We start from the raw sequence: 57,671 nt of genomic DNA, 5'->3' as shown, positions 1-57,671 counted from the left end.
ATTTACAACGCCGCTGATGAAAATTTGCTACGTTTTCTAGCTCCAATTCAAGAACAGAAAAAACAAGTGAACCTTGTTCCTTACACTCTTGAAGTTTCGGATTCCCAACACTTTTCGTTCCACCTTTTCAATAAAAAGCATTTAACCTTTTCTGCTTCCAATCTCAAAATAAGAGGAAAACATAATTACGAAAATATTATGGCAGCTTGTCTTGCGCTTGAAGCTTGTGGAATTGATGATGAAGATTTTCTTCATGATGCTGTGTGTTCGTTCAAAGGTTTAGAACACCGTTTGCAATATGTGGGCACCTTGAATGCGGTGAGCTATTACAATGATTCAAAGGCAACTAACGTTGCAGCTGCTGTTGCTGCGTTGCAAAGTTTTTCGCATAAACTTGTTTTGATTGCAGGTGGAATTCCAAAAGAAGATGATTTCAGCCCTCTTGTTTCTTTGGTGAAAGATAAAGTTTCTCATCTCGTTTTGTTGGGAACTTCAGCAAAAATTATTGCAGATCAACTTGGAAAGCACACCGTTTTACACATGGCAAGCTCCATGGATGAAGCCGTGAAAGTCGCATACTCTCTCGCTTTTCCGGGCGAGTCTGTTTTGCTTTCGCCGGCGTGTGCCAGCTTTGATCTTTTTGCTCATTACGCAGAAAGAGGAAACAGTTTTAAGGCTGCATTTCTAAATTTGGAAAAAGAAATAAAGCATCAGCAAGTTTGCTCAAGTCGTGAGAAGTCGACAGCTTGCTCACGTTCATAAAGGATGTTCATGAAGTATAGCGATGTACAAAAACAACATTTTGATGTCTGGCTTCTCTTCACGGTGATTGTGCTTGTTGGCTGTGGCATTACCATGGTGTACAGCTCAAGTGCTGTGTTTGCTTTAGAAAAGTTTAGTGACAGTTATTTCTTTTTGAAACGTTCTGCTCTTTTTGCTGGGATTGGTTTTGTGTTGATGATGTGCATGCTGAGTTTTTGCTATCACCGCTTGAAAGCGTTTGCCTATCCCGCACTTTTGCTTGCGCTTGGTCTTGTGATTCTTGTTTTGGTTCCTGGTGTCGGCAAAACCATTGGTGGAGCTACTCGCTGGCTCAGCTTAGGTGTGGTGAATTTTCAACCATCAGAGTTTGCAAAAATTGCACTCATTCTTTTTCTTGCTTACTCTCTTGAAAAAAAGACGAATCGTATTCGAAGTTTTACGCTTGGAATTATTCCTCATTTTGTCGTGATGACGGTCGTTTCAGGAACCATTTTATATCAAAAAGATTTTGGCTCCGCTGCAATCATAGCTGCAATCACTTGGTTTATGCTTTTTGCAGCTGGCGCTCGAAAACGATATTTGTTTGGCATTGTTTTTCTTCTAGCTCCCATTGCTTTCAAGTTGGTGGCGGGCACGCCTTACAGAAGAAGAAGAATAATGGCGTTTTTGAATCCTTGGGATGATCAATATGGATCAGGGTTTCAAATGATCCAATCTTTTGTGGCCTTCAATGAAGGAGGCTGGTTTGGAAAAGGCCTGGGGCAAGGACAACAAAAACTTTTTTATCTCCCCGAGGCGCATACCGATTTTATTTTTTCAGTTATTGGAGAAGAGCTTGGTCTTGTTGGAGTGTTCGCGGTTATCATTTTGTTTCTCTTGTTTTGTTACCGTGGTTTCAAAGTTGCCTTGAATGCGCCAGATCTCTTCGGCCGCTATTTAGCTTTGGGCTGCACTTTGCTGATTGGGCTTGAAGCCATGCTCAACATGGCGGTGGTGATGGGGTTGTTGCCCACAAAAGGTTTGGCGCTTCCTTTTATTAGTTACGGCGGATCATCGCTGGTGATTTCGTTGATAGCAGTTGGACTAGTTTTAAATGTTTCATCATATAAACGAGCTTAGGAGTAAGCGTGAGTGAAAAAAGGAAAAATGTTTTGATTGCTTCGGGTGGAACAGGTGGGCACTTGTTTCCAGGTATTGCTGTGGCTGAAGCTTTTCAAGAGCTCTATCCTGATGTGCAGATTTCGTTTGTAGGAACAACGCGAGGGCTAGAAGAAAAAACCTTAAGCAAAACGCCGTGGCCATTTTTCGCACTTGCGGTTCCAAAAATAAAAGGCCAAGGGAAAAAAGACAAGCTCCTTGCCTTGATAAAATTGCCGTCTGCAATGGTGAAGGCTGCACTTTTGTTGCAAAAAACAAGCACAGATCTGGTGATTGGCATAGGCGGTTACTTAGCCTGGCCCGTCAGTATTGCAGCCTTCTTACTGGGAAAACCAGTTGCCATCATAGAGCCCAACGCGGTGCCGGGTTTGTCCAACCGCATGCTTTCAAAAATAGCGAGACGCATCTTCTTGGCATTTCCTGAAGCCGAAAAATATTTCGAAGCAAAAAAATGTATGATGAGCGGAAATCCGCTCCGGAAGGCTTTGCGCGAGGCGAGTGCTTTTCAGAAAAATGAGAAAAATCCTTTTACCCTCTTCTGTTTTGGCGGTTCGCTTGGAGCAAAGTCACTCAACCAAGCTTTGCTTGCTTCTCTGCCTTTGCTCACTGGCGCCGCAAAAACAATACGTATTGTGCATCAAGTAGGAAAAGCTGAAAACCTGCAGCAAATAGAAGCTGAATATAAACGCTATCAACAAGAGGCGACAGTGCTTGAGTTTATTGATGACATTGCAAGTGTCTATCAACAAGCCAGTCTTGTGTTGGCCAGAAGTGGAGCTGGTACCATTGCAGAATTGAAGCTTTTCAAAAAGCCGGCAATCTTGGTTCCGTATCCATTTGCGGCTGATAACCATCAACACGAAAATGCAGTGCACCTCGAAAAAAAAGGCGCAGCAATTATTATTCCACAAGAGCAATTGACAGGAGATGTGCTTGCGATGCATATGAACCGGCTTTTCTCATCGCCAGCATTGCTAGAAAAAATGGAAATGAGTTTTGGACGTGAGCAAGAACAAAACGCAGCGGCTCATATTGCAGAAGAATGCGTTCATCTTTTTACAGAGCAAAAACCGCAGATAAAAAGAGCTCATTGTTTTTGAGAGAAGATCAAAGGATATAAAAAAGATTATGTTTAAAAAATATCAACACATTCATTTTGTCGGCATCGGTGGTATTGGCATGAGCGGAATCGCTGATGTGCTGCTTACTTTAGGCTATCAGGTGAGTGGTTCAGATTTGAAATCAAGCGAAACCACAAAACGTTTGAAACGCCGCGGCGCTACTATTTCTTACGGCCACAAATCAAAGCACGTTGAAGGTGCTCATGTTGTGGTGACGTCTTCAGCGGTTGATGAAAAAAATCCCGAAGTAAAAGCTGCAAAAGAATTGGGCGTTCCTGTTGTGCCTCGCGCAGAAATGCTTGCCGAGCTGATGCGCTTGAAATGGGGCATTGCCGTTGCTGGTTCGCATGGGAAAACGACAACAACGGCTATGATTTCCACTGTTTTTCACGGCGCAGGTTTGGACCCCACCATGGTGATTGGTGGAAAAGTGAATAGCCTCAGAACAAATGCAAAACTGGGAAAAGGTGATTTTCTCATCGCAGAAGCCGATGAGTCTGACGGCTCATTTCTGAAGCTCACTCCTACTATTGGGGTGATCACCAACATCGACCCCGAGCATCTCGAACGCTATAAAGACTTTGCCGATCTGAAACGTGCCTTTGTTGATTTTGCAAACAAGGTTCCTTTTTATGGTTCTGTTATTGTGTGCAGCGATCATCCTGTAGTGAAAAGCTTGATGCCACAAATGAAACGAAAAGTAGTGAGCTATGGTTTTCAGCAAGCTGATTACATGGCAAAAAATGTGCGACAAGAAGAAGACTGGGTTTATTTTTCGGTTGAAGCCTACGGGAAAAAATTGGGTGAATTTAAAATAAATATGTCGGGAGAACATCACGCGCTTAACGCCTTGGCAACTATAGCTGTAGCCAGAGAAGCTGAAATTTCTGTGGCAAAAGTGAAACAAGGTTTGGCGAAATTTAAGGGAGTAGCAAGACGTTTCGAAATCCTTCACCGCGCAGGCCCAGTGGTGGTGGACGATTACGCGCACCACCCGGTTGAAATTGCAGCAACTTTAGATGCCGCAAAAAAAGGCTGGGAAGAAAGGCGTGTGATTATGGTGATGCAGCCGCATCGCTATTCGCGCTTAGAGCAATTGTTTGATGATTTTGTAAGCGCATCTAAAAAAGCAGATGCAGTTATTGTGATGGATGTTTACGCAGCTGGAGAAAAAAGGAATCCAAAATGGACAGGAGAAAAACTATGCAAGAGCCTCATGCTCAAATATCCGAAGAAAATGATTACGCATGCAGCGAAGACAGAGGAAGTGATGACAGCTCTGAAACCGTGGTGCACGAATCAGGATCTGGTGATGTTTCTGGGAGCGGGGGATATAACGAAGACGGCAAGGCAGTTTTGCAAGACCTTGACCTCTCGTTCTTAAGCCCTCGCGAACGTGCGCGTTTTTTGAAAGAAGAGCAAACTGAGTTTACTGGTTTAAGCTCGGAACAAAAACGCGAACTTGAAAAGGCATTTCCTGCAATTCGCTTTCAAGAATCTATGAAGGCACACACCACTTTGGGTGTGGGCGGAAAAGCAGAAGCGTACGTAGAAGTTCAAAGTGTGGAAATGTTGAAATCGCTTTTTGAATTTCTGAAAGACAGCAACATCCCGTACTACCTGATTGGGAAAGGAAGTAACACTCTTGTTCGCGATGGTGGTGTAAAGGGTGTGGTGATTCAGCTGCTTGGCGATTTTCAAGAGTATAAGGTGGAACAAGAATCTGGCGATGATGTTTTTGTTTCGGTTGGTGCAGGTGTGAGCACTCTAAAGTTGGTGCGCTGGGCAAATGAACAACATCTTGCTGGGATAGAACGTTTAAGTGGTGTGCCGGGAACACTTGGCGGAAATATTTTAACCAATGCAGGAACGCATATAGGTTCTATTGATGAAATCGTTGAAGAAGTGACCATGCTGGATAAGCACGGAAAAGAAATGACGCAAAAAGTAAAGTCGATTCCGTTTGAATACAGACGTTGCAAGCTTCCGCGCGGCACCATTGTGTTGAAGGCTTTGTTGAAATTACAAAAAGATCCCGAAGGAAAAGCTGCGCAGCATTTCAAAGAGTTGATGGAACGAAGAAGAGAAACGCAGCCCATCTCGCAAAAGTCGAGTGGATGCATGTTTAAGAACGATGGAAAACAAGCTGCGGCAAAACTGATTGACGAAGCAGGATTGAAAGGTGTGCGCGTTGGAGGGGCTAGAATTTCTGATGTGCATGCGAATTATATTGTAAATGAGGCAAATGCCAGCGCTAGAGATGTTATTGTGTTGATGGGTTTGGTTCGCGATAGAGTTCGTCAGCATTCGGGCGTGGTACTTGAAAATGAAATTTTTATTCTTGGTGAAGAAAAATAAAAATGAAAAACATAAAACAGAAAAAAATTGCAGTATTGATGGGTGGCTTGTCTCGAGAGCGAGATATTTCGCTTAAAACAGGAAATGCCATTTTTTCATCTCTTCAAACCGCTGGTTATAATGTGATTGCGATTGATGTGGATGAACATGTTGCGCGTGTTCTCACCGAGCAAAAGCCCGATATTGCGTTTATTGCGCTTCATGGAAAATTTGGTGAAGACGGATGCGTGCAAGGGTTACTGGAGTGCATGCACATACCTTACACCGGAAGCGGTGTGCTTCCTTCTGCGTTGGCCATGGATAAAGATGTATGCAAACTTTTTGCCGCCGATCATGGTTTAGCCGTTGCAAAAAGTGTTTGCCTCTCAGTTGAAGAGTGCAGTGGAAAACTTTCGCATTCGCTTTCTTATCCTCTTGTGGTGAAGCCGGTTTGCGAAGGTTCAACTATTAATATGAGCATTGTAAAAACTGAAGACGAGCTGAAACCTGCTGTTGAAAAGGCTTTGCTGTCCGATGAAAGAATTTTGCTGGAAGAATTCATCAAAGGAACTGAAGTGACAGCAAGTGTTTTGTGCGGTGAAGCGCTTGCACTTATAGAAGTAGTGCCTGCAAGCGGGTTCTATGATTTCGAAGCAAAATATACAAAAGGAAAAACAGAATATATTTTGCCAGCGCGTATTTCGGATGCGCTCACAAAAGAAATTCAAAAGCAGACAGTTGCGCTCATGAAAGCACTTCGCATTGAAGGTGCTGCGCGTGCAGATTACATTGTAGATGAAAAAGGTGTTCCGTACTTTTTGGAAGTAAATACTATTCCAGGAATGACTGAAACCTCGCTGGTTCCAAAGGCTGCAGCGTTTAACGGGATGTCTTTTTTAGATGTTTGCGAACGAATGTTGCTTTCGGCTCGTGTGAAAGAAAAAGTAAAGTAGTAGATTTGTATCAAGGGGGAGTATGAATCGTTGTTTGAGAGAACAACATATCCAGCGTGAGAAGAAGCCCAGATTTTGGCTGCTGAAAAAGTGCGAGCGCCTTTTTCTTTCGCTGCTTTTTGCAAGCCTTGGCTTGGTGCTTGTGTATGGCATCTATCTTCTGCTTTTCTTTGGGCCTTATCTTTCGCTTCAGTCCATTCACATTGTTGGTGATCGCAAAGCTGTAAGTGAAGATCAAATTCTTGAACTATCAGGTTTATCTCAAGGTGATAATCTTTTCTGGCTTGATCTGGGTGGTGTTTATCAAAGAGTGCTCAATCATCCATGGATCAAAACAGTAGCCGTCCGCAAAAGCCCGCCAGGAACGGTGATGATCTATGCTGAAGAATTTAAACCTGTGGCTATTGTTTCCGCAAAGCATTTATATTTCGTTACCGACGATGGAACGTTATGCAAAAAAGTGGAAGCAAAAGACTCTAAACATTTTCCCGTCATCACCGGTTCTGTTTCAGATATCAATGATGAACTACAGCTTCCACTTGATAAATATGAAGGCAAAGAAAAAGTTTTGCAGTCCATTTCAATTATCAAAGAATTTCGAAAAAATAAAATTCGCTTAGCCAAAAAAATTGCTGAAGTGAATTATCATCTCATTCGAGGCTACTCCATTATTACCGATGATAGGCCTTTGCAGATTGTGTTGGGACATGAACAATTGCAAGAAGGCGTAACCAGACTAAGAGATTTTTCGAATGCGATTCAACAAAGGGGAACAGATCCTCAGTACATTGTGATGTATGAAGGCGGACAAGTAATTGTGAAGTACCGCACTTCTTTAGACACTTAACTTTGAAAATGATTGGGCAAAAAGGGGGAATAATATGGCAAAAAAAGATGAAATGATAGTGGGCTTAGATATCGGTACCACAAAGATTTGCGCCATCGTTGGTGAAATAAGCAACGATGGAATCGATATCGTGGGCATCGGAACGCATCCGTCGAAGGGCTTAAGGAAAGGAGTGGTGGTAAATATTGAAAGCACCGTTTCTTCCATTCAAAAAGCCATCGAAGAAGCAGAGCTCATGGCTGGATGCGAAATTACTTCGGTGAGTGCTGGAATTGCGGGCGGGCACATTAAAGGAATGAACAGTCACGGTATTGTCGCCATTAAAGATAAAGAAGTGAAAGCCACCGACGTGGAAAGAGTGATTGATGCTGCGCAAGCGGTTTCCATCCCTCTTGATCGAGAAGTGATTCATGTTATCCCCCAACAATATATTGTAGATGATCAAGATGGTGTAAATGACCCGGTTGGCATGAGTGGTGTTCGCCTTGAAGCGAAAGTGCATATTGTAACGGGCGCTGTTACTTCTGCGCAGAACATCATCAAGTGCTGCAATCGCGCTGGCCTCAATGTGAACGATATTATTTTGCAGCAACTTGCGTCGAGTAAAGCTGTTCTTTCGAATGATGAATCAGAGCTTGGGGTGATTTTGGTTGATATCGGCGGCGGAACTACTGATATAGCCATCTTTTCCGGCGGAAGCTTAATTCACACCGCAGTGCTTTCGGTTGGTGGTAATCATCTTACCAATGACATTGCCGTTGGCCTTCGCACTCCCACACATGAAGCAGAAAAAATTAAGCAAAAATATGGATGTTGCATGACAGGCATGGTGCACAAAGATGAAACCATCGAAGTGCCTTCGGTAGGCGGACGAAATCCACGTGTGTTGCCTCGGCAAATTTTGGCAGAGATAACTGAGCCGCGTATGGAAGAAATTTTTAGCCTCATTCAGCAAGAAATTATTAGAGCAGGTTGCGAAGATGTTGCGGCCGCAGGCATTGTGCTGACGGGCGGAAGCTCAATCATTGAAGGTGCAACTGAGTTGGCCGAGCAAATCTTTAGCTTACCAGTAAGAAGAGGAGTGCCAAGAGGTATTGGAGGTCTAGTAGATGTGGTCAGAAGCCCAATGTATTCCACAGGAGTTGGCTTGGTACTTTCTGCAGCAAAAGAGCAAACCAACAAGCGTTTCAAAGTACGTGAGCGAAACGCTTACACCAAAGTAAGAAGCAGAATGAGAGAATGGCTTGGGGAAATTTTTTAAACCAGTTTTAACTTTGTGGTTACTAGTTTGTAGTTAAGATTTTTAAATTTTTAACTCGAAACTAGGAACTAGAAACGAGAAACTGATCTTAATCGAGGAGGTCCATATGTTTGAACTTGTAGAATCACTGGCACAAGATGCTAAAATAAAAGTAGTAGGTGTTGGAGGAAGCGGCGGAAACGCAGTAAACACAATGATGGAAGCGGGTTTGGATGGTGTAGATTTTATCGCGGCAAACACCGATATTCAAGCACTTCGGAATAACATTGCGCCAAACAAAATTCAAATTGGCCGCGAGTTAACCAAAGGTCTTGGAGCAGGTGCAAATCCCGAAGTAGGAAAAAATGCAGCCATCGAAGATCAGCGTATTTTGATGGAGCAGTTGCAAGGTGCTGACATGGTTTTCATTACCGCAGGCATGGGCGGCGGAACGGGAACTGGCGCGGCTCCCATCATTGCGAAGATTGCGCGTGAAATTGGTGCACTTACGGTTGGTGTGGTTACAAAGCCGTTTGCCTTCGAAGGAAGACAACGCATGCTTCAAGCAGATCGAGGTGTAGCTGAACTTCGCGATGTGGTGGATACTCTCATCACTATTCCAAACGAAAAATTACTCGATATCGTAGATCGCGATGTCACGATGGTGGCTGCATTTAAGCAAGCCGACCACGTTTTGTACCAAGCGGTGAAAGGTATTTCAGATCTCATTACCGTGCACGGTCTTATTAACCTCGACTTTGCCGATGTGAGAACGGTGATGAATGAAATGGGAATGGCGCTCATGGGAACTGGTGTGTCCAGCGGAGAAGGCCGTGCCATCGATGCTGCAACCAGAGCAATCTCTTCGCCACTTCTTGAAGATGTGTCTATTAAAGGTGCAACAGGAATTCTTATCAACGTTACGGGTGGAGCCAATATTACACTTCACGAAATCAGCGAAGCTTCAAAAATTATTCAAGAAGAAGCGCATGAAGATGCCAACATTTTGTTTGGTGCTGTGATAGACGAAACCATGGAAGATGAAGTTCGTGTAACAGTAATCGCGACTGGATTTGATAAACCACTTCAACGCATCAATGGAAAAGTTGGCGTGGGGCTTTCAGGTTCAAGAGTGCACACACATCATAGTGCAGGTTCACGCCCAAGCTATGCAAGCCAACACAGAGCACATGCACCACAAATGCAAGAACAGCGTCAGAGCGAAATTCCTGGTTTAGATGCAGCACCTTCGTATCCTGTGGCGGCTACTCGTCATGCTCCAGAGCCAGAGAAAATTGAAGAATCATTTGGAGGCCGACATTTAAATGACGCGCCAGCAAAAGAAGTGGAGCGCGAAGTAGGGGTTTTGGAATATCACAATGATCAATATGATATTCCTACTTTTTTACGAAAACAGGCTGACTAAAAACGGGCAGCATGGCATAGAGTGTTGAAGAAAAAAATGATGACGAACATTGAATCTGTTTTGTGGCATGATACAATAAACAAAGTTGATTCAAAAAATGAAATACTTAAACAAATTCAGCCCTTATAGGGGCTGAGTTTTTTTCCAAAGGGTAACACAAATGAAAAAAAGCCATTTATCTCTCATGCTCATTGCAGTTTTTCTTGTCACTTCTTGTGCTGGGCGCGAACGTACATCGCAACGTCACATCAACAAAAACGAATACCTCAAAGAGCACGATTTGCTTCGCCTTCCAAAATCAAGCATTCCGGTGGTGATCAATGATCGCGTGATTGCATGGATGGAATATTTTCAAGGTCCCGGACGAAAACATTTTAGACGTTATTTGGAACGCTCTGGAAAATATATGGATCTTATGACCAGCATTTTAGAGCAAAATGGAATGCCAAAAGACTTGGTGTACATTTCTCTTATCGAGAGCGGATTCAATCCTCATGCCTATTCCAGAGCAGCAGCTGTTGGAGCTTGGCAGTTTATTCGTGGAACAGGAAAAATCTTCAAGCTCAAAATTGATCCTTGGGTTGATGAGCGAAGAGATGTTGTAAAATCCACTCATGCTGCAGCCGCTTACTTCAAAAAGTTGCACAATGAATTTGGCGATTGGTATTTGGCCATGGCCTCTTACAATACAGGTGAAGGAAGAGTTCGCCGAGCCATTAAAAAAGCCGGCACCAAAGATTTTTGGGAACTTTCTCAACCAAAAGCCAGATTGTTGCATTCTGAAACGCGTGACTACGTTCCAAAATTTATAGCTGCGATGATTTTGGCAAAATCACCTGAAAAGTTTGGCTTTCATAATATCGATTATGAAAAACCTGTACCATATGAAGTTGTTTCCGTGCCAACGCAAACCGATCTTGCTGTAGTGGCAGAATGTGCGGGAGTTCCAGAAGAGGATGTTCGCTACCTTAATCCAGAATTGATTTCTAGCTCAACGCCACACAATGTGAAAAACTTTAGCCTCAAAATTCCACTTGGAAAAGTTGATCAGTTTCGTCTTGCTTATGCAAAAATTCCTGAAAATGATCGTGTCCGACTTCTCTTTCATCAAGTTCGAAGAGGAGATACGCTTTCTCAAATCGCAAGAAGATATGGAAGCAGCACTACAGTTATTGCTCGTGCCAACAACATTAGAAACGTAAAGAGTATTCATCCCGGATCAAAACTCATTATTCCAACTTCTGGATCTCGTGTGCAAATTGCATCGCGTGCACCAAAAAGTACTCAAGAAGCGAGAGTTGCTTCTCGTTCAAGCTCAAGCACTGAAAAGCTTAGCGCTCACAAAGTGGGAAGAGGAGAAACGCTTGGTGGCATCGCAAACCGTTATGGAGTAACGGTTGCAGACCTTCAACGTTGGAACAAGATTCGTAATGTAAGGTCTCTTCGAGCTGGACAAAAATTAAAAATTTATGGCGCGGCAGAAGTAATAACCACGCAAGAAATTGAAAGAGCAGTTGAAGAAAATATCGAACTTGCTGAAAACACTACCTACAATGATGACGATTTTATGGTGCACACTTTAAAATCTGGTGAAACCCTAAGTCACATCGCCGACAAATATGTAGTGTACATTAAAGATATAAAAGCATGGAACGGTATAAACGATGCGCGGTCATTAAAAGCTGGGCAAGAAATAAAAGTGTTAAAATCTAAAGCAAGACTTCCAAAAGAAATGGCGCTTGCTGCCGCTGATGAAATTATTTTGGATGAAGGAAATGAAAATTCTTTTGCAGCCGGAAAGTCAGACTACAAGGTGCGTAGCGGTGATACATTATGGTCCATTTCAAGAGCTTACAACATCAGTGTAGCTGAATTGAAAAAAGCAAATCACTTGGGAAAAAAATCTTCACTTCGTGCTGGCCAAACCCTTTCGGTGCCTGCAAAAACAAACGCAGCTTCAGTCCAAGTAGCACAAAAAGAAGAAACGAAAGCAGCGCCAGTTGCAGTTGACAACACCATTCAAACGGTTTCACTCCCTGCTGAACATGCAGCAACGCCAGCAAACACAACAACTGGCTATGTTGTAGCGGTGCTCAATAGTGGTGAAACTTTAGGGCACGTAGCAGAACGTTATGGTGTTCGTTCATATGAAATTATGGAATGGAACCACATTAAAGATGAAAGAAAAGTAAGAGCTGGACAAAAACTCAAAATTAAAAAATCTCGCATTGGTTGGGTTGCCGAAGAACTTGCTCACTCAGCAGTTGAATCAGCTGCAGGAACAGAAGTGGCAGCTGCAACGGATCACAAAGTGTACAAAGTAAAATCAGGCGACACCCTCTGGGCCATCGCCCGCCAGCACAATGTTGCAGTAGCTGATTTGAAAAAATGGAACGCCATCACCGCAAGCTCTTTAAGACCAGGCGATACGTTGAAAATTGTTCGGTAGAGTTAACTTCGTGGAATCAAAAAACACTGTCTTTCCAAATGATTTGAAAAAGGGAGACAGTGTTTTTTTTGTGTGAAATGTTAAAAAACTTCACTCACCTCATGATCATCAGAGCTTGCCAAGCTCTGGGCTGCTTGCTGCTGAAGTGGCAAAATAGCATAACAATTTAAGGTAGTTACAAAGCCAGAACCGTCCCCGGTTTAAGGAATGAGGAAAATTTGCTTGTTAAGGGAAGATTATCCTGATAAAGTGCCCTTATGCGTAAAATTATCAAAAGACATTTTTCACTCGATCTTCCACCTGGAAAGTCAGCTTTTTTGTGGGGGCCCAGAAAAGTAGGGAAAACATATTGGATACGAGAGCATCTTCTTGCACGAAAAGACGTTCTTCTCATCGATCTTCTCAAAACAGACCTCTTTGCAGAATATTCAAGTAGGCCGGCGCTTCTTCGAGAGCGTTATCAGGATCACTCTGGAATGATTGTTATTGATGAAGTGCAAAAAGTTCCAGCTCTCTTGGACGAAGTGCATTGGCTCATTGAAAATAAAGGGATCTCTTTTTTGCTTACAGGTTCAAGCGCAAGAAAATTAAAACGTGGTCATGCAAATCTTTTGGGGGGAAGGGCATGGCGCAGGCATATGACGCCTCTTAGTTTTCAAGAAGTTGAAGGTTTTGAACTCGAATCTGTGATGGTAAGTGGAATGCTTCCTCCACACTTTCTTTCCCCATCTCCTCAGGAAGATCTTCGTGCCTATGTGGCTGATTATCTGAAAGAAGAAATTATTGATGAGGCCCTTACTCAAAACATTCCAGCCTTCCACAATTTTTTACAAGTTGCAGCACTTACCTCTAGTGAACTTATCAATTATACAAACGTTGCGCGAGAAACGGGCGTTTCTGCAAAAGTGGTTCGCACCTATTTTCAGATTTTGGAAGATACCTATCTTGGGTTTCGGCTTCCGCCTTGGACAAAATCAAAAAATCGTCGAATGGTTCAAACGGAAAAATTTTATCTCTTTGATATGGGGGTTACCAATTATCTTGCACGGCGGCAGCCGAAATACAAAACCCCTGAGTTTGGAAAATCCTTTGAACAATTTATCCTCATGGAACTCATGGCCTATAAGGCTTATCGACAGGCTGAGATGGAAATTGCCTTTTGGAGAACAAGTTCAAATCAGGAAGTTGATTTTATTATAAACGACAAAGAACTTGCCTTGGAAATTAAAGGCAGTGACAAGGTTCATGCAGGAGATGTGAAAGGACTTAAAGCGCTTTTGGAAGATGGTCCGGTGAAGCAGCTTGTCATTTCATGCGAACGAGAACCCAGAAAAGTTCATGAGCACATCCAGGTTTTGCCTTGGGAACTCTTCTTGAAGCAATTATGGTCAGGCGAACTTGTGTGAAAATACTTTTGCAGCTCACAAAGCGGCAGAACCGTCCCCTGTTTTTTCAACAATTGACAAGCCCCCTCTTGCTTGGTAGTTCTTAGCGCTCTAAGGAATAGAGTGCTAAGCTCTTGAAATTGTTAAACTATGTTGCAAGAACTCCCCCAGCGGTACCAGGATATTCTCAAGATTTTGGTCTCTGATTATATCAGCACAGCTGGTCCTGTTGGTTCTCGGGCCATCGCAAAACGCCATCCCACAAGCCTTTCCCCGGCTACCATCAGAAATGTGATGGCCGATCTTACCGAATTGGGTCTGCTTTCTCAGCCGTATACCTCAGCTGGACGTGTGCCTACCAGCAGTGGGCTTAACTATTACGTGCAGACATTGCTTTCGGTTGCTGATTTAAGCGAGCACGAAAAATCCAACATTCAAAATACGTTTTCACAAGAAAACAGCAGCGAAGAAAAACTGTTGAAACAGAGTTCCAGCATTCTTTCAGAGTTTTCGTCGTTTGCAGGTTTGGTGGTGATGCCAAGCCTAAGCCATATTCGCTTTAAGCATATCGAATTTTTGCAACTCACTGATGCGCGCTTGCTGGGCATTTTTGTGGCGCAAAGCGGTATGGTGCAAAATGCCATCATCGAAGTGCAAGAGCAGTATAGTTTTCGGCAATTAGAAAAAATAAATAATTTTTGTAATCGCATTTTTATTGGGCTGACGCTTCAAGAGGCGAAGGAAAAAATAGCTCGAGAATTAAAATGTGAGCGCGAAGAATATGATGCGCTTTTGCTCAAAGGTTTTCAGTATTCGAATGTTTTGTTTCAAAGTATTCCAGATCAAGAAGTTCATATCAAAGGAACAGATAATTTGTGTCAACAAGCAGAGGCTAGAGAATTTGAAAAAATAAAAGCACTTTTAAGTTCACTGAATGAAAAAGAAAAAATGTTGAGTTTGTTAGAACGTTGCGAAGATGCACACGGGGTAAAAATATTTGTTGGATCAGATCATGAGCATCAAGAGCAAATTGATGCCAGTGTTGTATCTGCTCCATATTCAAAAAATGGAAAAATTATAGGCGCGCTTGGTGTTATTGGCCCAAGGCGTATGAATTATGCTCACATTGTTTCTGTTGTACATTTTACATCGCAGCTTGTGAGCCGTTATCTTGAGCAGAAGGAGTTGTAATTATGAATGCCCGTCACGAAAAAACTGAAGCAAAAAACGATGAAGCCACAAAAAAGCAAAACACTGTGGAACAAGATGAAAAAAAGATTGAAAAAGATTTGAATACCGAAATCAAAAAAGTTCAAGACGAAGCAAAAAAACATCAAGAAAAACTTTTGCGCGTTCTAGCCGAATTTGAAAATTTCAAAAAGCGAGTGACAAAAGAGCAAGAAGAGCAAAGTCGTTACGCAAACGAAAAGCTCTTGGAAGCGCTTCTGCCAACGCTTGACGATTTTGACCGAGTGCTTAATCATATTCCAGAATCCAGTTCCGAAGAAGTAAAGTCTTTATCTCAAGGTGTGGAAATGATACGAAAAGGGCTCTCGAAAAGTTTAGAACGATTTCAGCTGAAAGAAATTGATGCAGAAGAAAAGCTGTTTGATCCAGATCAACACGAAGCCATTTCAATGATCGAGTCGGATGAACACAAGCCCAATACCGTTGTGGCTGTGCATCGAAAAGGCTATTTTTTGGGCGACAGATTGTTAAGGCCAGCAATGGTGAGTGTTTCTAAAAAGGGGGGATAGTTGAGGAATTTATTTTTGCTTCTGTTTTTATTGGTGTTCATGCCTGCGTGTGCAAAACAACCAGTTGTTCTTCCTCAAGAACAAGCAAAAACTCCTGAACAAGTCAAAATTCCAGACGCCCAAGCTTCCGCAACAGCCAAGCGTTTTCTTGATATGTACCAACAAGAAAACTGTGCAGCACTTCTTGCTTCCACGAAAAAACTGCAGCGCGATCAATACGCTCCAAAGTATTTAGTTCAATTTGATTCACTTGTTTATCACTGTACAAATCAAGATGGTTTGGAAAAAGAGCAAGTGTTGGCTGCGCTTCATTTGGTGGATGATTATCTCTTTTTTGATCCACGAGATGTTCAAAACTTTTCTCTTCAAGTGTCACAGGATGCAGCAAAGACTAGGCTTTCAGCCTGGGTTGCATCTGCTGTGGTAACAGATGCAGACTTGGAATGGCTTCGTAAAAATACAGAAGGTGGAAACGAATCCAAAGCCTATCTTTCGTTTAAAGAAATCCAAAAATTTAGATCCGAAGACAGAGAAAAAACAAAGCCATTGCTAAAAGATTTCGTAAGTTCCTATCCAAAAAGTGAACTTACTCCGCAAGCTTTACTCTGGCTTCAGGAAGTAAACGAAGACTTCAAAGATATTACACTTACGGTTGGAGTTATTTTACCGTTGTCCGGAAAATACAAAATTTATGGTGACGCTGTGTTAAAAGGTGTGGAGTGTGCTGCCGGCATTTACAAGCCCTGCAAGAGTTTGAAGGGTACAAAACTTCTTGTGCGTGATTCAGAAGCGAATCCAGAAAAGGCTGTTGCCGCAGTAGACGAGCTGCAAAAAGCTGGAGTGCAAGTGATCGTTGGGCCGCTTAGCACCAATGCGGTTACAGCAGCAGCGAAGCGAGCCGAGCATCATCATCTTCCCATGATTATGCTTTCTCAATTAGATGGTGTGGTAAATAATTTGGACTATGTTTTTCGCAACAGCATTACGCCAGAGTCGCAAGTGAAGACCATTATTGACTTTGCGCTTCATAAGCGAAACTTGAAGCGCTTTTTAATTTTGCATCCGCAAACCTCTATTGGAAAAACTTATGCCGAACTTTTCCGCACGCGAGCTACTGAAGCGGGTGGTGTTGTAGTAGGCGTTCAAGAATATGCGTCAGACCAAATGGGTTTTGTGCGCAAATTGCAGCATGCGCAGCGCGAGAAAAAACGTGGAAAAAAAGTGAGGCTGCATTCGAAATTGACTTTAGATTATGATGCTCTGTTTATTCCAGATTCTCCTTACGTCGCCTCCTATCTAGCGCCAGTTCTGTCGATGCTGGGAGTGAAAAAAGTGCAGCTTTTGGGAACGGCGCGTTGGGATAACCAAAAACTCATCGAACGCGGTGGAAAATATGTAGAAGGTGCGTTGTTTACTTCGGCGTTTTCTCCCAATCTTCCAGATGTGAGTTCAAAAGAATTCATCGATCGTTTTACCGAATCCTACAAGTTTTCTCCCACTTTGCTTGAAGCGCTTGGGTATGATTCTCTTCGAATGGTGATGGTGGCAACAGAGAAAAGTGGTTCACCCAGCAGACAAGAAATTGCAAAAAGTTTGAGAGAGCTTAAAAATTTTCCGGGAGTAACTGGTGTGATTGACATAACAGATCAACACGATTCTGTTCGTACCATGAGAATGCTCACGGTTTTAGATGGTGAAATTCAGGCGGCGCCCTAAGCTATGACAACACTCATTTTCCTCTTTGTCCTTCTTCTTTTGCTCTCGGCATTTTTTTCTGCGTCTGAGACAGCTATTTTTTCTTTAAGCCGCGTACAAATTAAAAAATTTCAAGAATCAAAAATTTGGGTGATCAAAAAAGTTGGCGAATACTTAGATGAGCCAAGACATTTTTTGGCCACAATTCTTTTGGGCAATGAGCTGATGAATGTTTCCATTTCTATTGTAGGAGCAACGCTCATTTCTCATTTTTTTCCGTCTAGTGCAAAAACAGGAACGCTTCTTTCTATTCTTATTATCACGCCGATTCTTTTACTTTTGGGCGAAGTCATTCCAAAAAATATTGCACTACGATTATCAGATACCATTGCTCCTATTATGGTGATTCCTCTTAGAGTGTTTCATTATTGTGTGACACCGTTCAGAATAGTGCTGACCAGTATTGCGGATACGTTTATCAAATGTTTTGGTGGAGATCCAAATGCTTCTGCCGCGATGGTGAAGGAAGAAGAATTTAGATCGCTTATCGATTTGGGACGCGATGAAGGATTGCTAGAGGAAGAAGAACGAGAAATTATTCACAATGTTTTCGAATTCACAGATGAATTAGTGAAAAACATTATAACTCCGCGCGATCAAATTTTTATGCTTCCACTTGATATGGAATACAAAATAATGCTGGAAGAAATTCGAGCAACCGAATACCGACGCATTCCCATTTATGAAGGTGAGCAGACGAACATTATTGGGATTTTGCATGTGAGAGATTTGTTTTCCTTTCATCGAAAACGAAAAGAAAATTCAAATGTGAGCTTGAAGTCCATTTTGCATACTCCGCTTTTTGTTCGAAGCAACGAAAAAGTTGAAGACCTCTTGAAACGAATTCAGCAAGACAGAATGCACATGGCGTTGGTGCTGAATAAACAGCAAAGCCTTGTAGGGCTTGCAACTCTGCACGACGTCTTGGAACGTTTGTTTGGGGAGATTGAGGATGAGTAAATTCCTCCCCTTAAATTAAGGGGAGGTTAGGTGGGGTTATTGTTTTTTACCGTAAGGCGCTAACTCCCCCAGCCCCTCTTAACCTAAGAGGGGAGAAAATTTTCTACTCATCAAAAGCAATTGACGAAAGAAAAATATGTCGGCACTCTATCTTACAATTACATTAACGCTTTGTGTGCTTTTTGAAGGTTTTTTTTCAGGAAGTGAAATGGCGGTTGTTGCTGCAGACAAGTACAAAATAAAAATGCTTGCCAATAAAGGCTCTCGTCTTGCAAAGCTTGCGCTTCACTTGATGGAAAGGCCGTCGCACTTTTTTTCCACCACCTTGCTTGGCACCAACATCTGTACGGTTACGGGTTCGGTGGTAACGACGCTGTATATTTTTGAACATTATGGTGAAGGATATGCAACATTTGCTCTTTTGTTTTGGCCCATCACGCTTATTGTGGGTGAACTTGTTCCCAAAAGTTTGTATCAGTTTTATGCCAACAAAGTGGTGATGGTTATTGCGCCTGCTCTTTTCTTTTTCCAAATTCTTTTCTTTCCGCTTGTGTGGATTTTGTCTCAGTTCACCGATTTGCTGATAAAGAGAATCAAAAAAAATATTCACAAGCAAGGTTCAGATTTTTCTCGCGAAGAACTTGAAATGTTAATGGAACATGGTGAAGTGGAAAAAAGTGATGTGAAGCCCTCCGAGGTAACCCTTGTCAGCCGTATCTTTGAGCTTGCTGATAAAAAAGTGGAAAACATTATGACACCACTTGTTGATGTAATTGCAGTTCCGCAAGATGCCAGCCGAAAAGAAGCAGCTGCACTTATTGAAGAACACGAATTTTCCCGCATTCCTCTGTATGATGATCAAATTTTTAACATGGTTGGAGTGCTGTGGAGCATTGATCTCTTATTTGATGAAGAGAAAAAAGGGCTTACTGATCTTGCACGAAAACCATATTACGTTCCTGAAGAAATGCCGCTGGATGAACTTTTGTTCACCATGAAAAAACGTGGTGAACCCTTAGCTATTGTTGTTGATGAATATGGCGCTGCCACCGGAATAGTAACAGTAGAAGATTTGCTGGAAGAAGTGGTGGGCGAAATTGGAGATGAGCACGACGAAGTACTGACACTGTATAGACGTCTTGGGGCAAAGCGATTTGTGATCAATGGTCGTATGGAAATAGAAGAGGCCAACGAAAAATTACACCTCAGCATTCCGGAAGGTGATTACGAAACAATAGCTGGTTTCATTGTGCATCTTGCAGGCCACATTCCACAAAAAGGCGAAGTGCTCAACCACAAAAAACTCAAAATCACCATCCTCAAAGCCACCGAACGCGTCGTGACCGAAGTGGAAGTGCAGGTGTATTAACTTGCTTCATTCCATCACTTCCACAATCAATGCCTCGGAAGTGTCTTCTTGTTCCAGGTGATCGGTTTTCCATTTTGCTTCGCTGAAGGCTTTTGCCACAATTAACGTTGCAGCGAGCCAACCAAAACCAATGACGATAATAGCTTCCCATGGATAGCCGCCGTAAGGCGTGATGAAGTCTTGCCTTGCGCTTATGACAAAAAGCGCGATGAGCACAAGTGGTGTGATGTACTTCGCGGTAACAATCCAAAATTTTCCCAGTTTGAGGTTTGATTCTCTGTCGATGAGCGCGATAAAACGCTTTGCTCCAAAGATCCACGCTACCAAAATGATTTCAAAAAATCCTACCAGCAAAAGGCCCATGTTGGTGAGCATGTGATCGATGATGTCGAGCCAGTAGAGTCCGGCGTTGGTGGCAAAGATGGCGCTGCCCGCAAAGCCAACAAGGCACACAACAGTCACAAGTGGTTTGCGTTTCCAGTTGAACTTGTCGATGGCAGCAGAAATAAACGTTTCAATAATGGAAATGGATGAAGTGAGACCAGCCAAAAGCAAGGTGAAAAAGAAAAGCGCGCCAAAAAGAACATTGCCAAAAGGAACATTGCCAAAAGGAAGATGGGAAATAGCTTGTGGATAGACCACAAACGCAAGGCCAGGGCCACTTTGCACGGCTTGGTCAATTGGCTTTCCCGCATTTGTGGCGATGTAACCAATGATGGCGAACACCGCAAAGCCGGCAATGAGCTCTACCGTTGAATTTGCGGCCGCTGTCTTTATGGCATTTCCGGTGAGGTTTTTTCTGTCGGGAAGATAGCTGGCAAATACAATCATTACTCCCGAACCTAAGGAGAGCGTGAAAAAGATTTGGCCAAAGGCATCGTGCCAAACACTTGGGCTGAGCAGCTTTGAAAGATTTGGCACAACCAGCGCCGCAACTCCCGTTGAAGCTCCAGGCAGAAGAAGTGACCACACCAGCAAAAGCAGCAATGTTGCAAACAGCAAAGGCATGCCAATTTTATTCGCAATCTCAATGCCTTTGCGAATGCCGCGTGAAATGACAAGCCAGTTTACAAACCATACTACGGCAATGCCAGCAAAGATGCTCCAATTGATGCTGCCGATATCAAAAGGTGATTCGCTCAGCTGTAAAAAATCTTGAAAGAAAAACGCTTGCGTGTTTTCTCCCCACGCACCAGAAAAAGAAAACCCAAAATAATGTACGCACCACGAAAGCACTGCGCTGTAGTACAACATCAAGCCAAAACAAATAAACACAGAAACCCACCAGCCCAAGTATTCCCAGCCTCTGCGGATTTTTCCGAATGCCAAGGGTGCAGAACCTTTTTTCAGCTGGCCCAAGCCATGTTCTAAAACCAACAATGGAATGCCCACGAGTAAGAGGGCAATGAGGTAGGGAATGAGAAACGCGCCGCCGCCATTTTTGTAGGCCACATAAGGAAAACGCCAAATATTTCCAAGGCCCACAGCAGAGCCAATAGCAGCAAGCAAAAAACCAAGTTTTGATTTCCAATGAACGCGTTTAAGATTTTCCATCCGAAAGGAAGTAGATCATCAAAAAGAAGAACTCAAATGAAAAAGGGAGAGGAGGTCGCTGTATCCTCGCGCTTGCCTGCCTTTGGCAGGAACGCGGAGATCCACAATTCTGTGTCATCCTGAACGAAGAGAAGGATCTCCTCGGGCAATTCTGATTTTGCTATGGTCAAATACCCAAATTGTATGAGGAGATCCTTCGTTACACTCAGGATGACAGCAAAGTGTTTTAATTCCTAGATCCCTTCACCTTAGGCGGAAGGATGACAAAAAACAAAATTATTTCACCTTCGTTGCAAATTCAAAAATATGTTGCGCGTGTGCTTCAAGTTGGTGCTTGATGTCTTTTCCGCCGGTGAGGGTAGAAAGAAAACCGCCAGGATCCGCGGCTGTTTCGCAGCTGACAATGTTTGGAATGTCATCGGCAATGAGATCAATGTCCATGATAATAACCGTGCCGTTATGGATTTCTAAAACTTGAAACTGACCGGTAAAGACTTTCACCTGATCGTCACGAAACTCGCTTCTGTCATAGAATTGCGCTGAATTGAATTTTTGTTCATCCTCTGAAGCTAAATCTCTTAAGACGACAATGCCATGAGGAAAACGTTTTGCTCTGATGCGTGTAAGTAGTTGCATATCTTCTGCGGCCTGAAGATTGAAGATCTCGAGAGGAAAAACTGCGTTTGAATTTTCTTCTACAGAAAGATTTTTGGAATCGGTCACACCAGAAAAAATTTCAGGATGCAAAGAAGGTGTGAGTAAAATTTCTTTTATTTTTTCGAGAGAGATTTGTTTCTTCGTGAACAGAAGCGCTCTCCCTTTCATGTGGCACACCTGGCCATTGCCCGGAAGTCTGGATGCATTTCCCCAGGCTACCGAAACTGCAGAGTTTTCTTCAATGTCAGTGAGTTTGATGTGTGCTGGCAGCAGAGCTTCTCCGCGCGCAACTTTCTGGGAGTTCATGTGTTGAAGCACAATATTTGCACTGAGTTCGCGAACAGGAGGTGCTGATAAGCTTGATCCTGTTGAAATGAGAGAACTTCCCCTTTGGTTTTCATCGAGCTCTCTTTTTTCTGGAGGTGCGATGCCATCCGCACCTTCATAATAGGTGAGGTTGGGATCAAAAAAAGGAGATAAAAGTGAAGAAATACTTACGGGCATAATGCCGCGCTATAGTGAGGACTTGGCCGTGAAGCAAGACGTAGTGCGTCATTCCCACCTATTGTACGATCGCTCTATTGTTCCATCGTACCATTTACGAAACAGCAACATCAATAATCATCATCAGCAAAATGAGGAAGAGATACAAAATGGAATAGCCGAAGAGTTTCCAGGCTTCTTTGAGGTCTTGGGTTTTTGAGATGCGGAAGGCCAGGTAGAGAAATGCCAAGCTCAAAAGGCTAGAGGTGATGGCATAGAATTTATGCAAGCCAAAGAAACTTGGAGCAACCGCAATGGGCAAAAGTGCGAGAGAGTAGAAAAAAATATTTTTCTTTGTCACTTCGTCTCCAGCAACATTGGGCAGCATAGGATAGCCCGCATTTGCGTAATCTTGCTTGCAGCAAAGTGCCAAGGCCCAAAAGTGTGGCGGCGTCCAAAAAAAGATGATGAGAAACATGAAGAGAGCGAGCCAGCTAATGTTGCCCGCAACCGCAGCCCAAGCAATGAGGGGACCGGTTGCACCTGCAGCTCCGCCAATCACAATATTGTAAGGTGTGCGCGGCTTCAACCAAAGCGTGTAGTAAAAACTGTAGTAAGCAATGGTGGCCACGCCAAGGCCCATGGCAAGCAGGTTTCCTGTTGCGAGCAAAAGTACGTTGCCGAGTATTCCCAACACAAGAGCAAAGATCAACGCAGCACGTGGCGAAAGTCTTCCGGAAGGAAGTGCGCGTTTTTCGGCCGTGCGTTTCATTTTTTTATCGATGTCGCGTTCGAAGTATTGGTTAAGCGCATTTGCCGCTCCGCCAACAGCGAAGATGGCAAAGGTGATCAGCCAAAAGCGAAGCGAGCTTGCCTTTACACTTCCTTCCAGCACAAGCGCAGTTGCGCCACTAAAGGCAAACAGCATGCTGATGCGAGGCTTGGTAAGGCTAAGATAATCGGAGGCGCGAGAGTTCATAAGTAATGGTCACAAACGTTAAAAAGAGAAGAGTCGCCACTCCATTGTGGGCAACTCTCAAGACATAAGGCAGTTCAAAAACAACATTCCCGATGCCGAGGAAGACCTGTATTATCGTGATTGAGGCGAGAAGCAAGAAGAGTTTTCGAAACTTCAACGGAAACCGTTCTCTACTGGCTTTTAGCAGGAAACAGGCCACAAAAAGAGTGAGCGCATAAGCCAAATAACGGTGAAACATTTGCAGCCCTATTTTTCCTTCCAATGGGGGAAAGAAAGAACCGAAGCAGGCGGGAAAATCAGGACAGACAAGGCCTGCATGGCTTGAGGCTACATAGCTTCCCAAAAGAATTTGCACAAAACACAACGCAAGTCCGAAGAAGCTGAGCAGCAAAATGCCGCGGCTTCGCGTGGCTTCAACTGCTGGGCTTAATTTTCGGTACATAATGACAAGCGTGGAGAGAAAGAAAAGCCCTACTCCAAAATGTAAACTTACAGAATAGGGAATGTTGTAATGAAACACAGTGAGTGCGCCCATAAAAACTTGAAGCAACAAAAGAAAAAACGAAACGATTGCCAGCGTTCCTAATTGTTTTCGAGCATCACGAGATTTGAAGACGAGAACCAGAAAAGCGAGAAGCAGCAAACCAATAAGAGCTGCAAGTTTGCGGTGACCCCATTCGAGAAAAATGAGGAAATCGAGAGGCGGCAGCACTTGTCCATAACAGAGCGGCCAATCAGGGCAAGCCATCCCCGCGCCAAAAGCCCTCACCGTTGCTCCCCAGAGGAAGAGAAGAAAAGTAAGGCTGATAAGAAGGAGTAAAAGTTTTTTCATTGAATTCAGTCAACTCATTGTCATTTAACAATTCCCTGTTTTGTCATCCTGAACGAAGTGAAGGATCTCCTCAAACACTTTAAGCATTCGACTATAACAAAAGCAAAATTGTCAGAGGAGATCCTTCGTTCCACTCAGGATGACAGCAAAGTGTTTGAATTGCTGGATCCCCTGCCTGACCGGCAGGCAGGCCGCCTGCGCGAGGATGACAAATTTTCCTCAAAATCTATTTCGCTTCTTCCACCAAAAGCTCGATGGCGAAATCAACGGGAAGTTTCCCTTTTGCTTGTCCTGCGCTAGCGTCTTCTTTTACGATAAGCTTTGAGCTTGCAAAGCTTTCGTCTGTTTCAGCTGGTGGATTGCTTGCAAACGAACGAACATAATGAGCAAGCGCCCATCTGTCTTTCACTGAAAGATTTGCATATGACGACATGGAAGAACCTGGAATACCATTGCTGATTGTTTGGAACACATGTGAAGGTTCTCCACCTTGTGTCCAATTTCCAGAAGTAAAATCTCTTGGCTTTGGATTAAGTGCAGCACCCGCTGGTCCATTACCCTGGCCACTTTCCCCGTGACACAGAGCACACTGTTGTTGAAAAATTGTTTTTCCTTGAGCCAGAAGTTCTGGTGAAGAGGTTTTATATTTTTCATGAAGCGCATTTTCATTTCCTGCAGGCGCTGCAATTTTTTCAATGCTGATGTATTGAAGTTCTTCGTCGCGATATTCGGTATCAGCAAGAGTGAGTCCCACAAAAATAAGCAAACACAAAAAAGAGCTCGCAAACACAACTTGATTTAAACGATTGTTTTCTTTGAGATGCATAAAATAAAGTGCAACCAGAGTTGCCTTTACAGAAGCGATGGCCATAGCAATGACAATGTTCATCGTGCCAAAATCAGCATAGGCAGCGGCAAAGGTAACAATGGTAAGGATAAGCAGAGCTATCCACATTTTTATATAAGTGGCTTTATGGTGATTGTGATGATCGTTCATAATTATTCTCGCTGATGTCTTCTAAGCCTGTCATCTCGTTCGGGATGACTGCACGTTAATGGTACAAAAAAATTATCCTATTAAATACATAAGGGGGAAAAGGTAGATCCAAATTAAATCCACCAAATGCCAGTAAATTCCGGTGTTCTCAACAGGGGTATAATAGGAACTAGAAAAAGCGCCTCTGTTTGATTTGATGAGGCACCAAAGAATAAGCCCCATCCCTACAAGCACGTGAATACCGTGCAATCCTGTCATCATGAAATAAAGCGAGAAAAAAAGTGAAGAATGTTCTGGGCTCTGACCTTCAAACGCAAAGTGAGCTCCTGGGAATAATCCCTCGTGAAATTTGTGGCTGTATTCGAAAAATTTAATCACCATGAAAATAAGACCACAAAACAAAGTGACGATGAGATATTGATTGGCTTTGTTTTGATCATTGCGCTGCGTTGCGTTCACCGCCATGGCCATCGTGAAGCTAGAGCAGATAAGCACAACAGTGTTGAAGGCGCCCATGGGACGATTGAGAAATTTGCTGGCTTCGTGAAACATCTCCGGATATTTAATGCGGAAAATAATGTAGGCCACAAAAAGCCCGCCGAAAAGCAGAACTTCTGTTATCAGAAACAACCACATTCCCAACTTAGATGATTCGAATTCTTGTTTCGCCGAATCAAAATGATGCGCAACTACATGTTGTGACATAGGAACCTCTTCTAAAATTTTCTTTCGTTAACGGTTAAGCTTTTACTCCGTACTCATAAGGCCCTTCGGTGACATGAGGAGTTTCAGCAAAGTTGTGCTCTGGCGGCGGAGATGACGTCATCCACTCCAAGGTTTTTGCATTCCAAGGATTTGCAGAAGCTGCCTTGCCTCTAAACCATGAGTGAATCAAATAAATAGTGGCCAGCAAGAAGCCCATGCCAATGAGCCAAGAACCAAAAGTTGAAACCATATTCAGCGGTGCGTATTCTGCCGAATAATCATAGTAGCGACGCGGCATTCCTCTGCTGCCCAGAATAAACTGGCTGATAAAAGTAATGTTGAAGCCAAGGAAAATGAGTGAACAAGCGATTTGCCCGCTTTTTTCGTGGTACATTTTTCCTGTAATTTTTGGCCACCAGTAATGAACGCCGGCAAGAAAACCCATAACCGTTCCGCCCATCATCACGTAGTGAAAGTGAGCAACCACAAAGTAGGTGTCGTGAAGATGGACATCCACAGAAAGCGCTGCCAGGAAAAGCCCTGTTAATCCACCAATGGTGAAGAGAAAAATAAAAGCGAGGGCATAAAGCATTGGTGTTTTGAAATCGATGGAACCTTTGTAAAGCGTCGCCGTCCAGTTCACCACTTTAATGGCAGTGGGAATAGCAACCAGCATGGTGAGCAAAGAGAAAAGAAAATTGGCCAAGTCGGATTGACCACTTACAAACATGTGATGTCCCCACACCAAAAAGCTAATAGCCGCAATAGCCAAGCTTGAGAAGGCGATGGCCTTGTATCCAAAAATATGTTTGCGCGAAAAAACTGTGATGACTTCGCTGATAATTCCCATGGCAGGCAAAATCATAATGTACACTGCTGGATGAGAGTAGAACCAAAAAAAGTGTTCGAAGAGAACAGGATCGCCACCAAGTGTGGGATCAAAAAATCCGATGCCTAAAATGCGTTCCATTGCCAAAAGCAAAACGGTGATTCCAATAACAGGAGTTGCCAAGACTTGGATGATAGCTGTTGAATACGTTGCCCAAACAAAAAGCGGCATTTTGAAAAAGCCCATGCCCGGAGCTCTTAGTTTGTGAATGGTGACGATAAAATTAAGTCCGGTGAGAATAGAAGAGAAGCCCATGACAAAAACACCAAGTGCTGTCAAAACCACACTGCCAGCGGTTTTGATGCTGTAGGGCGTGTAAAATGTCCAGCCTGTGTCAACGCCGCCGTCAAAGATGGCGAAGATGGCAAGCAGTGCACCAAAAATAAAAATGTAGTAGCTTGCAAGGTTTAGCTTGGGAAACGCCACGTCTTTTGCGCCCAGCATAAGCGGAAGAAAAAAGTTTCCAAGTGCTGCTGGAATAGCAGGGATGATAAACAGAAAAATCATGATGGCGCCATGAAGTGTAAACGCCTTGTTATAGGTATCGGGTTCCATGATGGTTTGGCCTGGAAGCATAAGTTCCAGCCTAACCGAAAGCGCTAAGAGCCCACCAACAAGAAAAAAGATGGCTGTAGTGATGAGGTACATAAGTCCAATGCGTTTGTGATCGACGGTGATCAGCCAGGACATGATGCCTCGTTTTGCAATAAGATAGTTCTCTCCAGCGCCGTGACTGTGACTCATGGTAGTTCTCCGTTTTTCTTTTGGTGCGACTTTAAATTATTGAAGGCTTTTCAAATATGCAATCAGATGATTGACTTCTTCATCACTCAATTGTCCTTTAAACGTAGGCATAAGAGGAGCAAAGCCCTCTACCAGTTCAGCATTTGGTTCCATAAGCGATCTTCTAATGTAGTTTTCGTCTACGGTTAATTTTTTTCCATCTGTAAGCGTTGTTTCTTTTCCAAAGAGGCCAGCTAAACCAGGGCCAACAAGTTTGTTGGTGCCTGTAGAGTGACAAGCGGTGCAGCCTTGTTTGGTAAAGAGTTCTTTTCCGTGTTCAACTGGTGAAAGTTGCGTAGTTGTTTTTTCTGAAGCTTCGGCTTCGTTGATGCCTAAGCGTTGCTCAAGTTCCCAAACGTTTTGCCATTTTTCGTAGGCTGCTTTTTCTACCACTTTCACTTTTCCAATCATGCCATAGTGAGCTGTACCGCAGAATTCCGCGCAGAAGATGGGAAACTCACCAAGTTCAATTGCGGTGAAAGAAATATAGGTGAATTGACCAGGAACAAGATCTTGCTTCAAACGAAATGCAGGCACATAAAAGCTGTGCAACACATCTTTGGAACCCATGACTAATTTGACGGGAACATCTTTTGGAACAACAAGTTCGTTGGTAAGTTTTCTTCCGTTTTTATATTCGAGGTTCCACAACCATTGCTGTCCGATAACATTGACTTCAAGCGCATTTGCGGGAACGAGTCGTATTTTTTTGTAATCGATCCAACCCCATGCAAAAATCACCATAACGATGACGAACAAAACGGCACTCATTCCTACTTCAAGCGCTGTGTTTCCATGAATGTAAGCGGTCGTTTCGGAGTTGCATTTTTTTCTGCTGTACTTGTAGGAAAAGTAAACCAACGCGCCAACAATAAGAGCGAAGCTAATAAGTGAAATAATGAAAATAAAAGAATAAAGTGCATCAACGTTTCCCGCCATTGATGAAGCTTGAGGAAGGTTTATAGTTCCAATCATAGTCTTTCCGCCTTTTTTCGTTTTTTCATCAGAAGATGAATCAATATTCCAAGCCCAAGGAGGGTGATGACACCTGCAATTTTCATAATATTCACTGCAAGAAGGGCATACTTTTTTCCTTTGGGGTCGTAGTGATAGCAGTAGAGCAAAAGCTTATCAATAAGGTTTCCTAATTTTCCTTCGCTTGCTTCAAGAAGAGCGAGTTTCACATCTCTGGGCGCATACTCGATGCCAAAAAGATAGCGAGAAATTTTTCCGGTTGGTGTGAGTGCGTAAACGGCAGATGCGTGTGCAAACTGCTTTTGCTCGGCATCGTAAACATAGGAGAAACCAATTTCTTTCGTGAGTTGCCGAATGCTTTCGTCACTTCCAGTAAGAAAGTGCCAACCACTTTCAGTGCTGCCTTCACGATACATTTTCAAATACGAAGTTAACTTTTCTTTCGCCAGTAGTGGAGTTTCCTTGGAATCAATACTCACCACCACGATTTCAAATTCTTTTCCAGGAGTGAGCTGCACGTCGCGAAGCCCATTTATCATTCCGTTTAAAACGAAAGTACAAAGCCCCGGACATTCATAATAAACAAATACAAAAAGCACTGCTTTGTCTTTGTGAAAGTAGTCCGCAAGTGTCACTTCATTTCCATTTTGGTCCAAAAAAGGAAGCGAGAGCGTAATCTGTTCACCCAAGTGCTCTTCTATACCAACGTCTTTAAGCTCGACAGGAGTTGATTCTGCGGCCACAAGATGATGCGATAAAAGAGAAAAAAGGGCGAAAAAAAAGCAAATTGTTAAAGTCCGAATTTTCATGTGAGGGCCTCTAACAAGATCTTAGAGGACAGGCAAGGAAAAAGCTGGGGGCTTTCTTTTGCGTTGAAGGTGACAGGTATGCTTGAAAGCAACTCCTCTTTTGGGTTCGTAATAGAGTTTGTTTTCTTCAGACTTTTTAGAGGCGGAGAGTCCTTTATTTCCTGTTTGAGACTTTTTCATTTGATCTCGATTTTTTCCTCGACAGAAATTTTCAAGGAGGGTAGATAGCGCCCACATTATTTCAACGAGAGGTTGTTCCAAGGGGAAATCATTGAAGGGTAAGTGCTTCCAGAAAATTTTATTTCTTTCTCTTTTATCTCTTCCGGTCATTTTATTGGCATTTGGAGTGCGGAGTTTGGTGAAACTTGGCGACAACACTGGTTATGCTCCAAAGCAGCCGATTCCCTTTAGCCATAAACTTCACGCCGGAGATAATCAAATCCCTTGCCAGTATTGTCATGTGGGAGTTGATAAATCGAAGCACGCTGTTGTGCCTGCTATGAATATTTGCATGAACTGTCACCAGGTAGTGAAGCTGGACAGTCCTTATATTCAAAAGCTTCGCGATATGTATGCCAATGGGCAGCCTCTCGAGTGGATAAAAGTGCACGATCTTCCAGATCATGTTCGGTTTACCCACGAACGGCATATTGCGGCTGGGCTTGATTGTACGCAGTGTCATGGTGATGTGGGAAGTATGGAACGGGTTAGCCAAGTAAAAACATTACAGATGGGATTTTGTATCGATTGCCATCGTGAGAAAAATGCTCCAACGCATTGTGAAAGCTGTCATTATTAATATGAAGAAAAATGTGACCTTTTGGAAAAGCATCGAAGAGCTCGAGCAAACGGCAGAGTTTGAAGCTCGTACGGGAAAAGAGTTTGCAGAGCCTCCTCAGAAAGCCGAAATGTCCGGCATGGAACGCCGCGACTTTTTAAAGGTAATGGCGGCAAGTATCGCTATGGCGGGCGCTGCCTGTACACGAAGACCTGTTGAAAAAATTATGCCTTACATCAACAAGCCAGAAGGTGTGATTCCTGGTGTTCCGGTTTGGTACGCTTCTAGTTTTGAAGATGGAAGTTCCTCTTATGCAGTTTTAGTCAGAACGCGCGAAGGCCGTCCGGTTAAACTTGAGCCAAATGTTGATGCTCCTCTCAATGCAACGGGCCTCTCAGCCAGAGCGCAAGCCAGTTTGCTGGATTTGTATCATCCCGATAGAATCAAAGCTCCAAGCTTTGTGCAAAATGGAACGCTAAAAGAAAGCAACTGGGAAGACCTCGACAAGCACATCATCGCCAAGCTTGATGCCGTGAAAAAAACAGGCGGAAAAATAAGAGTGCTTACGGGTGTAAGCAGCTCTCCTACTACGCAAAAAGTACTGCGAAGTTTTGAAAATACCTACAACGCAGCAAGCATTTCATACGATTCTGTTTTTCCAAATGAAATGGTTGAAGCGGCAAAGCTTTCGTACGGAAAATCACTCTTGCCACGCTATCGTTTTGAAGAGGCAAAAGTCATTGTTTCTTTTGGCGCCGATTTCCTTGGCAATTGGATGAATCCAGTTCGCAATATGGCTGGATTTTCCGAAGGCAGAAATGTTGACGCGGGAAAAATGTCACGCTTCATTGCCTTTGAATCTGTTCCAACCGTAACGGGTACAAATGCAGATATGTTTGTTCCGGTGAAAGCGGGAGATGAAATTTTTGTTGCGCTAAGTCTTGCTTATGAAGTTGCAAGGCGAACCGGAAATGCAAGTGTAGCAAGCTCTTTACGAAGCTATGCTCCAGAAAAACTTGAAAGCAAAATTAATTTTCCTGCATCTCACATTGTAGAAACAGCAGAAGAACTTGTTGCTTCACGCGGAACAGGTCTTGTAGTTGGAGCCAATCCAAATGCAAAAGATGCTGTGCTGCTTCAAGTGGCGGTAAACTTTATCAACTCTACACTTGCCAATGATGGTGTAACGCTAGACTGGACGCTTGCTCCTCGCGATTACGTGGGCAGTTCGTTTGAAGAACTCAAACACCTTGTGGCAGAAATGCACGCTGGTGAAGTGGAAGTGCTTATTGTCGCCGATGCAGATCCTCTCTTTACACTTCCCGCAGAATTAAACTGCGAAGAAGCGCTGAAAAAAGTGGGGCTTGTTATTTCTTGCGCAGATTATTTTACGGCAACCTCCGCACAAAGCCATGTCGTTTGTCCTGGCACGCATTACCTTGAAGCTTGGGGCGATGCAAATCCAGAGCGCGGACTTTATACCCTTGTGCAGCCTGTAATTGCGCCGCTTCACCAAGGTAGATCATGTCAAGATTCTTTGCTGCATTGGTCTGGCAGCGAATCAAATTATCACGAAGTGTTGAAGCACAATTGGAAAAGCGAAGTGCTTCCTCGAGTTTCAAGTTCTCTTTCTTGGAAAGATGCCTTGAAGATGGGATTTGTTGATGCGTTTGCTTCCAAAAGAAACGATCACGGCAGAATAGCTTCTGCTGAAACCTTCAACCCTTCAGCGTTGAAAAACTTGCCACAACTTTCTTCATCTGCAGAACTTAGCTTGGCGCTTTATCCAAGTCTTTCTCTCTACGATGGAAGAAATAATACAAACAGCTGGCTTCTGGAACTTCCAGATCCCGTCACAAAACTTACGTGGGAAAATGTTGTTTCCCTTTCTCTTGCAACAGCAACAAAGCTTTCACTTCGCGAAGGTGATGTAGTGAAAGTAAAAAGTGAAACGTTTTCTGCCGAGCTTCCAGTTCACATTCAGCCAAAATTGCATGACGCTACAGCAGCTGTTGCGCTTGGCTTTGCGGCTCCTCATGGAATGCAGGTTTATCCTTTTCAATCGTACGCGCATCAAACTCCAAGCTGGAATGGAATAAAAGTTGAGCTCGAAAAAACAGGAAAAACGGCACTGCTTGCTTGCACGCAAGGACATCATGAACTTGAAAACCGTGCCCACGATATTTTTTCCGATGCAACATGGAAAGAGTTTCAGCACAATCCTCATGCTGGAATAAAAAAACACGCAGAACTTCCAAGCATGTGGGAAGAACGCAAATACGAAGGCCACCGTTGGGGAATGGTGATTGATACCAACGCATGTACTGGTTGCAGCGCTTGTGTAGTTGCTTGTCAGGCGGAGAATAATATTCCCGTCGTAGGCAAAGAGCAGGTGATTCGCGGACGGGAAATGCACTGGATTCGCATCGATCGTTACTACAGCAGTGAAAAAGGAAAAACTGCAAATCCAAATGTTTCACATCAGCCTATGACTTGTCAGCAGTGCAGCAATGCACCTTGCGAAACCGTTTGCCCAACACTAGCAACGTTCCACAGCGATGATGGCTTGAACATGATGAGCTACAATCGTTGCGTTGGAACCCGGTATTGTGCAAACAACTGCCCTTACAAAGTGAGACGCTTCAACTTTTTTGAACAAACGCTTAGCATAAAAGAACCGATGAATCAGGTTTTGAACCCAGACATCACCACACGCAGCAGAGGCGTGATGGAAAAATGTACCTTCTGTATTCAGCGGATTCAAGAAAAACGAAATGATGCCATTATTGAAAAACGAGAATTAAAAGACGGCGAAATTAAAACCGCTTGCCAGCAAACCTGCCCAGCGCAAGCCATTACGTTTGGTGACTTAAACATGAAAGAAAGCCAAGTGGCAAAAATGGCAGCGTCACAACGCGGCTATCATGTACTTGCAGAGCTTAACACACGTCCAGTGGTGACGTATTTAACCAAAATTAGAAATGTGTAAGTAAAATCGATATGGATATTCAAGGAAACCAACTCGTTCAAGAACCCTTAGTGACACCGGGGAAAAGCTACGCTGATATTGGGCAAAGGGTGTGCAAGCCACTCGAATCTTTGCCGATGAAAAAGTGGTGGATTTGTTTTGTGCTTTCGGTGCTCATTTTTTTGGTGGGGCTTTGTTATGCAACGAACATGTTTCGTGTTGGCCTTGGAACCTTAGGTCTTAATCATCCTGTTGGTTGGGGAGTCTTCATCACCAACTTCGTTTTTTGGGTTGGTATTGGTCACGCCGGAACATTAATTTCTGCAGTTTTGTTTCTCTTCCGCCAAAAGTGGAGAACAGCCATCAACCGTTCAGCTGAGGCTATGACTATCTTTGCCGTGATGACTGCTGGAATTTTTCCGCTCATTCACACCGGTCGTCCTTGGCTTGCGTTTTGGTTATTTCCTTATCCCAATGAAAGAAACCTTTGGGTGAACTTCAACTCACCACTTTTGTGGGATGTGTTTGCGGTTTCAACCTACTTCACTATTTCTTTTCTCTTTTGGTACACAGGTTTAATCCCCGATATCGCAAGTGTTCGCGACCGCGCAAAAAATAAGATTCGAAAACTTATCTATGGCGTTATGTCCTTTGGTTGGAGAGGTTCCGCCCGCAAGTGGACGCACTATGAAATGGTGTATTTGCTTCTTGCAGGCTTGAGTACTCCACTTGTTCTTTCGGTGCATTCAATTGTAAGTTTTGACTTTGCCGTTTCAGTTGTGCCTGGCTGGCATACCACTATTTTTCCACCATACTTCGTTGCAGGTGCCGTGTTCTCTGGCTTTGCCATGGTGGTTACGTTGCTTACTATTGTTCGTGAAGTGTTTAACCTCAAAGATTACATCACTATTGGCCACATGGAAAAAATGAACAAGGTGATGTTGGTTACGGGAATGATTGTTGGCTATGCCTACATGATCGAGCTTTTCACCGCTTGGTATAGCGGAAATATTTACGAACGCTTTGCTTTCCTCAACCGTATTGCTGGGCCGTATGCTTGGGCCTACTGGATTATGGTAAGCTGCAACATGATTGTGCCACAACTTTTCTGGTTCAAAAAACTTCGACGCTCCATTCCGGTAATGTTTGTAGCATCAATCTTTGCCAACATTGGAATGTGGTTCGAGCGTTTTGTGATTGTAGTTACTTCATTGCATCGCGATTTCCTTCCCGCAAATTGGGGATACTATAAAATGACAGATCACGATTGGGGAATTACCATTGGTAGTTTTGGTTTCTTCATGATGTTCTTCCTCCTTTTCTGTCGAGTGCTTCCCACTATTTGTATGTTTGAAGTGAAGTCAATTATGCCAAGTCCCAATGCCCATAAGGGAGGTCACTGATGAAAGGGAAAATAGCTCTTTTCAATGATCCGCATGAAGTCTTGGTGGCTGCAAAAAGACTGCGCCATCTCAATATCAAAAAGATGGATGCATTTAGTCCGTTTCCCATTCACGGAATGGAAGCCGCCATGGGGATTAAGCGTTCTTGGATTTCGTATTCCGCACTTTTCTTTGGCCTCACTGGCGGATCGCTTGGGCTTTTGTTTCAGTATTGGACGCAATCAGTTGACTGGCATCTCAACATTGGTGGAAAGCCGGCCTTTAGCTGGCCTTCATTTATTCCCGTTACGTTTGAGCTTACTATCTTGTTCAGCGGAGTCACGACAGTGCTTATTTTGTGGGCGATGATCATTCACCACGGATTGAAAACGCGAAAACTTGATCCACGCATCACCGATGATCAGTTCGCACTTTTTGTAGATAGTAGTGATGTTCATTATCATGAAGAAAAAATCGACAGTGTTTTTAAGGAATGCAATGCACAAGAAATTAAACATCTTGATTAGTTTTTCACTTGTTTCACTTTGTGTGGCTTGTTCAAGTGCTGATAAACCAGCATTCGAATACATGCCAGACATGATGGATCAAATTTCTGTGAAGGCGCAAGAAGCAGCTCCGCAAACAGCGGTAGAAGGCACCGTTGCGCGCAATGTTGATGTTTATCCTTACGCAGCCGATGAACGTGAGCGTGCAAAAAATGCACTCAACAATCCTTTGCCTCGCACCACTGAAGTGTTTGCTCGCGGAAAAAAAGCGTTCGAAATCTACTGCGTTGTTTGTCATGGACACAGTGCCGAGGGAGATGGCACGATTGTTCCAAAATTTCCACGGCCGCCATCTTTACTTTCGGATAAAATTAAATCGTGGGAAGACGGTGAAATTTTTCACGTGATTTCAACAGGCCAAAACCTCATGCCAAGTTATGCTTCTCAAACTTTGCCCGAAGAGCGTTGGGCTATAACTCACTATCTTCGCGCATTGCAGCGTGCTGACGATCCAAAACCAAGCGATGTAAAACGGCTTGAGATGCATTTGAAAAAATTGAAACAACAACAGTAAATACTGAAAAAACCATGATGATACCAACTGTAAAAAAATTAGAAGTCTCTCCCAAATTCAAAGGCATCCTTACAGCATTGTTTGTTCTTGGCATTGTGAGTTTTGTGTTGATGCTTCAGTCAAATCCCGTTCGCGCGTGGGCCAACTTTTTGACCAACTATTATTTTTGGGGAGCCATTGGTCTTTCGGGAACATTCATTGTTGCACTTCAGTATATCACTGCATCAAAGTGGAGCATTCCCATTCGCAGAATCGCAGAATCATTTGTAGCTTTTGTTCCGGTGATGGCGATTTTGTTTGTGGTGTTACTTTTTGGAGTTCATCATCTTTATGAGTGGACGCATCATGATGTGGTGATGAACGATGCAATTCTCAGCGCAAAACAATCGTACTTGAATATACCATTCTTCACCATTCGTCAGTTCGCATTGCTTTTGTTGGTGGGTGTTTGCGGGTTTTTTATGTTGAAGCATTCACTTAAACAAGATGAAACACGCGATCCTCGTTTCAGCAAAAGAAATTCTTATCTTTCTGCGCCATTCATTTTATTTTTTGGATGGCTCTTTAGCTTTGCAAGTTTTGACTTGATGATGTCACTTTCTCCACACTGGTTTAGTACCATTTTTGGCATTTACTGTTGGGTGATTTTATTTCTTGCGGGTTTATCAACGCTTACCATTTTCACCATTGTGTTGCGCAAACTTGGTTACCTTCAACATTTTATCAACGAGAGACATTTGTTCGACTTGGGAAAATTGCTTTTTGCTTTTGTGATTTTCTGGGCGTACATCGGCTTTTCACAGTTCATGCTCATTTGGTATGCCAACTTGCCGGAAGAAACATTTTTCTACATCGAGCGATTTCACGGTGGCTGGAAATCTCTCTCTATCTCACTTGGTATAATTAAATTCATCATTCCTTTCTTCATGCTCATTTCTCAAGCGGCGAAGAAAAAAGAAAATGTTCTTCTCTTTGTGGCGGTGTGGCTTTTGTTGGTACAGTGGATTGACGTGTACTGGCTAGTCTTCCCCACGTTCTTCAAAGAAGCTCCAGTTTTTGGCTGGACAGAAGTGGCCATGTTCTTAAGCTTTGGTTCTCTTTTCTTGCTCTGCGTCCTAAAACTCTTAAGCCGTATTCCGGTTGTGGCCAAAGGCGATCCTTGGCTAGAAGAGGGCATCGCCCATCACCTGTAGAGCTAGAAATTTAGTCAACTCATTGTCATTGTGAACGAAGTGAAGCAATCTCCTCTGCCAATTTTGTTTTTTGTCATCCTCGCATGATTTTGGCGGGGATCCAGCAATTCAAGTGATGTGCTGTCTAAGGGCATTAGAAAAGAAAAATTCTGGATCCCCTGCCTGCCGGCAGGCCTGCTCAAGGCAGAGGATGACAAAAATAAAAAAAACTGTTGATGCCTCCCCACCCCAGAAACCTCCCACTTCCTCTTTTCCCCAAAAGGCCTTCCCAATCCCTTTAAACAGTGTTTTACCAATTAATTCTCATAATGATAAAATAATAAGTGTTTAAAAACACTATTTTTGTCACAAGTATCAAAATAAGAAAATAATGGTGGTTTTTTGTCTTAAAAGAGAGTATCCTTTTTTCAATCATTACAACAGTTTTTGAAGGGATTTGGGGGGAGTTTCATGTTGAGTCGGTTTCAACATTTTTTTCGCAAGCATCGATTTACGTATCTTGTGCTGATGACGTATCTGATGTCGTCCCTTATCTATACTCCTGTAGCTCAAGCGAGCACTCTCACCGATAACAGCTCTGGAACCTTTAACATCGATACCGGTGACGACGATGTTGCCGTACAGTGGGATGCTGCGAATAGCTGGGTTGAACAATCTACAAATGGAACTGACGGTACGTACATTTCCGACATCAAAGATGCTAAAGCCGATGTGTTGTGGTCTACACTTGCTTGGGTTCCCAACAGACCTGCCGGGAAAGAATTGCCCAGCAGTCAAAGTACTCCCATTATTGAAGACGATTCCTTTGACACAACAGGCTTGGCAATACGTGCGTTGATGAATGAAAGCTCGGGGGTGATTGGTGATACCTCTGGAAATGGCTATGATGGTACTGCCACAGGCGTAACCTATTCATCACTTGGTGTCTATAACACTGCTCTTAGTTTTGATGGTGTAGATGATGAAGTTGATTTTGGAAATATAACCGAGTCTCAAGGTACTGCGCTTACTCTGTCGTTGTGGATGAAACAAACGAGCTTAGCCATAGATAAAAATATTGTTACCAAATGGAATCCTACGAACTCAACAAACAATTCCATCCTCTTTCGTACAGACTTATCAGCTTCCGATGAGCTCGTTTTTTTCGCTTCAAGCAGTTCATCTGATGCTGGTGCGAACTATTGCTCGACGACAGATGCAAATCTTACGGTAGGAAGATGGTATCACCTTGCTGTTGTGTACGATGGATCCGGTGTGAATAACACCGATAAGGTGAAAATATACCGAGATGGTACAGCGCTGACACTTTCTTGTGGAGGTACCATACCAGCAGACATTTACGACACCACACAACCTCTTATGCTTGGAAGTACAGATTCAGGCAAAACGCCTATTACTGGAAGTATGGATGATGTTGCCATTTTTTCTCGTGCTTTATCGTCTAATGAAGTTGCAAGCATTGCAGCTGGTACAGCAGACAACAATACAGAAAGTGCATATACCACTGGTAATTTTGATCCCACCAATCTTTTGGCGCTTTACCACATGAATGAAGCCTCGGGTGATTTACGGGATGATTCGGGAAATCACTTTAACTGTACTGCAAATGCACTTAGCTATGCTCATTCTGAAAGCAAAGTAAGCGATGCCATCGATTTTGATGGCAGTACTTCATATGCAGATTGCGGTGACAAGGCAGAGCTTTCATTCACAGATGGTACGACAGACACAGCGTTTAGTGTGTGTACATGGCTTAATAGTGATGTTGATCAAACCGCGATGATGGCTTCTAAAATGAAAACGGTGAGTTCCACAAAATATTATGAATGGCAGTTTGGTACGCTTACGAATAAAAAATTTCAGTTTTATCTGTATAGTAATGGTGGTGGAACAGCCTACCTTGGTTTGCAAACGGATACAAATTCAGTGGTTACCGGCACTTGGCAGCATGTGTGTGCTACCTATGATGGAAGTAAAACAACAGGCGGATTAACTTTTTATATCAATGGTGCTTCAGCAAATATTACACCTACGAATAATAGCTATTCAAAAATGATTGATACCATTGCTCCTTTACGCATTGGTGACCAAGACATTTCAACTTCACGCGCTTATTTCAATGGTACCCTTGATGAAATGAGTATTTGGGATGAAGAGCTCACTAGTACAGAAGTGCTTGACATGTACAAACGCGGCGCTCTTCGTCAAAAATTTCAAGCTCGTTGTTGTAATGACAGCGCATGTTTAGGCGAAAGCTTCATGGGGCCAGATAGTAGCACAAGTGCGTACTTTACAGAATCCACTACAAATACCATTGCGCTTCCTTCAGTTGATATTTCAGGCTTAACTGCTTGTGCTGCGAGCCAATACTTCCAATATAAAACACTTTTAGAATCAGACAGCACCAGTTACACGCCAGAGTTAAAAAGTGTGGCGATTGTGAATGGTGCTACAGATGCTGTTGCAGGTGTGACGATTACTCAGTCAGTTGCCTCAACCGACGTCACCGAAGGTGGATCAACCGATACGTACACGATGGTGCTGGATGCTTTGCCAACGGCCGATGTAGTGATTACGCCAGCTTGCGAAGATACCGACAGTGGATGTACCACAAGTCCGGCCACGTTAACCTTCACCACAGGAAATTGGGATACCCCGCAAACGGTAACGGTTACAGCAACAAACGACACGCTGTACGAAGGCGATCATAGTAGCGCTGTGGGCCATACAGCATCAAGCGCAGATGGAAATTATAATGCGATTGTGATCGCTGATGTTACGGTCAATATTACGGATAACGACACAGCCCCAACGGTGAGTATTGCCGTGGATAATGCCAGCATTTCCGAAACGGGCGGGGTTTCCACCGTAACCGCAACTTTAAGTGCAGCTTCAGGTTTAGCTACAACTGTAACCATTTCAGCAAGCGGAACCGCAACCGGTTCGGGCGCGGACTATACGCTTTCCACTACTTCAATTTCCATTACCGCCGGAAACACAACAGGAACAGCGACGATAACAGCAGCTACAGATACAACCGATGAAGCGAACGAAACAGTGATTGTTGATGTTGATAGCGTTACCAACGGAACAGAAGATGGAACGCAGCAAGTAACGGTGACCATTACGGATGATGATGCAGCTCCAACGGTGAGCATTGCGGTAAACAATGCAAGTATTTCGGAAACGAGTGGAAGTTCAACCGTAACCGCCACGTTAAGTGCAGCTTCGGGCCAAGATGTAACGGTAAATTTATCCGCAAGCGGAACAGCGACAGGTTCGGGAACAGATTATACGCTTTCAACTATCTCCATTTCCATTTCAGCTGGAAACACAACGGGCACGGCGAGTATAAGTTCAGCCTTAGATACAATAGATGAGGCGGATGAAACCGTGATTATTGATATCAGCAGCGTGACGAATGGTACAGAGTCTGGAACACAGCAAGTAACGGTGACCATTACAGATGATGACGACGCTCCAACGGTGAGCATTGCGGTAGATAGTGCAACAATAGGAGAAGGTGCAGTAACCTCAACCATTACCGCCACGTTAAGTGCAGCATCGGGCCGAGATGTTACGGTAAACTTGTCTGCAAGTGGAACGGCGACAGGAAGCGGAACAGACTACACGCTTTCATCAAGTTCGATTACGATTTCATCAGGAGAAACAACGGGCACGGCCACAATTTTTTCAGAACAAGATTTACTCGACGAAACTGACGAGACGGTGATTATTGATATCAGCAGCGTGACGAATGGTACAGAGTCTGGAACACAGCAAGTAACGGTGACCATTACAGATGATGACGATGCACCATCCGTGACGTTATCGGTAGATAACATTAGCATTTCCGAGACAAGTGGAAGCGCAACGGTAACGGCAACGTTAAGTGATGCATCAGGCCAAGATGTGACGATCAACTTATCAGCAAGTGGAACGGCAACAGGTTCAGGCACTGACTATACGCTTTCTGGCAGTTCCATTTCCATTTCAGCAGGAAATACAACAGGGACAGTTACGATCAGTTCGGCCTTAGATACATTAGATGAAGATGATGAAACGGCGATTGTTGATATCAGCAGTGTGACCAACGGAACAGAAGTGGGAACACAGCAAATCACCGTCACCATTACCGATGATGACGATGCGCCAACGGTGAGCATTGCCGTAAATAACGAGAGCATTTCAGAAACAAGTGGAAGTTCAACGCTTACCGCCACGTTAAGTGCAGCTTCGGGCCGAGATGTAACGGTGACCTTGTCCGCAAGCGGAACCGCAACAGGTTCGGGAACAGATTATACTCTTTCAACTACATCTATTTCCATTTCAGCAGGAAGCACAACGGGCACGGCGAGTATAAGTTCTGCCTTAGATACGTTGGATGAAAATAACGAAACCGTTATCGTTGATGTGAGTGATGTGACCAACGCAACAGAATCAGGAGCGCAGCAAGTAACGGTGACCATTACCGATGATGACGATCCTCCAACGGTAAGCTTGAGTGTGAGCAGTGCAACCATTTCAGAAGGAGCAGGTTTTGCAACGGTAACTGCAACCTTAAGCACTGCTTCAGGTAAAGACGTGACGGTTGACTTGGCTGCAAGTGGTACCGCAACAGGTTCTGGCACTGACTATACGCTCTTTTCAAATTCCATTAGCATTAGCGCCGGAAGTACAACGGGTACCACGACCGTGTTCTCATCAACGGATAGCATCGATGAAAGTGACGAAACGATTATTTTAGATATTAGTGGAGTGACCAACGGAAGTGAATCGGGTACCCAACAGCAAACCATTACCATTACGGATGATGACACTGCTGGTATAACGGTAGCTGAATCAGGTGGTGTCACAAACGTCACCGAAGGCAGCACTACCGATACGTTTACGGTTGTCTTGAATTCACAGCCAACCGCAAATGTGAGTATTTCCCTTACAGACGATGCCGATAGTGATGTGGACGTTCTCACCTTAACGTTTACGAATCTCAACTGGGACACCGCGCAAACCGTGACGGTAACGCCAGTAGATGACGATATTGCAGAGGGCGCGCATACATCGGCGATAAGCTTCGGAGTGCTCAGTGCAGACTCGGGATATAATGCGACGAGTATTACTGACATTACGGTTAACATTACCGACGATGATTCAGCAGGAGTAAGTGTGACCGAGTCAGGTGGAGCAACGAGTGTAACGGAAGGGTCAGAAACCGCAGACACCTACACCATCGTGCTTACCAGTGAGCCAACGGCAAACGTAGTGGTAACGCCAAATCCAGCGAGTTCATGTGATGTGTCACCAAGTTCAGTAACGTTTACCAGTGCAAATTGGAATACAGCGCAAACCATATCAGTGACGTCATCAGATAATGATTTGGATGATGGCAATCACACGTGTACGATTAGCCATGGTGCAAGCAGTGTTGATGCAGACTATGACGGAGTTGCTGTGAATAGTGTGAGTGCTACAGTAGTGGATAATGATGCTGCAGGCGTTACCATTGCAGAGAGCAGTGGATCAACCAGTGTTGATGTTGATGGAACAAGTGATACCTACACCGTTGTGTTAACCGCAGAACCAACCGCAAGTGTAACGGTAACGCCAAGTGGCGGAACAGATGTAAATGTAAGTCCAACAACGCTTACGTTCAGCACCGCAAATTGGGATACTCCGCAAACTGTGACCGTAACATGGGATGAGGCGAGTGGAAGTTCGGCAACAGTTACCAACACAGCAACAAGTTCCGATAGCGGCTACAATGGTATTTCGATTTCAAGTGTAACGGTAACTATTACAGATGCAGCTTCTGCAGAAGAGGAAGAAGCCTGTAGCACTACACTTGTAGCTAGTGCCGGCAGTGATGTGGTGATCAACACAAGTGACACGGTAACGCTAAGTGGAGCAAGTTCAACCGGATGTAGTGTGACGTACAGTTGGGCAATCACTTCAGGCGACGGAAGTCTCAGCAGTGCTACAAACGCAACGCCAGTGTTTACATCAGCTGGAGCGGGAACAAGTGTTGTGACGCTCACGGTGACAGATGAAAATAATGAAACGGCATCAGACACAGTAAGCATTGTGCAAGTCAGTCAAGCGGTGACAAGTGCTCTTCCAAGTGAGCAAATTGTGTTAAGTGGAAGCAATTACAGCGTTAGTGAAACTGCGCGCGGTTCAGGAAGTATTACCTTAAGCTACACGTATGATGGCAACGCATTTACTATCATTGTTCCAAATCGCTCAGCATCAACTCTTGATTACAACATTGCTATCACCAATGCGGGTTTTGTGATTGTGTGCTTTCCAGAAGCTTTAACGCAGCAGGGAATATGCTATGTTTCACGCTCAACGGCCGATACGCTTTTAGGTTCGTATGAACTGAACGAACGCAAAAGCACGCCGTCAGACTTTAGCTCTGTAAGTGGATCTGTATCAGGAGATCGCTTTGGCCACGCCGTTGGTTCCAATGTTGCCGGGGATTATGTGTATATCTCTGCACCAGAAGCTTCAAGCAATGGAGTGATCAATATTTATGAACTCGTGGATGGAAGTTCTCCAAATTTATCAGGAAGCGTGTTTGGAAGTTTAGACTATCCAGCCTGTTCAGCATTCCAAAACGGATTTGTGCTTGAAGATGCCGATAGTATTTACTTTGGAGATTGTAATGCTTCATCAAATGCTCAGCTTAATCTCACAAGCACAGCAACGGGAGATGCCGGCACAGACTCAGATTCCCGCGGACTTTCAGCTGGAGAACTCCCTTATATTTTCACTCACTCTATTGTAGATTCAGGAAGCACGATCAATCTTTCTACAAGCGATCCAGACTTAGCGGTTGATTGCACGAACTGTGAACTGCAAAGCACTGCCTTTGGTGATGTGAACAACGACGGCGAAGAAGACATGCTGCTCTGCACAAGTGAAACAGCCTACGTCGTTTATGGACCACACTCATTAAGCGTAGCGCTTAGCTTAGATGATGCTGATGTTACTATTAATAATGATGTAAGCGATCCTCTCTTCTGCCGATCATCAGCAATAGGTGACATCACCGGAGATGGCGTTGCCGATATTATCATCGGCGGAGAAAATGCACTCTACATTGTGTATGGCTCGGCAGGATTGTCATCAAGCTTAGTTGTTGCTGATATTTCTGAAGACATTTCAGCAAGTGTCTCTGTTGCCTCAAGTTCTTCTGTAAGTATTGTGAGTGGAGCTGATATTGGTTCCGACATTCTTGTAAAAAGCGGATCCATCTACTCTGGCGATGGTCTCGAATATACCGTTGGAGGAAGCAGTTCTGTAGGTGGAGGTTCTGGCGGATCATCAGGTGGCTCAGATAAATACTTCGGATGTCAGTTGGGTTCCGGTGAAAACGCGGACATATCACCACTTGCGCTTTGCGGACTTCTCTTCGCCAGTCTCATTTACTTCCGCGAAAAGCATGTTGATGCAGAAGAGAAAAACAAAGATGTGGCTTAAGGTGTGTTCTCGCAATATTATAACTACATGAAATAAAAGTTTTTTGTTTTGTCATTCCCGAATGTTGTTGTCGGGAATCTAGCAATTCAGACACTTTGCTGTCATCCTGAGTGTAACGAAGGATCTCCTCATTCAATTGTCAGAGGAGATTGCCACATTTGCCTTTGGCAAATTCGCAATGACAAAACTAACCGAGGAGATTCCCTCTAGAACCATGAGGGAATGACAAAAAAGGCTTACCTTTCCCAAAATGTAGTGTGTCAATAACAGCTGCGCCAACGCAGTCTCCCCATACATTCACCACCGTTCGGAAGCGATCAAGAAACCAATCCACACTTAAAATAATTCCAATGCCTTCAAGTGGTAAGCCCACCGCCGTTAAAACCAGAACCATCGTCACAAGCCCAGCTTGAGGAATTCCCGCTGCGCCAACAGAAGCAAGCACCGCCGTAAAAAAGATGATGGCTTGCGCAGCAACTCCAAGATGAATGTCATAACTTTGTGCAATAAACATTGCAGCCACAGCTTCATACAATGCAGTTCCATCCATGTTGATGGTGGAGCCAAGAGGAAGAACAAAGTTGGCGCTTGTTTCGGAAACTTTGTTGTTTTCTTTTACGTTTTGAATTGTCACCGGAAGGGTTGCTGAACTTGATGCGGTGGAAAATGCTGTCACCAGTGCTTCTGCCGATCCTGCAAGATAGCGAAATGGATTTCGTTTTGTGGTGAAGAAGAGCATGAGCGGAAGCACAAGAGCGGCATGAATGAAAAGGCCAATCAGAACAGTTGCAGAATAAGCACCTACTTTTGAAAGTTCGGCAAAAAATGCTTCGCCACCTCCAGATTCACCAAGCTTAGCAGCTACAAGCGCAAAAATTCCAATGGGTGCAATCCATAAAATCACATGTACCATTTTCATAATCACTTGGTTCAAAGATTCAATGATGCTGATTAATGCTTTTCCTTTTTCACCCAAGGTAGTTGCCATTGCACCAAAGAGCAGAGAAAAAATAATGATGGGCAGAATTTTTGAACTCGACATTGCCTCAACAATACTGGGATGCACAAACGAAAGAAAAATATCGGTGATGCCAATAGGCTTTGGAACAACAGCGCCAATATCTTCTCCAACGGTAATTCCCATTCCGGGTTCAATTATATTCACCAAGACAAGGCCAAGAATAACCGCAACAATAGTGGTGATGAAATAATAGGAAATGGTTTTAAAACCTAGCTTCCCAATTTTTCTCACATCGCCAAGGCTCGTTACTCCACTGATAACCGAAAGCATAACAAGGGGAACCACCATCATCTTAAGGGCATTTAAAAAAAACGTTCCGAGGAAGGAAATGGGAAGCATTTTGGGTCCGTAAAACCAGCCACAAAAAGCTCCTGCAAGTGATGCGATAACAATGAGAATGATTAACAGTTTGTCAGAGAATTTTTTCATCTTTCGAATAAGCCAAAGGAAATGATGTCTTGCAAGGAAAAATAAATTTAGTTTTCGTTTTTCACTTTGATTCCACGGGCAAGAAGAATTCCAACTTCATAGAGAACGATGAAAGGAAGGGCCATCATCGTTTGTGTGAGAGCATCAGGCGGGGTGAGGATAGCTCCAATTACAAAGGCAGCTACCACCATATGACGGCGAAGGCGCTTAAACGTTGCCAATTCTACTATTCTCCATTTTACCAAAAGGACAATGAGCAGCGGAAGTTGAAAAACGAAGCCAAAAGAAAAGAGAAGCCGAGTTACAAAAGAAAGATACAAAGACATTTGCGGCATGAACGTAATGTCGTTTGGATTTACAAATGCAATCAACACCGAAAGCCCTGTTGGCATAATGACGTAATAGCAAAAAAGAATTCCAATCAAAAAGCAGAAGCTTGAACCGAGAGCTGCTTTAATAAGTAAACTTTGTTCTTGTTTGAGAAGTCCAGGCGCTAAAAATGCCCAAAGGTGATAAAGGCAAAAAGGTGCAGAAAGACAAACTCCAGCAATGAAAGCAGTTTTAAAATAAACAAGCCAACCTTCCATAATACTTAAGGTGATGAGATGTGAATCTTTTGGCAAATGTTGATAGAGCGGCGTTGCAAGCCAGTGATAAATTTCTTCAGCAAAAAGAAATGAAAGTCCTGTTCCTACAATAAGCGCAAGAAACATATACAATAAGCGCGAACGAAGTTCGATAAGATGAGCAAGAAAGGGTTGGGAAGAAGATTCTTTCATAGAAGCTTATTGATCTTTTGGCGGAGATTTTTTTGGAGGAGGATTGGCTTCAAGATCGAAATGATTTTTTGCATGCGCCCAGTCTGTTTTAATTTTGCGCAAGAGCTCGCCGCTTTTTTTGGCAAGCTGAATGGAACGTTCGGGACCAAGCACAAAAAGTGCAACGCCAAAAATAAGCATGAGTTCTGTTGATCCAATTCCAAACATAGTTTGCCTACAACCTTATTTCTTCTCGTTCTTTTTTTTGTCGTCATCGTCAGTCATGGTTTTTTTGAAGCCTTTAATCGCTTCACCAATTGAAGATGCAATTTCTGGAAGTCGTTTTGCGCCAAAAAGCAACAAGACAATAATCAAAACAATGACCAGTTCTCCAAAACCAGGTTTAATAAATCCTAACATAATGTTCTCCTGCACGTGTAAAGGGTTAGAAGCTGAAGGTGCGTATGCCTTATCCAGGACGAAAATGGAATGCAAATATTAATGAGCTCTTCTCTTTTTCATGGTGGGTTGGAAGGAAAATCAAACATTTGCAGCAAACTCCAGAGTTCCCTATACGGGGAGAAATACTAAAGATTTTTAGACTTGAGGCGACATGGATGCAACGAGTTTTTTTGGACAAAATAAGTAAAATCAGGAGCTTAGATGGGTATGTTCAAGGAAAAAATGAGCAAAAAAAAGCGCTTCAATACGAAGCGCTTTTCCTTGAGATCTGAAGAATTTTTATTTTTTACTCACTTACTTTATACACGATAGAACGAACAGGAAATTTTCCGGTTTTTTCTTCCAGTGCCTCAAGTTGAAGTTGTTTGAGGCCTTCACCTTTCCAGTATCGGCTGGTAAGAGCGTCTAGTGCTTTTTTGTCGCCAGAAGCATAGATGGTCATTACTTTAGACATCAAGCTCTCCCAGGCTTTTGGCATTTTTTCGTAGTTGATATCCCATGTTTTTGATGTGGGGTTAAAATGAAGAGCGCCTTGCTCAACCATCCATCCAAACTGAATGGCAGAAAGCCGTGAATAGGCACCAGCATTTGAGAGATCAGTTTTATGTTCTAATGCCTTTTTCAAATGGCTTAAATTCCACAAGACACCGCGGGTATAAAGTTGATTTCTTTGTTCATCGGAATAAAGGCCTTTGTGCTGAGCTAGCCAGGAAATAAAATGACCCGCAGCTGTTTCAGCTTTTAGCTCTTCAAGCATACCTTTTTGTTTTCCAAAAACTTCTGTGGCTGTTTTGCCTTCCTTGCCAACGACGTTTCCATAATTTGGTCCAGTGTTGTGCAAAATTTCATGCAGTACAACACGTTCAGCCTGCTCTTCGTTTATTGAAAAGGGAAGCGCTGCTTCAGAAAGCATTACCGCCATTCGAGGAGCTTCTTTTTGATTATATCCAGCGTTGAGATGATTGGTGTAAACGGCAGATCTGTGTCCGCAGTCGTCAGCTTTTCCATCTTCGCCGCACCAGTTGGGAAGAGCTTGCCCAATAGTGGTAGAGCCTGCACTTCGTGCGTTTCCGGTAAATTCAATCACTTGAACAAACTCAGGAACCTCAAGGTTTTCAGCTACAGGTCTCTTTTTGTAGGTTCCTTGTGAGAGTCTTGCCATTTCATCTTCCATGCTCTGGATGTGGGTTGTAAATTTTGCAGAACGATCGTTGGCTTTTTCATCAATAAGGCCAAGCTCAAGATGGTACCCAGCATGAAGCGCGCAAGGATCCCAGTAGGTTTCATCGGCAGAAACTCGGACAAAAAACTTTGATTTTCCCTTCATGGCAATCCACGCCTTATCGCTTTCTGCAAAGGGAAAGGGTTTTTCGCTTAAAAATCCTTCGGCCGTTTGAGAAAGATAAGCTTGAAGCGCTGTGTCACCAATTTCACCTGCTTTTGTAGCAGCCCTTTTTAAAGCTGCGGCTGCTGGTGCAACAAAGTTGCCGTAGGCTACTGCATAAGGCACTTCTTCTGGACCATTTTTTCCATCTCTTACGACACTGAAGGGATTAGAAAATTTTTTGGTGATGAGGTCACAGTTAGGGCTTCCGTCGGGGTTGCGTACAGCATCTGAATAAAGGCTTGTTCTTTTTGGAGGGAAAGAAGGGTCTGTAGTGCAAAGTGGATCTGTGTTTTGACTACACCATGGTCCGTGATTGAGCTCGTCGAGGGAAAAACTTCCAGCTTCTTGTTTCGGAGCATACGAAGCTGCACCAAGCTGTGCTCGATATGCTTGCTCAAGGTAAGCGCCTGCTTCGCGAATATCCTGAACAATTGCTCTTTCTGTTTCGTTGAGACCAAGATCTTTTAGCTTTGTCTCAAGAGGAATAATTTCAAATTTAGCTTTTTCTTCCGCAACAAGTTCTTGTGAACGTGTTGTAAGCACTTTTCGATAAACATCTGAAAACTGAGGCGAAAATCTTAGTGCTCCATTCGCATCTTTCATCACATAAAGGGCCAGAAGTTTTGCGCCTGCTTCGCCTTTTGCCACGAGCTCTTCAGGGTCAACTGTACCGGGGTTTGTGCTGGTGTCCATCCAGCTCATTTCTTCACCTACTTGAGCGTGAAGAAGTCGATTAAAGTGTTCAGCTGATATGGGGGGCAAACCTGATTGTACAACTTTTCCTCCGGCATTCATGGTGATCTCCTTTTCTCTTAGGTTCAGTGAAATGCTGCCGTGTTCAGCAAGGCAGCAAACGCACATCTAGTATATATTTCCTCGATGCAGTCAAGATCAAAACTTGCGATAAGCTTTTCTTATTGTTATCTGACCTTTATTTTGTCGTTTGTTTAAGCAGCAAGTGATGACTTGACTTGTGATTTTAAATCTCGCTAGGTAGCGTTACGCTTGCATATGCGGCTGTTGTTCGAAAAAATGAACAGCTTCTTTTTCATTTTTTGTTCAAAGGAAAAAATGATTTTTTTACTCGATAACTTTGATTCCTTCACCTTCAATATTGCGCATGCTCTGCAAGGCTTGCAGCAAAAGCTTTTGGTGAGACGTCCGCAAAACATTACCGATGCGGATTTTTCACAAGTGTCTCACATTGTTTTGTCTCCGGGTCCGGGAAAACCAGCAGATCATCCGTGGAATAAAAAAATTATAGAAAACTTTTTAGGAAAAATTCCCATCTTAGGCGTTTGTCTTGGCATGCAAGCTCTTAACGAGGCGTTGGGTGGCACAACCGTAAAATCCAAAATTCCCGTCCATGGAAAAACTTCGCTTGTTTACTGCGAAGCCAATGCAAAGCTTTTCGAAGGGCTTCCTTCTTCGTTTTCAGTGGCAAGGTACCACTCGCTTCAAGTGGGAAAGCTTTCCAACGATCTTCACGTGAGTGCAAAGCTTGATGATGAAACCATTATGGCATTTGAGCATAAAAGCTTGCCAGTTTTTGGAGTTCAGTTTCATCCGGAATCATTTATGAGTGAATATGGAAATGAAATTTTTCAAAGGTTTTTATCTTTATGAGCTTTCCTCTCCTCAAAAAAATCATTTTCGATGATTCACTTCCATATGAAGAAGCACTTACTTTTTCTTTTCACGGAAAAACTCCTTCAGCGCTTTTGAAAAGTTCACCGCAAAATGGCCATAGGTATAGTCTTGCTGCCTTCAATCCCCTTATGAAAGTGGAAAGTTTTGGAGGTGTAAGTTATTTTACTACCGAAAAAAAACAATGGACCGAAGAAGGAAATCCTTTTTTTATTTTAGAAAAAGTGTCCCAAACGTATAAGAAGGCAAGCTCAGAGCAGCATCCATTTTTCAATGGAGGTTTGCTGTTAGCACTTTCATATGAGCTGAAAGATTTTGTGGATGAAGACCAAACGCAAAAAGAAAAACATTCTTCAACTCCAGACCTGATTGCGGTTTTATATCAAGATTATTTTTTGTTTGATGAACACGATAAAACACTTTGCCATCTTCATCTTCAAAGTGATGTAAAGCCTATGTCTCTTGAGTTTGCTCATGATGAAAAAAATAAATTCCAAGAAATAAGCTTGCATTCAAATCTTCAAGCCAAAGCATTTCAACAAAAAGTGGAAGAAATAAAAGCTGCTATTTCGAACGGTGAAGTGTATCAGTTGAACTTAGCTCAACAATTCCGTGCCTCACTTTGCCTTCATCCTTTTCAGCTTTTTTTGCAACTGGCCAAGCTGAATCCTGCGCCAATGATGGCTTATCTCGAAACTGAAAACCTTTGCCTGATAAGCTCATCGCCAGAACGTTTTTTGAAACGAAGTGGTAACGCTCTAGAAACAAGACCTGTCAAAGGAACGCGTTCAAGAGGAAAAAATGAAGCTGAGGATCAGCATTTTCTGAATGAACTCATCGAGAGTAAAAAAGAAAATGCAGAACTTTCTATGATAGTAGACCTCATGCGAAATGATGTGAGCCAGTTTGCACTTCCAAATTCAGTAGAAGTAAAACAACATCGCCTTGTTGAAAAATATCAAAATGTTTTTCAAACACTCTCTGTTGTTTCGGCAATAATTCCAAAACACGTCTCAAGTGTAAGCCTTATCAGGTCTTGCTTTCCGCCGGGTTCAGTAACAGGTTGCCCAAAACTTCGCGCAATAGAAATGATTGATAAACTTGAACCAAATAAAAGATCATTTTATTGTGGAAGCATTGGCTACTTAGACTTCAACGGAAATTTCGACTTAAATGTTGCTATTCGAACTCTTCAAGTTGACAAAGATGGAGTTTCGTTTGGTTTGGGAAGTGGTATTGTTTACGACTCTGATCCCAAATCAGAATACGACGAAAGTATGGTAAAGGGAGAAACTTTATTTTGTGCCTTATCCGGAGAAATCAATGAAGCAAACTCATGATTCTTTTTTCTTCTTTAACGATAAGTTTTATTCTTCGCAGGATAAGTTGCTTCAAACGCTTCTTACTTCTGAAGGAGTTTTTGAGACGATCCGTTACAGCAAAAGTGGCCTTGCATTTTTACAGGAACATCTTGCAAGACTTTTTGCAGGTGAGTCGGCAAAAACCATTCCTTCAACGTCTGCGCTTGACTATCAAAAAATTATTCTTCAGCTCATAAAGAAAAATAAACTTCAAAACCAAATCTTGCGCGTGCGTATTCGCTCTACAAGAGTAGGTCTTGGAATAAGTGCAGAAAAATATGAAGCGCTTCCTGAAAGTATGTATCACAGCGGTATTAGTCTTTGCGTGGCGGAGCATCCTCTAAAAAAAGGTGATGCGTGGATAAAACATAACAGACGCGATGCTTATAACACACTTTATACAAATGCGCTCCAGAATGATTTTGACGAATGCCTTCTTTTGCAAGATGGCTTTGTTCAAGAGTGTTGCACTTCAAATATTTTGTTATGCAAAAACGAAAAAGTAATTCTTCCCCCGAGAGATGGAAAGCGTCTGGTTGGAATTACAGAGCAGCAAATACTGAAACACATTGAACTTCCCATTGTTGAAGAAAAAATAAAATGGCCCATTCCAAATAATGTTGAAGTGTTCATCAGCGGTTCACTCAAGGGCTTGCTTCCAGTAAAAGAAATTACAGGCGAAAAATATCCCATTCAAAAAAAATCTGCATTATACAAACTGATCCCACTTTTTTCTCCTTACTCAAGTTAAAAAGGAAGGTCAGCAATTGGTTTCGTGCTTGCTTTTCTGTTTGCTTTTACGTAGCTTCCGGCTTTCAACAAGGAGGAAACATGATGGGGACAATAGATTTACAAGCAGTTCACAGTGCACTTGCACTTATTTTGATTGCATTGGGGATGGGCTATCTCGTTTGTGCAAAAGCTCACGATGTAGACTCTAAACCAGGAAAGTTTGTGGGAAAAGTAGTGGGATGGTTAATTATGATTGTAGCGCTGGTTGCTCTCGCATGCATGGCTGCGAGATGTCTTATGCGTTGCAATTCTCCTATTGGCGGGAAAGCATGTCCACGCATAGAGATGCCGTCGATGCCAATGTCAGACGTAGAAGAAACAAAATAAAAATGATGCACGAAATTAATAAAAAATGGTAGATCACTGTCATCCTCTGGCTTGACCAGGGGATCCACAATTCTCATCAAATTTAAAATTGCTGGATCCCGCCGGAGTTTATTCTCGAATGTTTTTATCGGGGACGGGGATGACAAAACGTAAAACATCTTTGAAATTTTTTACTTCGCTTTAAATCGATTATTTTCGATCACTCCAATTTGTTCACCCATGGTGCAACAGCTACTTCTTCCTTGCTCATCTTTTGTGCGAAGGTATATTTTTACCGGAAGTGAGTTTGCTTTTGAGTCAGGAACCAAATAACCGATGTTTCCAATTTCGGGCTCCCAGTTTTTTCCCTCAAAAAAAACAATAATTCCACCTTCCACTTTATCGGTAAGAACACCATCTTGAAAGCGAGTCACATACGCAACCGCCTTTTTTGCAATTTGAGTTTGTCGCTCCAAACTTGTTCCAGGTTTGAGGGTGAGAGCCGGTGTCCACCTGGTAACAAACTTAGGCTGGCTTGCTTCATAAACACGAGCAGGCCTTACATCAACAATGGCCGCATCAAGTTGCTTCATTTCTTTTATCAATTTCTTTTTGAGCATCTCATTTTGCGCAGGTTCAGCATGAAGAGAGGTGTGGAGACTGAAGAAACAAAAGAGAAGGATAAGTATTTTTTTCATGTGTCGCATATAAAAAATCTTTCACGAAAGAGCAAGGCTTGTTCTTATATCCGAAAAAATAAACAAGTTTTCTGAAATTCTGAAAGAAAAGAAAAAAAGTTCTTAAATATCTTTTGGTACTATTATTGCTTGCTAAGCGGGAATGGAGCTTTATGCAGGCAAGTACGAAATTCGAAATAAAATTGGGGTTGGTGGAATGGCGCATGTGTATCACGCGCGCTACTATGCGGAAAATAAGTTTGTACAAGACGTCGCCTTAAAGCGGCTTCTCCCAGCTTGGTCCGACAATCAACATTTTACAAATCTCTTTTTAGACGAAGCCACTTTGCTGTGTTCACTCCACCACCGCAACATTGTGTCGCTTTACGATTATGGCTCGTACGATCACGAGTGCTATTTTGTCATGGAATATATAGACGGGCTCGATCTCTCACAGCTTTGCCATGAGCTCACCAAAAAAAACATAAAGCTTCCCCTTGGTTTGGCGCTGTATATCACAACAGAAGTTTTGGCTGCTTTAGACTATGCGCACACCGCCAAAAATAAAGACGGCATTTCCCTCGATCTTATTCATCGCGATATTTCTCCCTCAAACATTCTTTTGTCTTGGAAGGGCGATGTAAAGTTGAGTGATTTTGGTATTGCAAAGGGAAGGCATAGAAGTGAAGTGACACAAGGAAATGCGCTCAAGGGCAAGTATGCATATATGTCACCCGAGCATATTCAAGGTAAAGAAATTGGCCAAGAGAGTGATATTTTTTCTTGTGGTCTTCTGTTTTACGAACTGCTTTTTGGGAAATCACTTTTTTCTCAAATGAATGACTTGCAGATTATGCAAACGCTTTCACAAGATCTTTTTCCCCTGCCACAACTTTCTTCTCTTCCACCTGAAGTTCAAACCATGCTGTATTTGAGTTTGGCCTACAAGCCGGAAAGTCGCTATGAATCTGCGTCAGCTTGGCTTGAAGATATTTTTCGTTATCACGCGGTAAAAGGAATTTTATATACGAGCGAGGATTTGTTTGCTTTTTTGCAACAGCATTGTGTTCACTTAAAGCGGCAAGAACTGGAGGAAGGTCAAACAACGCTTGTGAAAGAAGCGAAGACGCGAACTTTTCTTCCTGCGCAAAACAAGTATGTTGTGCAAAAGAAAAAAAAATTCTACGCAGTTCTTTTGTGGATTCTTTCACTCTCCTGTTTTGCAGATGCAACGATGATTTCTTCACATCATTCGCTTGCATCAAGATCAACTCTCGAAAAACCTGTGCACTCATTTTGGAAGAAAAATGAACAGCAAATAGTAACTTCTGAAACCAATCAGATTGATCCTTCTGCTGAAAAAAATCTTGTTCCTCTTCGCCTTCAGATTCAACCCTGGGGATATGTGAGTATTCCTGGAGTTGTGGCGAGGCGAGAAGCTCCATTTAACATTTCGCTTCAGCAAAAAGAATATGTGGTCAGTTTTTTTTATCCCCCTCAAAAAAAGTGGTTGAAGAAAACCATTGACCTCACCAATCTAAAACAAAGGCATTGTGTGGCAAGTTTTTTAAAAAAGGCTCACGTTCGCTGTTTTTGATACTTTCAGGTGAAGTTTTTTCATCAGTTTTGTCGAAAATCTTTTTGCTCTTGATGAAAATAATCTGCAATTCCATTTTACTTGTGCTGGCATGTTTTCTGCTTTTCTTGTGTGGATGAAATATATTCTTCTGCTGTGTTTTTTTGTTTGTTCCTTGAGTGCTTCATCGGCAAAGGCTGAAAACAGCTTTGTTGCATCAGATTCGCTTAAAAGTATTTCCAGTTTTATCTCGGGAAGAGTTAAGGGCGCTATCCAAAAAAATCTGCAAGAAAAAGCGCCTGATTACATTGCCAAAATTCTCACCGATATCTTGCAAAAAAAATATAAGGGAAAAAGTTCATGGAGTTTAGGTCAATTTTTTCAACAAACTCCAGAAATGAAAGAAGAGGTAAAATCTCGTCTCAAAAGAATGCTAAAAGAAAGTGTTCTCGAAAAAACAAAATTGTATATAGCTGAGCAAGTTTATCACAACGTGGAAGGGCTTCAGTCGGTGCAAGAATTTGAAAAGCTCACTCGAGAAATGAATGTGTTTTTAGACACTTCCCTCGAAGAGGTTTTAGACGCACGGCTTGGTAGTGTTTACGATCACACGCTTGATGCCTTGCGTAACATTTTTTCTTCGCAGCAAAATCTTCAATTTATTGATCCTTCCAATCTACGCGCAAGTTTAGATCGTGTGTTATCCGAAGACACACTTTTTCACATGCTTTCTTCAAATATCAGCAATATTTTTGGCCAATCAACAGCAAAAGCAATAGAGAAGCATCTTTCAGACTTGCTTCAAGGAAAAGTTCCATCAGAATTTCTTCATGTTATTTCGCAAGGGCAGCAGCACTTTGAAACATATCTTCAGGAACTTCAAGAAAACCTTCCCGGAAATAAATACCAGGAATTAAAAAATTCAATTCTCTCAAAGCCACTTCTCACACTTCCCAGTCCAGCATATGCGGGCGTTTTAGCGGCAAGAGCAGCTCTCCATTTTTCAAAAGCCTATAAGGGAATTTTTGTTGATCCTTACGAAATCAAGCGTGGCATTGAAGTAACGCGCGTGATGATTTGGCAGCTTAAAAATAAAAAAAATGTACACATCAATCTTTTTGAACTTGCAGGTCTTGCCGAAGGTTTTGCACACGATCTTGGCATGGCTGTTGAGTTTGAACATTTTCAAGAAACCATTTTTTCGCCACTTCAAAAACTTGAAGCAGCACTTTCTCAGATAGACGAAAATGTTTTAACTTCACTTTCAAGTGTGCAAGCAGAAGTATTATCAAAAATAAAGCCTCACGTAGAAGAAGTTCAAGCAAGTCTTACTCACATTCGTGAAACTCTTTTACAGCCTGTCCATAATCTCCAAAACTCATTTGCAGATTCAGCGGAAAAGCTGAAGCAGTCAATAGATCCTGCCTTTAATGTTTTTAACGGTTTGCCTTCAGACTGGAACGATGCAAAGAAAAAAATAAACGGAGTTGTGCCAAAAGATTTGCTTTCACTCAAGCCTCGCATGGCGCTTCAAGCCCTCGAAGAAAAATTAGGCATTTCCGCTTTACGTGAAGACTTAAAGAAAAAAGCACTTCACATTGAAGAGAGTATTGTTGAAAATCTTGCGCAGGTTTCTGCAAATACGCTTGAATATTTACACTTGCTGTCACCCAGCTTAAAACTTCTTCCCAAAGAAAATCTTGCCACATTTTCATCTTCATCAAGTTCTCTTTTGACAAAAAACAACGAGTTTTTTCTCAGCCATCTTGACGTGAAAACAAGTGATTTGTTGATCTTCACAACGCTCTATCAAGCTTCTCCAAGTTCAGGCTCTTTATGGACGCACAATCAAAAAATATTTCCGAATACAAAAGAACTTTCATATTTTTACAACAAGCAAGAAATGTTGGTGAAAGTAAAAGAGAATAAAGGGGAAAGCCTTTATTTATCGTATTCAGACGATGGTAGTCTACAACACGTTTTTGACACCAAAGGCCATGAAGCGCGTTATGAATACGATGACAGAAAAAATCTTATTGGAGTTTATGATGAAAAAAATAATTTAAAAGCATTTTATCGCTATGATAAAAACGATCTTCCACAAACAGACAACATGCTGTGTTTCGAAGACGAAAAAAATAAAAGTTTAGGATTATTGCTACGAAATAAGTTTGGAAAAATTCAAAAAATAAAACGAATAAACATTACAAAATAAAGTTGTTTAGTTTTATGTTCAGCCAAGGGCTTATCTACCTCTGACGGACATCTGAAGTTCATGAGTGGGTTGATTGCTTTTTGCTCTTACCACAACGCTTGTTTGCTTTAAATATGGATTGTAGCCGCACGTTAACACTTGCCCACATTTTTCATTTTTTGCATTGAGCACGTCAGTTCCTTTTGCAAAAAAATGTTCTCCGGAAAGTGAAAGTGTTCTGAGTGAAAAAGGTGCTTTGCCTTTGTTGTAGGTGAGAAGTCTTTCAATCACTTCTTGTCCAGGATAACAGCCTTTCCCTCTCGCATAGAAATGAGAAGACTTTGCCGCCTCTAAGAGAATATTTTCGCTTCCTATAGTTTCGGGAAAAAGGGGAACTTCACCTTGAAGATGCAACAAAAAGAAAGTCTCAGCTGAAAGTGAAGGAAGATGTTCTGTGAAAAGGTTTTTTGTTTTGTTGGGAAAAAGAGTTGGAAATAAAAAATGCCAGGTTTGAATTCCTAAGAGATTTTCTCTCCAGTACATGCTGCCATCTTCCAGTTTTCCACAGTTGAAGTCTTCAAGCTTTGTTTCTATATCGTGCTCTTCAAGAAAAGTGTCGGCTTTTGCTCCCAAGAGAATGAAGTGCGAAAATGACGAACTCACATCCGTGAGGCTTACTTCACTGGAAAGAATAAATTGCGTGAGCAAGCTAAAGGCTTGCGTGTGAGCAGTTGTGGAAGCGATTCCAAAAAAGGTGCAGCTGTCTTTTTTCAGCAAACGAAAAAGACTTAAGACTTTTCCTTTTCGATCCAACAAAGCATTGTGCTGCACTTGGTTTTCTTGAAGTGCATTTACGTTGTTGCTGAGAAGACGATGCAGAAAAGTGCTGGCGTCGTTTCCGCGGAGCAGAAAAAAACCAGTATTTGCAGCTTCATGAAAAGCGCAATTGGTTTCAAGTACCTGAAGTTCTTCTATGGTAATCATTTTGGCTCCTTC

At 42.9% G+C, this 57,671-nt stretch carries 46 protein-coding genes (1 of these 46 cut by a window edge); 30 read left to right on the top strand and 16 right to left on the bottom strand.

Annotation, left to right across the window (positions count from 1 at the left end; all coding sequences use genetic code 11):
- The 16 genes from murD to COV43_04760 all read left to right on the top strand — a co-directional run.
- Positions 1-762 carry the 3' portion of a UDP-N-acetylmuramoyl-L-alanine--D-glutamate ligase gene (gene murD / locus COV43_04835; protein ID PIR25677.1) on the top strand. It extends 630 nt beyond the left edge of the window, so only the last 762 of its 1,392 coding nucleotides appear in the window; its start codon lies beyond the left edge, outside the window; the stop codon is at positions 760-762.
- Between the two features lie 9 nt (positions 763-771).
- Positions 772-1,881, top strand: coding sequence for a putative lipid II flippase FtsW (gene ftsW, locus COV43_04830; protein ID PIR25708.1), 1,110 nt, complete (start codon positions 772-774; stop codon positions 1,879-1,881).
- Between the two features lie 8 nt (positions 1,882-1,889).
- On the top strand, positions 1,890-3,020 hold the full coding sequence (murG, locus tag COV43_04825; GenBank protein PIR25676.1) for an undecaprenyldiphospho-muramoylpentapeptide beta-N-acetylglucosaminyltransferase: 1,131 nt from the start codon (positions 1,890-1,892) through the stop codon (positions 3,018-3,020).
- 28 nt (positions 3,021-3,048) lie between these two features.
- Positions 3,049-4,425: a UDP-N-acetylmuramate--L-alanine ligase gene (locus COV43_04820; protein PIR25675.1), complete on the top strand. Its 1,377-nt coding sequence runs from the start codon at positions 3,049-3,051 to the stop codon at positions 4,423-4,425.
- Positions 4,329-5,399 (top strand): UDP-N-acetylenolpyruvoylglucosamine reductase, encoded by a 1,071-nt coding sequence (locus COV43_04815; GenBank protein ID PIR25674.1) that lies wholly within the window; start codon positions 4,329-4,331, stop codon positions 5,397-5,399. Before COV43_04820 ends, COV43_04815 begins: the two co-directional genes overlap by 97 nt.
- Positions 5,400-5,401: 2 nt before the next feature.
- Positions 5,402-6,331 carry a D-alanine--D-alanine ligase gene (locus tag COV43_04810; protein ID PIR25673.1) on the top strand — a complete coding sequence of 310 codons (930 nt, stop codon included), beginning with the start codon at positions 5,402-5,404 and terminating at the stop codon, positions 6,329-6,331.
- Between the two features lie 22 nt (positions 6,332-6,353).
- On the top strand, positions 6,354-7,178 hold the full coding sequence (locus tag COV43_04805) for a hypothetical protein (GenBank protein PIR25672.1): 825 nt from the start codon (positions 6,354-6,356) through the stop codon (positions 7,176-7,178).
- A gap of 34 nt (positions 7,179-7,212) precedes the next feature.
- On the top strand, positions 7,213-8,439 hold the full coding sequence (ftsA, locus tag COV43_04800) for a cell division protein FtsA (protein ID PIR25671.1): 1,227 nt from the start codon (positions 7,213-7,215) through the stop codon (positions 8,437-8,439).
- Between the two features lie 106 nt (positions 8,440-8,545).
- Positions 8,546-9,844, top strand: a complete 1,299-nt coding sequence (locus COV43_04795) for a cell division protein FtsZ (GenBank protein ID PIR25670.1) — start codon at positions 8,546-8,548, stop codon at positions 9,842-9,844.
- Positions 9,845-10,004: 160 nt separating this feature from the next.
- Positions 10,005-12,293, top strand: coding sequence for a hypothetical protein (locus COV43_04790; protein ID PIR25669.1), 2,289 nt, complete (start codon positions 10,005-10,007; stop codon positions 12,291-12,293).
- Positions 12,294-12,550: 257 nt separating this feature from the next.
- Positions 12,551-13,699, top strand: coding sequence for an AAA family ATPase (locus tag COV43_04785; protein ID PIR25668.1), 1,149 nt, complete (start codon positions 12,551-12,553; stop codon positions 13,697-13,699).
- A gap of 129 nt (positions 13,700-13,828) precedes the next feature.
- Positions 13,829-14,869, top strand: coding sequence for a heat-inducible transcription repressor HrcA (hrcA, locus tag COV43_04780; protein PIR25667.1), 1,041 nt, complete (start codon positions 13,829-13,831; stop codon positions 14,867-14,869).
- Positions 14,870-14,871: 2 nt separating this feature from the next.
- Positions 14,872-15,435: a nucleotide exchange factor GrpE gene (gene grpE / locus COV43_04775; protein PIR25666.1), complete on the top strand. Its 564-nt coding sequence runs from the start codon at positions 14,872-14,874 to the stop codon at positions 15,433-15,435.
- Between the two features lie 39 nt (positions 15,436-15,474).
- Positions 15,475-17,151, top strand: a complete 1,677-nt coding sequence (locus COV43_04770) for a hypothetical protein (protein PIR25665.1) — start codon at positions 15,475-15,477, stop codon at positions 17,149-17,151.
- A 3-nt stretch (positions 17,152-17,154) separates the two neighbouring features.
- Positions 17,155-18,150, top strand: coding sequence for a hypothetical protein (locus COV43_04765; protein ID PIR25664.1), 996 nt, complete (start codon positions 17,155-17,157; stop codon positions 18,148-18,150).
- A 136-nt stretch (positions 18,151-18,286) separates the two neighbouring features.
- Positions 18,287-19,519: a hypothetical protein gene (locus COV43_04760; protein PIR25663.1), complete on the top strand. Its 1,233-nt coding sequence runs from the start codon at positions 18,287-18,289 to the stop codon at positions 19,517-19,519.
- A gap of 6 nt (positions 19,520-19,525) precedes the next feature.
- Here COV43_04760 and COV43_04755 read toward each other — a convergent pair whose 3' ends face one another.
- The 9 genes from COV43_04755 to COV43_04715 form a co-directional block, all read right to left on the bottom strand.
- The gene (locus COV43_04755) at positions 19,526-21,073 is read right to left on the bottom strand and encodes a sodium-dependent transporter (protein ID PIR25662.1); all 1,548 of its coding nucleotides are present in this window, start codon (positions 21,071-21,073) and stop codon (positions 19,526-19,528) included.
- A 276-nt stretch (positions 21,074-21,349) separates the two neighbouring features.
- Positions 21,350-22,234 carry a hypothetical protein gene (locus COV43_04750; protein ID PIR25661.1) on the bottom strand — a complete coding sequence of 295 codons (885 nt, stop codon included), beginning with the start codon at positions 22,232-22,234 and terminating at the stop codon, positions 21,350-21,352.
- A gap of 94 nt (positions 22,235-22,328) precedes the next feature.
- Complete coding sequence (gene cyoE, locus COV43_04745) at positions 22,329-23,192, bottom strand: protoheme IX farnesyltransferase (protein ID PIR25660.1); 864 nt, start codon at positions 23,190-23,192, stop codon at positions 22,329-22,331.
- The gene (locus tag COV43_04740) at positions 23,164-24,024 is read right to left on the bottom strand and encodes a hypothetical protein (GenBank protein ID PIR25659.1); all 861 of its coding nucleotides are present in this window, start codon (positions 24,022-24,024) and stop codon (positions 23,164-23,166) included. Before COV43_04740 ends, cyoE begins: the two co-directional genes overlap by 29 nt.
- Positions 24,025-24,250: 226 nt before the next feature.
- Positions 24,251-25,021: a hypothetical protein gene (locus tag COV43_04735; protein PIR25658.1), complete on the bottom strand. Its 771-nt coding sequence runs from the start codon at positions 25,019-25,021 to the stop codon at positions 24,251-24,253.
- A 72-nt stretch (positions 25,022-25,093) separates the two neighbouring features.
- Positions 25,094-25,726 (bottom strand): cytochrome C oxidase subunit III, encoded by a 633-nt coding sequence (locus COV43_04730; GenBank protein PIR25657.1) that lies wholly within the window; start codon positions 25,724-25,726, stop codon positions 25,094-25,096.
- 34 nt (positions 25,727-25,760) lie between these two features.
- On the bottom strand, positions 25,761-27,359 hold the full coding sequence (ctaD, locus tag COV43_04725; GenBank protein ID PIR25656.1) for a cytochrome c oxidase subunit I: 1,599 nt from the start codon (positions 27,357-27,359) through the stop codon (positions 25,761-25,763).
- A 36-nt stretch (positions 27,360-27,395) separates the two neighbouring features.
- Positions 27,396-28,373 carry a cytochrome c oxidase subunit II gene (coxB, locus tag COV43_04720; GenBank protein PIR25655.1) on the bottom strand — a complete coding sequence of 326 codons (978 nt, stop codon included), beginning with the start codon at positions 28,371-28,373 and terminating at the stop codon, positions 27,396-27,398.
- Positions 28,370-29,182, bottom strand: a complete 813-nt coding sequence (locus COV43_04715; GenBank protein PIR25654.1) for an SCO family protein — start codon at positions 29,180-29,182, stop codon at positions 28,370-28,372. Before COV43_04715 ends, coxB begins: the two co-directional genes overlap by 4 nt.
- Before the next feature lie 295 nt (positions 29,183-29,477).
- On the opposite strand from COV43_04715, the gene COV43_04710 reads away from it, so the two are divergent.
- The 7 genes from COV43_04710 (at position 29,478) to COV43_04680 (ending at position 44,065) form a co-directional block, all read left to right on the top strand.
- Entirely contained in the window at positions 29,478-29,981 is a 504-nt protein-coding gene (locus COV43_04710) for a cytochrome C (protein PIR25707.1), read from the top strand.
- The gene (locus COV43_04705) at positions 29,947-32,949 is read left to right on the top strand and encodes a molybdopterin oxidoreductase (GenBank protein ID PIR25653.1); all 3,003 of its coding nucleotides are present in this window, start codon (positions 29,947-29,949) and stop codon (positions 32,947-32,949) included. The genes COV43_04710 and COV43_04705 overlap by 35 nt, the downstream gene beginning before the upstream one ends.
- 11 nt (positions 32,950-32,960) lie before the next feature.
- Positions 32,961-34,331, top strand: coding sequence for a hydrogenase (locus COV43_04700; GenBank protein ID PIR25652.1), 1,371 nt, complete (start codon positions 32,961-32,963; stop codon positions 34,329-34,331).
- A complete protein-coding gene (locus tag COV43_04695; GenBank protein ID PIR25651.1) occupies positions 34,331-34,837 on the top strand; it encodes a hypothetical protein in 507 nt (168 codons plus the stop codon). The genes COV43_04700 and COV43_04695 overlap by 1 nt, the downstream gene beginning before the upstream one ends.
- Positions 34,761-35,390, top strand: coding sequence for a cytochrome C (locus COV43_04690; protein ID PIR25650.1), 630 nt, complete (start codon positions 34,761-34,763; stop codon positions 35,388-35,390). Before COV43_04695 ends, COV43_04690 begins: the two co-directional genes overlap by 77 nt.
- Positions 35,391-35,407: 17 nt before the next feature.
- Positions 35,408-36,583, top strand: coding sequence for a hypothetical protein (locus tag COV43_04685; GenBank protein PIR25649.1), 1,176 nt, complete (start codon positions 35,408-35,410; stop codon positions 36,581-36,583).
- A gap of 450 nt (positions 36,584-37,033) precedes the next feature.
- Entirely contained in the window at positions 37,034-44,065 is a 7,032-nt protein-coding gene (locus COV43_04680; GenBank protein PIR25648.1) for a hypothetical protein, read from the top strand.
- A 187-nt stretch (positions 44,066-44,252) separates the two neighbouring features.
- Here COV43_04680 and COV43_04675 read toward each other — a convergent pair whose 3' ends face one another.
- From COV43_04675 to COV43_04660, 4 genes are read right to left on the bottom strand one after another with little or no spacing between them, the layout of a single operon-like run.
- On the bottom strand, positions 44,253-45,515 hold the full coding sequence (locus tag COV43_04675) for a sodium:dicarboxylate symporter (GenBank protein PIR25647.1): 1,263 nt from the start codon (positions 45,513-45,515) through the stop codon (positions 44,253-44,255).
- Positions 45,516-45,562: 47 nt separating this feature from the next.
- Positions 45,563-46,294, bottom strand: coding sequence for a twin-arginine translocase subunit TatC (tatC, locus tag COV43_04670; protein PIR25646.1), 732 nt, complete (start codon positions 46,292-46,294; stop codon positions 45,563-45,565).
- Between the two features lie 6 nt (positions 46,295-46,300).
- A complete protein-coding gene (locus tag COV43_04665) occupies positions 46,301-46,501 on the bottom strand; it encodes a hypothetical protein (GenBank protein PIR25645.1) in 201 nt (66 codons plus the stop codon).
- 15 nt (positions 46,502-46,516) lie between these two features.
- Positions 46,517-46,693 carry a twin-arginine translocase TatA/TatE family subunit gene (locus tag COV43_04660; GenBank protein ID PIR25644.1) on the bottom strand — a complete coding sequence of 59 codons (177 nt, stop codon included), beginning with the start codon at positions 46,691-46,693 and terminating at the stop codon, positions 46,517-46,519.
- A gap of 44 nt (positions 46,694-46,737) precedes the next feature.
- Between COV43_04660 and COV43_04655 the strand changes: the two genes are divergently transcribed.
- Positions 46,738-47,007, top strand: coding sequence for a hypothetical protein (locus tag COV43_04655; protein ID PIR25643.1), 270 nt, complete (start codon positions 46,738-46,740; stop codon positions 47,005-47,007).
- Between the two features lie 14 nt (positions 47,008-47,021).
- Here COV43_04655 and COV43_04650 read toward each other — a convergent pair whose 3' ends face one another.
- On the bottom strand, positions 47,022-48,917 hold the full coding sequence (locus COV43_04650) for a hypothetical protein (GenBank protein PIR25642.1): 1,896 nt from the start codon (positions 48,915-48,917) through the stop codon (positions 47,022-47,024).
- 216 nt (positions 48,918-49,133) lie between these two features.
- Here COV43_04650 and COV43_04645 point away from each other — a divergent pair, with 216 nt between their 5' ends.
- The 4 genes from COV43_04645 (at position 49,134) to COV43_04630 (ending at position 52,249) form a co-directional block, all read left to right on the top strand.
- On the top strand, positions 49,134-49,748 hold the full coding sequence (locus tag COV43_04645) for an anthranilate/aminodeoxychorismate synthase component II (protein PIR25641.1): 615 nt from the start codon (positions 49,134-49,136) through the stop codon (positions 49,746-49,748).
- Complete coding sequence (locus tag COV43_04640) at positions 49,745-51,109, top strand: hypothetical protein (protein PIR25640.1); 1,365 nt, start codon at positions 49,745-49,747, stop codon at positions 51,107-51,109. The genes COV43_04645 and COV43_04640 overlap by 4 nt, the downstream gene beginning before the upstream one ends.
- Positions 51,093-51,881, top strand: coding sequence for a hypothetical protein (locus tag COV43_04635; protein PIR25639.1), 789 nt, complete (start codon positions 51,093-51,095; stop codon positions 51,879-51,881). The genes COV43_04640 and COV43_04635 overlap by 17 nt, the downstream gene beginning before the upstream one ends.
- A gap of 80 nt (positions 51,882-51,961) precedes the next feature.
- A complete protein-coding gene (locus tag COV43_04630; protein PIR25638.1) occupies positions 51,962-52,249 on the top strand; it encodes a hypothetical protein in 288 nt (95 codons plus the stop codon).
- Between the two features lie 170 nt (positions 52,250-52,419).
- On the opposite strand, the gene COV43_04625 is transcribed toward COV43_04630, so the two are convergent.
- Complete coding sequence (locus COV43_04625) at positions 52,420-52,935, bottom strand: hypothetical protein (GenBank protein PIR25637.1); 516 nt, start codon at positions 52,933-52,935, stop codon at positions 52,420-52,422.
- Positions 52,936-53,068: 133 nt separating this feature from the next.
- Between COV43_04625 and COV43_04620 the strand changes: the two genes are divergently transcribed.
- Entirely contained in the window at positions 53,069-54,502 is a 1,434-nt protein-coding gene (locus COV43_04620) for a hypothetical protein (GenBank protein ID PIR25636.1), read from the top strand.
- Between the two features lie 91 nt (positions 54,503-54,593).
- Positions 54,594-56,696 (top strand): hypothetical protein, encoded by a 2,103-nt coding sequence (locus COV43_04615; protein PIR25635.1) that lies wholly within the window; start codon positions 54,594-54,596, stop codon positions 56,694-56,696.
- Between the two features lie 30 nt (positions 56,697-56,726).
- Here COV43_04615 and COV43_04610 read toward each other — a convergent pair whose 3' ends face one another.
- The gene (locus COV43_04610) at positions 56,727-57,659 is read right to left on the bottom strand and encodes a hypothetical protein (GenBank protein ID PIR25634.1); all 933 of its coding nucleotides are present in this window, start codon (positions 57,657-57,659) and stop codon (positions 56,727-56,729) included.
- Positions 57,660-57,671 lie beyond the last annotated feature (12 nt).

It is taken from the genome of Deltaproteobacteria bacterium CG11_big_fil_rev_8_21_14_0_20_42_23, assembly GCA_002796345.1.
GTDB lineage: Bacteria > UBA10199 > UBA10199 > 2-02-FULL-44-16 > 2-02-FULL-44-16 > 1-14-0-20-42-23.
The sequence above is the reverse complement of the archived record's forward strand: the minus strand, read 5'-3'. Positions and strand labels throughout refer to the sequence as shown.

What these genes read in the sequence shown, in the direction of transcription:
- ftsW (PIR25708.1), top strand. Translation starts at nt 772, where the DNA reads ATGAAGTATAGCGATGTACAAAAACAACATTTTGATGTCTGGCTTCTC.
- COV43_04820 (PIR25675.1), top strand. Translation starts at nt 3,049, where the DNA reads ATGTTTAAAAAATATCAACACATTCATTTTGTCGGCATCGGTGGTATT.
- COV43_04810 (PIR25673.1), top strand. Translation starts at nt 5,402, where the DNA reads ATGAAAAACATAAAACAGAAAAAAATTGCAGTATTGATGGGTGGCTTG.
- COV43_04805 (PIR25672.1), top strand. Translation starts at nt 6,354, where the DNA reads ATGAATCGTTGTTTGAGAGAACAACATATCCAGCGTGAGAAGAAGCCC.
- ftsA (PIR25671.1), top strand. Translation starts at nt 7,213, where the DNA reads ATGGCAAAAAAAGATGAAATGATAGTGGGCTTAGATATCGGTACCACA.
- COV43_04795 (PIR25670.1), top strand. Translation starts at nt 8,546, where the DNA reads ATGTTTGAACTTGTAGAATCACTGGCACAAGATGCTAAAATAAAAGTA.
- COV43_04790 (PIR25669.1), top strand. Translation starts at nt 10,005, where the DNA reads ATGAAAAAAAGCCATTTATCTCTCATGCTCATTGCAGTTTTTCTTGTC.
- COV43_04785 (PIR25668.1), top strand. Translation starts at nt 12,551, where the DNA reads ATGCGTAAAATTATCAAAAGACATTTTTCACTCGATCTTCCACCTGGA.
- hrcA (PIR25667.1), top strand. Translation starts at nt 13,829, where the DNA reads ATGTTGCAAGAACTCCCCCAGCGGTACCAGGATATTCTCAAGATTTTG.
- grpE (PIR25666.1), top strand. Translation starts at nt 14,872, where the DNA reads ATGAATGCCCGTCACGAAAAAACTGAAGCAAAAAACGATGAAGCCACA.
- COV43_04770 (PIR25665.1), top strand. Translation starts at nt 15,475, where the DNA reads ATGCCTGCGTGTGCAAAACAACCAGTTGTTCTTCCTCAAGAACAAGCA.
- COV43_04765 (PIR25664.1), top strand. Translation starts at nt 17,155, where the DNA reads ATGACAACACTCATTTTCCTCTTTGTCCTTCTTCTTTTGCTCTCGGCA.
- COV43_04760 (PIR25663.1), top strand. Translation starts at nt 18,287, where the DNA reads ATGTCGGCACTCTATCTTACAATTACATTAACGCTTTGTGTGCTTTTT.
- COV43_04755 (PIR25662.1), bottom strand. Translation starts at nt 21,073, where the DNA reads ATGGAAAATCTTAAACGCGTTCATTGGAAATCAAAACTTGGTTTTTTG.
- COV43_04750 (PIR25661.1), bottom strand. Translation starts at nt 22,234, where the DNA reads ATGCCCGTAAGTATTTCTTCACTTTTATCTCCTTTTTTTGATCCCAAC.
- cyoE (PIR25660.1), bottom strand. Translation starts at nt 23,192, where the DNA reads ATGAACTCTCGCGCCTCCGATTATCTTAGCCTTACCAAGCCTCGCATC.
- COV43_04740 (PIR25659.1), bottom strand. Translation starts at nt 24,024, where the DNA reads ATGAAAAAACTTTTACTCCTTCTTATCAGCCTTACTTTTCTTCTCTTC.
- COV43_04735 (PIR25658.1), bottom strand. Translation starts at nt 25,021, where the DNA reads ATGAACGATCATCACAATCACCATAAAGCCACTTATATAAAAATGTGG.
- COV43_04730 (PIR25657.1), bottom strand. Translation starts at nt 25,726, where the DNA reads ATGTCACAACATGTAGTTGCGCATCATTTTGATTCGGCGAAACAAGAA.
- ctaD (PIR25656.1), bottom strand. Translation starts at nt 27,359, where the DNA reads ATGAGTCACAGTCACGGCGCTGGAGAGAACTATCTTATTGCAAAACGA.
- coxB (PIR25655.1), bottom strand. Translation starts at nt 28,373, where the DNA reads ATGATTGGAACTATAAACCTTCCTCAAGCTTCATCAATGGCGGGAAAC.
- COV43_04715 (PIR25654.1), bottom strand. Translation starts at nt 29,182, where the DNA reads ATGAAAATTCGGACTTTAACAATTTGCTTTTTTTTCGCCCTTTTTTCT.
- COV43_04705 (PIR25653.1), top strand. Translation starts at nt 29,947, where the DNA reads ATGCTCCAACGCATTGTGAAAGCTGTCATTATTAATATGAAGAAAAAT.
- COV43_04700 (PIR25652.1), top strand. Translation starts at nt 32,961, where the DNA reads ATGGATATTCAAGGAAACCAACTCGTTCAAGAACCCTTAGTGACACCG.
- COV43_04695 (PIR25651.1), top strand. Translation starts at nt 34,331, where the DNA reads ATGAAAGGGAAAATAGCTCTTTTCAATGATCCGCATGAAGTCTTGGTG.
- COV43_04690 (PIR25650.1), top strand. Translation starts at nt 34,761, where the DNA reads ATGTTCATTATCATGAAGAAAAAATCGACAGTGTTTTTAAGGAATGCA.
- COV43_04685 (PIR25649.1), top strand. Translation starts at nt 35,408, where the DNA reads ATGATACCAACTGTAAAAAAATTAGAAGTCTCTCCCAAATTCAAAGGC.
- COV43_04680 (PIR25648.1), top strand. Translation starts at nt 37,034, where the DNA reads ATGTTGAGTCGGTTTCAACATTTTTTTCGCAAGCATCGATTTACGTAT.
- COV43_04675 (PIR25647.1), bottom strand. Translation starts at nt 45,515, where the DNA reads ATGAAAAAATTCTCTGACAAACTGTTAATCATTCTCATTGTTATCGCA.
- tatC (PIR25646.1), bottom strand. Translation starts at nt 46,294, where the DNA reads ATGAAAGAATCTTCTTCCCAACCCTTTCTTGCTCATCTTATCGAACTT.
- COV43_04665 (PIR25645.1), bottom strand. Translation starts at nt 46,501, where the DNA reads ATGTTTGGAATTGGATCAACAGAACTCATGCTTATTTTTGGCGTTGCA.
- COV43_04660 (PIR25644.1), bottom strand. Translation starts at nt 46,693, where the DNA reads ATGTTAGGATTTATTAAACCTGGTTTTGGAGAACTGGTCATTGTTTTG.
- COV43_04655 (PIR25643.1), top strand. Translation starts at nt 46,738, where the DNA reads ATGCCTTATCCAGGACGAAAATGGAATGCAAATATTAATGAGCTCTTC.
- COV43_04650 (PIR25642.1), bottom strand. Translation starts at nt 48,917, where the DNA reads ATGAATGCCGGAGGAAAAGTTGTACAATCAGGTTTGCCCCCCATATCA.
- COV43_04645 (PIR25641.1), top strand. Translation starts at nt 49,134, where the DNA reads ATGCGGCTGTTGTTCGAAAAAATGAACAGCTTCTTTTTCATTTTTTGT.
- COV43_04640 (PIR25640.1), top strand. Translation starts at nt 49,745, where the DNA reads ATGAGCTTTCCTCTCCTCAAAAAAATCATTTTCGATGATTCACTTCCA.
- COV43_04635 (PIR25639.1), top strand. Translation starts at nt 51,093, where the DNA reads ATGAAGCAAACTCATGATTCTTTTTTCTTCTTTAACGATAAGTTTTAT.
- COV43_04630 (PIR25638.1), top strand. Translation starts at nt 51,962, where the DNA reads ATGATGGGGACAATAGATTTACAAGCAGTTCACAGTGCACTTGCACTT.
- COV43_04625 (PIR25637.1), bottom strand. Translation starts at nt 52,935, where the DNA reads ATGCGACACATGAAAAAAATACTTATCCTTCTCTTTTGTTTCTTCAGT.
- COV43_04620 (PIR25636.1), top strand. Translation starts at nt 53,069, where the DNA reads ATGGAGCTTTATGCAGGCAAGTACGAAATTCGAAATAAAATTGGGGTT.
- COV43_04615 (PIR25635.1), top strand. Translation starts at nt 54,594, where the DNA reads ATGTTTTCTGCTTTTCTTGTGTGGATGAAATATATTCTTCTGCTGTGT.
- COV43_04610 (PIR25634.1), bottom strand. Translation starts at nt 57,659, where the DNA reads ATGATTACCATAGAAGAACTTCAGGTACTTGAAACCAATTGCGCTTTT.